This is a genomic window from Maribacter sp. 6B07, assembly GCF_002700155.1.
Taxonomy (GTDB): domain Bacteria; phylum Bacteroidota; class Bacteroidia; order Flavobacteriales; family Flavobacteriaceae; genus Maribacter; species Maribacter dokdonensis.
The window spans coordinates 489,765-547,435 of sequence record NZ_PDUT01000001.1 but is presented as its reverse complement, the minus strand read 5'-3'; the positions used below and the strand labels follow the sequence as shown (position 1 = coordinate 547,435).

Annotated in this window: 53 protein-coding genes and 1 other RNA gene (2 of these 54 cut by a window edge); 37 read left to right on the top strand and 17 right to left on the bottom strand. The window is 36.5% G+C overall.

The features are described from left to right. Positions 1-234 carry the final stretch of a hypothetical protein gene (locus tag CSC80_RS02305; RefSeq protein WP_143751714.1) on the top strand. The gene continues 759 nt to the left of window position 1, outside the view, so 234 of the gene's 993 nt are visible here — the last part of the coding sequence; its start codon lies off the left edge, out of view; its stop codon occupies positions 232-234. A 13-nt stretch (positions 235-247) separates the two neighbouring features. On the opposite strand, the gene CSC80_RS02300 is transcribed toward CSC80_RS02305, so the two are convergent. From CSC80_RS02300 to CSC80_RS02275, 6 genes are all read right to left on the bottom strand, one after another. Beyond that, complete coding sequence (locus CSC80_RS02300) at positions 248-883, bottom strand: response regulator transcription factor (RefSeq protein WP_099189524.1); 636 nt, start codon at positions 881-883, stop codon at positions 248-250. After that, positions 880-2,760 carry a tetratricopeptide repeat protein gene (locus CSC80_RS02295; protein WP_236973307.1) on the bottom strand — a complete coding sequence of 627 codons (1,881 nt, stop codon included), beginning with the start codon at positions 2,758-2,760 and terminating at the stop codon, positions 880-882. Before CSC80_RS02295 ends, CSC80_RS02300 begins: the two co-directional genes overlap by 4 nt. A gap of 121 nt (positions 2,761-2,881) precedes the next feature. After that, positions 2,882-5,131, bottom strand: coding sequence for a hypothetical protein (locus CSC80_RS02290; protein WP_139254385.1), 2,250 nt, complete (start codon positions 5,129-5,131; stop codon positions 2,882-2,884). Continuing rightward, entirely contained in the window at positions 5,128-5,787 is a 660-nt protein-coding gene (locus tag CSC80_RS02285; RefSeq protein WP_074672353.1) for a DUF1266 domain-containing protein, read from the bottom strand. The genes CSC80_RS02290 and CSC80_RS02285 overlap by 4 nt, the downstream gene beginning before the upstream one ends. 3 nt (positions 5,788-5,790) lie before the next feature. Beyond that, positions 5,791-8,265 carry a hypothetical protein gene (locus CSC80_RS02280; RefSeq protein WP_099189520.1) on the bottom strand — a complete coding sequence of 825 codons (2,475 nt, stop codon included), beginning with the start codon at positions 8,263-8,265 and terminating at the stop codon, positions 5,791-5,793. 55 nt (positions 8,266-8,320) lie between these two features. Further along, on the bottom strand, positions 8,321-9,376 hold the full coding sequence (locus tag CSC80_RS02275) for an SMI1/KNR4 family protein (protein WP_099189518.1): 1,056 nt from the start codon (positions 9,374-9,376) through the stop codon (positions 8,321-8,323). 214 nt (positions 9,377-9,590) lie between these two features. Between CSC80_RS02275 and CSC80_RS02270 the strand changes: the two genes are divergently transcribed. The 5 genes from CSC80_RS02270 (at position 9,591) to CSC80_RS02250 (ending at position 13,817) form a co-directional block, all read left to right on the top strand. Next, the gene (locus CSC80_RS02270) at positions 9,591-10,034 is read left to right on the top strand and encodes an SMI1/KNR4 family protein (RefSeq protein ID WP_099189516.1); all 444 of its coding nucleotides are present in this window, start codon (positions 9,591-9,593) and stop codon (positions 10,032-10,034) included. Positions 10,035-10,053: 19 nt separating this feature from the next. Further along, the gene (locus tag CSC80_RS02265) at positions 10,054-10,959 is read left to right on the top strand and encodes a hypothetical protein (RefSeq protein ID WP_099189514.1); all 906 of its coding nucleotides are present in this window, start codon (positions 10,054-10,056) and stop codon (positions 10,957-10,959) included. A 176-nt stretch (positions 10,960-11,135) separates the two neighbouring features. Then, a complete protein-coding gene (locus CSC80_RS02260; RefSeq protein WP_099189512.1) occupies positions 11,136-11,777 on the top strand; it encodes a hypothetical protein in 642 nt (213 codons plus the stop codon). A 48-nt stretch (positions 11,778-11,825) separates the two neighbouring features. Beyond that, a complete protein-coding gene (locus tag CSC80_RS02255; RefSeq protein WP_099191382.1) occupies positions 11,826-13,067 on the top strand; it encodes a hypothetical protein in 1,242 nt (413 codons plus the stop codon). A gap of 9 nt (positions 13,068-13,076) precedes the next feature. Beyond that, positions 13,077-13,817, top strand: coding sequence for a YwqG family protein (locus CSC80_RS02250; protein WP_099189510.1), 741 nt, complete (start codon positions 13,077-13,079; stop codon positions 13,815-13,817). Between the two features lie 56 nt (positions 13,818-13,873). Here the strand turns inward: CSC80_RS02250 and ssrA are convergent. Then, positions 13,874-14,273, bottom strand: a transfer-messenger RNA (tmRNA) gene (gene ssrA, locus CSC80_RS02245). 177 nt (positions 14,274-14,450) lie between these two features. Here ssrA and CSC80_RS02240 point away from each other — a divergent pair. Both CSC80_RS02240 and CSC80_RS02235 read left to right on the top strand, forming a co-directional pair. Further along, on the top strand, positions 14,451-15,647 hold the full coding sequence (locus CSC80_RS02240; protein ID WP_099189508.1) for an NAD(P)-dependent oxidoreductase: 1,197 nt from the start codon (positions 14,451-14,453) through the stop codon (positions 15,645-15,647). A gap of 103 nt (positions 15,648-15,750) precedes the next feature. Then, positions 15,751-16,026, top strand: coding sequence for a hypothetical protein (locus CSC80_RS02235; RefSeq protein WP_099189506.1), 276 nt, complete (start codon positions 15,751-15,753; stop codon positions 16,024-16,026). A gap of 80 nt (positions 16,027-16,106) precedes the next feature. On the opposite strand, the gene CSC80_RS02230 is transcribed toward CSC80_RS02235, so the two are convergent. From CSC80_RS02230 to CSC80_RS02210, 4 genes are all read right to left on the bottom strand, one after another. After that, positions 16,107-17,657, bottom strand: a complete 1,551-nt coding sequence (locus tag CSC80_RS02230) for a PepSY-associated TM helix domain-containing protein (protein WP_099189504.1) — start codon at positions 17,655-17,657, stop codon at positions 16,107-16,109. Continuing rightward, positions 17,657-17,956 carry a hypothetical protein gene (locus CSC80_RS02225; RefSeq protein WP_099189503.1) on the bottom strand — a complete coding sequence of 100 codons (300 nt, stop codon included), beginning with the start codon at positions 17,954-17,956 and terminating at the stop codon, positions 17,657-17,659. The genes CSC80_RS02230 and CSC80_RS02225 overlap by 1 nt, the downstream gene beginning before the upstream one ends. A gap of 343 nt (positions 17,957-18,299) precedes the next feature. Further along, positions 18,300-19,019 (bottom strand): DUF4198 domain-containing protein, encoded by a 720-nt coding sequence (locus CSC80_RS02215; protein ID WP_099189501.1) that lies wholly within the window; start codon positions 19,017-19,019, stop codon positions 18,300-18,302. A gap of 85 nt (positions 19,020-19,104) precedes the next feature. Then, positions 19,105-21,438, bottom strand: coding sequence for a TonB-dependent receptor (locus CSC80_RS02210; protein ID WP_099189499.1), 2,334 nt, complete (start codon positions 21,436-21,438; stop codon positions 19,105-19,107). Positions 21,439-21,518: 80 nt separating this feature from the next. Here CSC80_RS02210 and CSC80_RS02205 point away from each other — a divergent pair, with 80 nt between their 5' ends. Then, the gene (locus CSC80_RS02205) at positions 21,519-22,508 is read left to right on the top strand and encodes an AraC family transcriptional regulator (RefSeq protein ID WP_099189496.1); all 990 of its coding nucleotides are present in this window, start codon (positions 21,519-21,521) and stop codon (positions 22,506-22,508) included. A 25-nt stretch (positions 22,509-22,533) separates the two neighbouring features. Here the strand turns inward: CSC80_RS02205 and CSC80_RS02200 are convergent, their stop codons facing one another. Then, positions 22,534-23,436, bottom strand: a complete 903-nt coding sequence (locus CSC80_RS02200; RefSeq protein ID WP_099189494.1) for a phospholipase A — start codon at positions 23,434-23,436, stop codon at positions 22,534-22,536. Positions 23,437-23,491: 55 nt separating this feature from the next. Between CSC80_RS02200 and CSC80_RS02195 the strand changes: the two genes are divergently transcribed. Both CSC80_RS02195 and CSC80_RS02190 read left to right on the top strand, forming a co-directional pair. Further along, complete coding sequence (locus CSC80_RS02195; protein ID WP_343224327.1) at positions 23,492-23,896, top strand: DUF1801 domain-containing protein; 405 nt, start codon at positions 23,492-23,494, stop codon at positions 23,894-23,896. A 67-nt stretch (positions 23,897-23,963) separates the two neighbouring features. After that, positions 23,964-24,431, top strand: coding sequence for a hypothetical protein (locus tag CSC80_RS02190; RefSeq protein ID WP_143751713.1), 468 nt, complete (start codon positions 23,964-23,966; stop codon positions 24,429-24,431). A gap of 55 nt (positions 24,432-24,486) precedes the next feature. On the opposite strand, the gene kdsA is transcribed toward CSC80_RS02190, so the two are convergent. Further along, positions 24,487-25,305, bottom strand: a complete 819-nt coding sequence (gene kdsA, locus CSC80_RS02185) for a 3-deoxy-8-phosphooctulonate synthase (RefSeq protein ID WP_099189491.1) — start codon at positions 25,303-25,305, stop codon at positions 24,487-24,489. 84 nt (positions 25,306-25,389) lie between these two features. Between kdsA and CSC80_RS02180 the strand changes: the two genes are divergently transcribed. The 6 genes from CSC80_RS02180 (at position 25,390) to CSC80_RS02155 (ending at position 31,148) form a co-directional block, all read left to right on the top strand. Continuing rightward, positions 25,390-25,956: a DUF3575 domain-containing protein gene (locus CSC80_RS02180; protein WP_099189489.1), complete on the top strand. Its 567-nt coding sequence runs from the start codon at positions 25,390-25,392 to the stop codon at positions 25,954-25,956. A gap of 89 nt (positions 25,957-26,045) precedes the next feature. Beyond that, complete coding sequence (locus CSC80_RS02175; protein ID WP_099189487.1) at positions 26,046-26,630, top strand: hypothetical protein; 585 nt, start codon at positions 26,046-26,048, stop codon at positions 26,628-26,630. A 52-nt stretch (positions 26,631-26,682) separates the two neighbouring features. Continuing rightward, positions 26,683-27,228, top strand: a complete 546-nt coding sequence (locus CSC80_RS02170) for a hypothetical protein (protein ID WP_099189485.1) — start codon at positions 26,683-26,685, stop codon at positions 27,226-27,228. Between the two features lie 105 nt (positions 27,229-27,333). Beyond that, positions 27,334-29,136, top strand: coding sequence for a translational GTPase TypA (gene typA / locus CSC80_RS02165; protein WP_058103710.1), 1,803 nt, complete (start codon positions 27,334-27,336; stop codon positions 29,134-29,136). A 289-nt stretch (positions 29,137-29,425) separates the two neighbouring features. Next, positions 29,426-30,214, top strand: a complete 789-nt coding sequence (locus tag CSC80_RS02160) for an SDR family oxidoreductase (RefSeq protein WP_099189483.1) — start codon at positions 29,426-29,428, stop codon at positions 30,212-30,214. A 34-nt stretch (positions 30,215-30,248) separates the two neighbouring features. Next, positions 30,249-31,148, top strand: a complete 900-nt coding sequence (locus CSC80_RS02155) for a DUF6503 family protein (protein WP_099189480.1) — start codon at positions 30,249-30,251, stop codon at positions 31,146-31,148. Positions 31,149-31,224: 76 nt separating this feature from the next. Here the strand turns inward: CSC80_RS02155 and CSC80_RS02150 are convergent, their stop codons facing one another. Beyond that, positions 31,225-31,974, bottom strand: a complete 750-nt coding sequence (locus CSC80_RS02150; RefSeq protein WP_099189478.1) for an ROK family protein — start codon at positions 31,972-31,974, stop codon at positions 31,225-31,227. 139 nt (positions 31,975-32,113) lie between these two features. Next, a complete protein-coding gene (locus CSC80_RS02145; protein WP_058103706.1) occupies positions 32,114-32,419 on the bottom strand; it encodes a hypothetical protein in 306 nt (101 codons plus the stop codon). Between the two features lie 259 nt (positions 32,420-32,678). On the opposite strand from CSC80_RS02145, the gene CSC80_RS02140 reads away from it, so the two are divergent. Then, positions 32,679-35,606, top strand: a complete 2,928-nt coding sequence (locus tag CSC80_RS02140) for a PEP/pyruvate-binding domain-containing protein (RefSeq protein ID WP_343224326.1) — start codon at positions 32,679-32,681, stop codon at positions 35,604-35,606. Between the two features lie 108 nt (positions 35,607-35,714). Continuing rightward, positions 35,715-36,974: a serine hydrolase gene (locus tag CSC80_RS02135; RefSeq protein ID WP_099189476.1), complete on the top strand. Its 1,260-nt coding sequence runs from the start codon at positions 35,715-35,717 to the stop codon at positions 36,972-36,974. A 30-nt stretch (positions 36,975-37,004) separates the two neighbouring features. On the opposite strand, the gene CSC80_RS02130 is transcribed toward CSC80_RS02135, so the two are convergent. Beyond that, entirely contained in the window at positions 37,005-38,483 is a 1,479-nt protein-coding gene (locus CSC80_RS02130; protein ID WP_099189474.1) for a helix-turn-helix transcriptional regulator, read from the bottom strand. A 127-nt stretch (positions 38,484-38,610) separates the two neighbouring features. On the opposite strand from CSC80_RS02130, the gene aceB reads away from it, so the two are divergent. From aceB to CSC80_RS02040, 18 genes are all read left to right on the top strand, one after another. After that, positions 38,611-40,209, top strand: a complete 1,599-nt coding sequence (aceB, locus tag CSC80_RS02125) for a malate synthase A (protein ID WP_099189472.1) — start codon at positions 38,611-38,613, stop codon at positions 40,207-40,209. Positions 40,210-40,279: 70 nt separating this feature from the next. Further along, positions 40,280-41,911 (top strand): isocitrate lyase, encoded by a 1,632-nt coding sequence (locus CSC80_RS02120; protein WP_099189470.1) that lies wholly within the window; start codon positions 40,280-40,282, stop codon positions 41,909-41,911. A gap of 146 nt (positions 41,912-42,057) precedes the next feature. Beyond that, positions 42,058-42,621, top strand: a complete 564-nt coding sequence (locus CSC80_RS02115; RefSeq protein WP_099189468.1) for a TetR/AcrR family transcriptional regulator — start codon at positions 42,058-42,060, stop codon at positions 42,619-42,621. A gap of 75 nt (positions 42,622-42,696) precedes the next feature. Beyond that, positions 42,697-43,245: a carboxymuconolactone decarboxylase family protein gene (locus CSC80_RS02110; protein ID WP_091606309.1), complete on the top strand. Its 549-nt coding sequence runs from the start codon at positions 42,697-42,699 to the stop codon at positions 43,243-43,245. 101 nt (positions 43,246-43,346) lie between these two features. Next, positions 43,347-44,339, top strand: a complete 993-nt coding sequence (gene gap / locus CSC80_RS02105) for a type I glyceraldehyde-3-phosphate dehydrogenase (RefSeq protein ID WP_099189466.1) — start codon at positions 43,347-43,349, stop codon at positions 44,337-44,339. A 71-nt stretch (positions 44,340-44,410) separates the two neighbouring features. Continuing rightward, on the top strand, positions 44,411-44,725 hold the full coding sequence (locus tag CSC80_RS02100) for an EthD family reductase (protein ID WP_099189464.1): 315 nt from the start codon (positions 44,411-44,413) through the stop codon (positions 44,723-44,725). Between the two features lie 3 nt (positions 44,726-44,728). Beyond that, the gene (locus CSC80_RS02095) at positions 44,729-45,373 is read left to right on the top strand and encodes a DsbA family oxidoreductase (RefSeq protein WP_099189461.1); all 645 of its coding nucleotides are present in this window, start codon (positions 44,729-44,731) and stop codon (positions 45,371-45,373) included. Between the two features lie 20 nt (positions 45,374-45,393). Beyond that, positions 45,394-45,747 carry a DoxX family protein gene (locus CSC80_RS02090; protein WP_099189459.1) on the top strand — a complete coding sequence of 118 codons (354 nt, stop codon included), beginning with the start codon at positions 45,394-45,396 and terminating at the stop codon, positions 45,745-45,747. A gap of 5 nt (positions 45,748-45,752) precedes the next feature. Beyond that, positions 45,753-46,481 carry a haloacid dehalogenase type II gene (locus tag CSC80_RS02085; RefSeq protein WP_236973306.1) on the top strand — a complete coding sequence of 243 codons (729 nt, stop codon included), beginning with the start codon at positions 45,753-45,755 and terminating at the stop codon, positions 46,479-46,481. 69 nt (positions 46,482-46,550) lie between these two features. Further along, positions 46,551-47,204, top strand: coding sequence for a hypothetical protein (locus tag CSC80_RS02080; RefSeq protein WP_099189455.1), 654 nt, complete (start codon positions 46,551-46,553; stop codon positions 47,202-47,204). Between the two features lie 324 nt (positions 47,205-47,528). Then, on the top strand, positions 47,529-48,008 hold the full coding sequence (locus CSC80_RS02075; protein ID WP_180268572.1) for a hypothetical protein: 480 nt from the start codon (positions 47,529-47,531) through the stop codon (positions 48,006-48,008). A gap of 113 nt (positions 48,009-48,121) precedes the next feature. Continuing rightward, positions 48,122-48,493 (top strand): DUF2200 domain-containing protein, encoded by a 372-nt coding sequence (locus CSC80_RS02070; protein WP_099189451.1) that lies wholly within the window; start codon positions 48,122-48,124, stop codon positions 48,491-48,493. A gap of 50 nt (positions 48,494-48,543) precedes the next feature. Further along, the gene (locus CSC80_RS02065; RefSeq protein WP_099189449.1) at positions 48,544-49,068 is read left to right on the top strand and encodes a DUF4269 domain-containing protein; all 525 of its coding nucleotides are present in this window, start codon (positions 48,544-48,546) and stop codon (positions 49,066-49,068) included. Between the two features lie 168 nt (positions 49,069-49,236). Next, positions 49,237-51,507 (top strand): ATP-binding protein, encoded by a 2,271-nt coding sequence (locus tag CSC80_RS02060; protein ID WP_180268571.1) that lies wholly within the window; start codon positions 49,237-49,239, stop codon positions 51,505-51,507. 87 nt (positions 51,508-51,594) lie between these two features. Next, complete coding sequence (locus tag CSC80_RS02055) at positions 51,595-51,972, top strand: VOC family protein (protein ID WP_058103690.1); 378 nt, start codon at positions 51,595-51,597, stop codon at positions 51,970-51,972. Positions 51,973-52,284: 312 nt separating this feature from the next. Next, positions 52,285-54,912, top strand: coding sequence for a glucosidase (locus CSC80_RS02050; RefSeq protein ID WP_099189445.1), 2,628 nt, complete (start codon positions 52,285-52,287; stop codon positions 54,910-54,912). A gap of 81 nt (positions 54,913-54,993) precedes the next feature. Beyond that, positions 54,994-55,806, top strand: coding sequence for a helix-turn-helix domain-containing protein (locus tag CSC80_RS02045; protein ID WP_058103688.1), 813 nt, complete (start codon positions 54,994-54,996; stop codon positions 55,804-55,806). Between the two features lie 74 nt (positions 55,807-55,880). Continuing rightward, on the top strand, positions 55,881-56,426 hold the full coding sequence (locus CSC80_RS02040; protein ID WP_099189443.1) for a cupin domain-containing protein: 546 nt from the start codon (positions 55,881-55,883) through the stop codon (positions 56,424-56,426). A gap of 5 nt (positions 56,427-56,431) precedes the next feature. On the opposite strand, the gene CSC80_RS02035 is transcribed toward CSC80_RS02040, so the two are convergent. Then, positions 56,432-57,671: the 3' end of an Npt1/Npt2 family nucleotide transporter gene (locus CSC80_RS02035; protein ID WP_099189441.1), read on the bottom strand. The gene runs 1,580 nt beyond the window's last position; only the last 1,240 of its 2,820 coding nucleotides appear in the window; the start codon falls outside the window, past its right edge; the stop codon is at positions 56,432-56,434.

The following is a 57,671-nucleotide window of genomic DNA, read 5'->3' as shown; positions in this document are numbered from 1 at the left end:
TCCAGTTTGTCAAAAATTGCTTGGGTGCAATACCTAAAAGATAAAACCATAGACAATGATAAAAATGAGAAATGGCAAAACCCCTTAACGGGGCTGTATATTACGTATTACGATATACAAACGGGGCATTTGTATTTTGGTGAAATGGTAAGTCAAGAAAATGATAATATCTCCTATGATGAGACCTTAGCCCTTATCAAATTAAAAGTGGAAGCCGAGGGTATTCAGATGTAATAATGCTCTAGTCTTAGTCAAACAAGCCAGATTCTATAGCATATTTTACAGCTCCTGTTGTGGTTTTTGAGCCAGTTTTTAACAGGATATTCTTTCTGTGGGTTTCCACGGTATTAACCGAAATAAATAGTTTTTCCGATATTTCTTTCGATGTCAGCTCGTCTGCCAACAGGGACAATACTTCTTTCTCTCTGGGAGAAAGTTCAATATTCTTGTACTTTTTTCGCTCAAAAATACTTTCCATATAGCGTTGCTTAATAATTTCAGAAAAGTATTGTTCGCCATCTAAAACGGTACGTACCGCTTTCTGCAGTTCTTCTTTGCTGGTAAATTTGGGCACAAAACCATCTGCACCTTTTTGAATGACCTTATGTACCGTTCTATGATTGTCTAACATGCTCAGCATGATAATTTTTACGGTACCGTGCTTCTTTTTTATCTCGGTCAACAACTCAATACCGTCCATTTTAGGCATATTGATGTCACTGATGATCAAGCCGATTTCAAACTGGTTCATCAGCCGTACCACCTGTTTTCCTTCTGTGGCAAGATGAACTTCTCCAATTTCTGGCATGTCACCTAAAATGGTGTTGATCCCTTCAAGAAACATTAAGTGATCGTCCGCTATTATGATGTTGATTTTCTTCACATGGTCTGTTTTAATGGAATATCTATGGTGATAGATGTTCCGCTACTGGCGCTACTGTCTATGTCTAAAGTACCATTCATTTTAGAAAGGCGCTCCTTAATATTTCGTAAACCTATTCCTTGTTTTTTATGTTCTTGAAAGCCTTTGCCATTATCATTGACCACAATGTTCAAGTGGTCATAATGCTTGGTAAGTTGTACTTCCGCATTGGTGGCTTCGGCATGTTTTAGAATATTGTTGACCAATTCTTGTACAACGCGGTACACATCTGCAAGCAGGGCATCTGGCAGTTTGTTGATGTCTTCTTCCGGGTAAAAGAAGGTTTGAAAATCTATAGTATCACTTGCGGAGATTTGGTCAATAAAATCACCCAAAAAATTGGTAAACCCCAGTGCGGCAAAAGCCGGTGGATGTAATTGATGGGACAGTCCGCGAACATCTGTACACGCATTATTTATTGCCGTTAATATTCGCTTGGTCTGTGGCTTCTCTTGTAGGTCTTCCACATAATGCTCAAAAGCAATTTTAATTCCTGCCAAATCACTACCAATACCGTCATGGATTTCACGAGCCAAACGTGCACGCTCTTCATCTTGACCTTGTTGATACCTTTCAACGGCAGATAATCTATAGTCCTTGATCATTTGGTTGATTTTCTGATCGGCATTTTCTTCGCGCTGTAAGCTTAATTCTTGCTGTACCTTTAAGCGTTTAACGTATTGATGACGCAGAATAAGCAATGACAATAAAACCAGGATAAAACCGGCAATAAATACGTTTCTAATGAGGCGTTGTCTTTTTGCGGTAAGTTCTGCTTTTTGCAGTTCTGCTTCGCCCAGTTTTTGTTCTTTTTCAAGAAGGTTGATCCTAGTTTCTTTTAGTTGCGTTTCATACCGCTCTTGTAGTTCAGCAACATATTTTTCTTTATCAAGAGAATTCTGCTGTGATAATGTACTCACACCTTTTTCATAAAATGCCAGGGCTTTTTTATAATCGCCTTCATCTTGGTAAAGTTGGGAAAGGTTTTTATAGATGTCAGATTTATATTGTTTTATAGCTTGTTCTTCACCCATTTGCAGCGCTTGCTCAAAATTGGAGATGGCTTTTTTGGTATGTCCTAGTTTGCTTTCGCACAAGCCTAGGTCGTTTAAAATGATCACCATGTCAGAAGTAAACTCAACTTCCTCTAAAAGCGACAGGGTTTTCTTTAAAGAAATTACGGCTTCATCATATTTTTCTTCTTTCACCAACATTTGGGAAAGATTCATGTTGATATATGCTATTACTGCTTTGTTTCCTTCTTTCTCACGATATTCTAACACCGTTTTAAAGTGTTCGCGAGCCTCATCATATTTACCTTGTTCTTTTAAAATACTTGCGAAATTGAATAAAGTAACCAGAACACCATCATCATCACCTAAAGCACGATATAGGTCCGCGGCACGGTCTAAATTTTCGGTTGCCTTTTTATACTCTTCTTGTAAAACATATAAGGTAGCTATGTTTTGGTAGGCATTGGCTTCTTGCTGGGTGTCATCCATTTTTTCTGCATACCGTAAACACTCCAAAAAGCTTTCCATTGCCTTTGGGTAGTTGCCAAGGTTTTTATAGCCCAATGCCAAAATATTATAGCTGGCCGCCAAACCATTTTCCATGTTGAGCTCTTTAAGAAGGGCAATGGTTTTTTGAGTTTCGTTCACTGCACTTTTATAATCGCCCGAAATATTTCCAAGATTCGCAAGTGCATAATGCGCTCTAATGGTATGGATTTTTAAGCCTTGTTTTTCACTTTCTTCCAACCATTTTTGCGCAGCTTCCTTGGCTAAAACAGGTTGTGAATACACGTTTTTTTGATAAACGTATGAAAGCGAGTCCATTAGCGGGTTTGCTTCTGATTTTTGCGACCAAACATTCGTGCAAACCCCTAAAAATAGGGAGACGATAAAGATAATATGTAGTGTGCGTAGCTTCATTTAAGAATGGGCAAAATTACCACCTTTAAGCGAAATGGGCAGCCTTAATGCGCATTTTCATTTCCTTTAATTCTTCTTGTTCTTCTGGGTACAGTTCAAAATTAAAGCGGACTAAATTTTCCATAAGGTTATGCTGTAAGAAAAGGTCTTCTTCGCTTTGTGATTTTACCAATTCTTGCTGCTCCCTAAGTTGATTTTCTATAGGAGTATCCCTACTTAAAAGCATGGATATATATTTAGTATAGGCACTCATGTTCTCCATGGCTTTGACATTGTTTTTTAGAATATGCAAAAGGAAATTGTAATCTTTTGGGAATTCAAAAAACGAACGTTCCGGATAACTTTTTAAAACATCTAATAGGGCTTTGTAAGCTTCTTCATGGCGGTGTTCATCATTTAAAATCTGGGCGTACGTATAATCTGTTTTAAATTCACGAGCTTCTGGAACTTCTTTTCTTATGGTTTCACAAATGGTGAGGCTAAGCGAATTTTTAAAGCCTTCTTTTGCACATGTTAATGCTAGTTTTAGATAGATAGCTTTATTAACCGATTTTGATGCCGCTACCATTAACGATTCTGCAGCAGCCGTATGGTCGTCCAGCATCCAGTAAATCAAACCATTGTTTCTGAAATCTTCAAATGTTTCTGGTTGTTTGTTGATGTTTGCTTCCGTTGGGTCTTGCAAATCATCTGGTTTCTCAAGTAGAAAATCGTAAAAACAAATCCATTGAAAAATGGGATATAGTTCTTCTGTTAGTTTCCCCTGTTCGTGATTGTAAATGGCATATTTATAACATTCTTCGTATTCACCCTGTTCAAAAATGGTTTCAACGGCAAGGTTGGTAGTATCAAAATAGTCGTCATCTCCATCAACGTAGTAATTAATTTCCGCTTGTTGGTCTAAAAAATACTGGGTATAGTTCCGTTTTCTTTTATTGATGATCATACGATAGTGGTACATCCACGGTGCGTAGGATAGGGAGTGTAACGGAAAATCTTGAAGCGCTTCGTTCAGTACTGCCAATGCTTCATCATCTCGGTGGAATTTAAACAAAGCCCTTGCCTTAAAGAACATGGATTTTAATGTAGGCGTATGTCTTATGTGAAATTGCTTTACGGTGTCTAAAACACCTTGGTAACTTTCAATTCTGTTGTTCAGTTCTATTAAATATTGTAAATAATTATCCATGGTGAGTCCGTTTCTAAACGCCTCATGGTAGGTAGCCCCAGCTTCTTGATAACTGCCTTCGCTTTTAAGGAACATTGCCTTTAGATTTAACAACAACGGATTTTTATCGTTGAGGGCCAATCCGTTTCTTAGACAAATTTTTACAGCATTCCCATTTTTAGAATGAAAATAGGCGGCATTACCAAGCAATAAATAATGATGTTGTACCAGTTGCCATCCTGCATTCGTAAATGCCTGTATAAAGGCTTTGTATTCCGTAAAATTGGTAAAATCAGCATCTGGAAAATCTGGATTTTGCGGTGCCTTTAATATTTGTGGAACCAGATCGTACATCATAAAAGCCTTGGCGTAATCTGCCAGTACATAACGACTTAGATCGGTTAGATCTAGCGTTTTCCACTCTTTCTTCCATAGTTCAATGACTTCTACCGATCGTAGCTCCCAAATTGCAACTTGAATAAAGGTGAGTAATTTGGTTTTCTTGTCTAAACGCGTATCTAATTGAAGACCTTTTAAAACATCAAGATTGTGAGTCGCAGAGGCTAATTCTAATAGCTGATAACAGTCGGCTTCCTCGGTAGATTTTACTTGGTCCTCTAACTGTGCCGATTGAATTTCCCAAAGTAAGAATCGTGCTTCGGTTGTGGCAGGGTAACATTCCAAAACGTATTTTAATATGGCAATTGCTTCCGTGTACCTTTTTTCTACCTGTAATTTCAAAGCGTAGTGTATGTGCAGTGTTTCGTTATACGGATACGCTTGTAGAGCTTTTTCATAAACCAACTCGGGACAAGCTTTGTAATAACTACAAATGTACTCATAGTCTGATGCCAAAACTTGCCCCACTTCTTCAAGTGCTTCTACATATGAATGCATGACTTCCATATTTACCTGTTCAAAAGCACCTATATACAACATAAAAAAGCGGTAGTAACGAGCATTATCCGACGGATAGGTGTAGCCCAAAACATTTAAATTATCTTGTATAATGGTAATAAGCGGATTTAACTCAGCAAACTTTTTTGCGTTCAACAGGGCGTAAGCTTGTTCAATATGTGCTAAGACTTCTTTTCTTGTTAAGCTCATTTGTTCCATTCTTTAAAGCTGTTCGCTTGGTGAATATGTAATCTTTGATAGCATTCCCAAAGGGTTTCCGTGCCGGGGTATTTACTGATGTCCGGCTCTGCGGCTCCTCTTATAAATTCATCGCCAATACACACATTGCGGTGAAATTCGCCCCAACTGGAAAACGTGTTTTTTAATCTTGTATTTACGTCTTCTAAACGCATGGCTATTTCCTCGGGTTTTATAAAACCTAAGGCACCGCCTATACGCATGAGAAAAATGTAATACGCAAAATCATAGCCCTGCAGTTTTTCATTTTTAAGGCTAAAACGGTAGCGCCAAACTAGTTTGTAAACATTCTTGGTCATGGGGTTTTTCTGTGCATTATACTTTGTTTCATAAGTGTTGGTGGTATAATTGCGAAATTCAGATGCCAATTTTTCAAAAGGGTTTGATGCCATAGCGCCAGTTTCGTAACGGTGCAAACTGTTGCGTAGATGAACGCCAGATTGTATGCCATGTAGCTTGGCAATACGCTCAACGGTTTTTAGTTGCAAATGATCATTTATATTAAATCCGTACCAAGTGTTTAAATCCGCTTTTTTATAATTGTTCATTAAAACCAAAGCAGATAGGTTCAGCTGATCTTGAATTTTGGGTGTAATTTCTGCTGTCATTTTTTAAACTTTTAAGAGGTTAACCACCTGCAACAATGCAGTTGTTAAGTTTTCTGGATAAGCTCCGGAATTTGCCATTGCCGCGAGTCCCATTTGATAGGAGCTTGCCATTTTACTGTCTTTTGCTAATTTCACGAACAGGTTTCTACACAGGTTTCCGTACGTTTCTAAAGGGGTTTCAGGAGCTAGGTTTTTATCAAGCAAGGTCATGTAAAGAGCTTGAATAAATTTGGCTTCAGTAGTAGATGTTTCCGATAACCAAGTTTTAAATTCTATTATGTTCTTATCCAATACTTCAAGGAGTTTGCTGTCACAGGTTCCTTCGGTTTTATAATTTTCTAGGTTGTGTAAGACCGCACTGGCATATTTTGGGTCAAAGGTCATTTCTGAACTATTAATCTGTGACTTTTGTAACTGCTCAACAAGAATTGCTTTCTCAGATTTTGGTTCTTCCACTTTATGGTAGTCATGGTGTTTTTGAATGGACTCCTGTAATTTTTTGCGATGTGCAAAGTGTGCTTTACTGTAGATATACATATTTTCTGCCGTTTCTTTTGTCAGGTTGTGTTCCATTAATTCTTTAAGAAAGTCCTCTAGGTAGTTTTCAATATCCGTTTGGATGGATTGAAATAATTGGTTGGATTCAGCTTTCTGTTTGCTTTTTTTATGGAAATCAAAAAGATGCACTAAAGCCCGGTTTAAAAAGTGGCTGACATTTTCATCAAGTTCGTTGAGGTAGGCGGCACTGCGTCTACCTTGTGTATTTAGCATATGCGGAATCCAAACCGATTCGGTACCCAAACTATAATAATAATCGCTTAAGAAATTATACCAGCTTTGCAGAAGCCCCAAAAACAAAGGGCGACTTTCATTTACATACTGTAATTGTGCATAATCATTACAAAGGTCTAGTACACTGGGGTCAATATTTTTTAATGCCCAAATTTTATTGACTAGTGTAAAATCGTTGGTTTCTGCAAATAGTGCCGTTAACGTTTTAACGACTAGGGGTAGGCATTCTTTTTTAACTTTATCATCCGCTTGTTTAGCGGAATATGCCATTTTTTCAAGATAAGCGAATAGCACTTTTTGGTTGTCTAAATCGAAAAGTGTAGCCAGCTTTTCGCGAGCATCATAAAAGGTTAGGATCAAAAACTGATTTAGAGGATCAGATAGGTTTGATGACTCCAGGTCTGAAATCCATTTAGTCCGGTTGTTTTTAATTAGAAATATTTCTTCTATAAGATATTCTCCTTTTAGCTCAACATCTTCATTACCTAACCTAACTACCGGTAGTTTACCAGTTGAACCAGTACTTAGAAATCTTGAAAATAGGCTGTTGTATAGCTCAATTTGATCTGGAATACCTGATTTTGGATTGCATTTTTCAAACCAAAACAAGATATATGCTACGGGAAGAACTGTGTAGCTTTCTACCGTTAAAATATGTTTGCCAAATTCTTGAAAAGCTTCGGTGTAAAAATTACTTCCGCTTTCGGCTTTTAGCCAATCTAAAAATCTGAGGTAGCATTGGTCTAGTTGATTTTGCGGAATGTTTTTATCTCGGTTATTGAAAAGGAGCACATCGCCAGCATCCCATTCCTTTGTACCTAATGCAGAAATTAGCGGAAAAATACCGTCTTTGGTTTGCAGGTTCAACAAGGCTATACCTTCTTCTTCCATAAATAAGAAACGCTCATTAAGCGCCGTATGGGCTGCAAATACCAGATCCGCATGTTCTTGATAAAACTCGGCTAAGTCGGTACTTAACCAAGCGGTTATGATATTAAATGCATTTGGTTGGTAAACTTTACCTACGGGTAAAATTAGGTGAAGAGCGTTTACGAACTTATGCCAATCGCCTTTAAAAAATTGGTGAACAAATTCATTGTCTATGCTGAATGAATATTTTGTAAAACCATTGTCGGAATTAAGAACGTAATAGTTTCCCGAAAGAATTTGATGCGTTATGCAGTTTTGTATGATAAAATCTGAATTCACACAATCTCGAATATCAAATACCCTTCGAATCAAAAAATGGGCAACAATTAGTGAAGCGTTAGATTCGCTTTGTACCAGTGCTTTTAAAACGCTAAAAATTTGTGTACGTTCTTTTTCTGAAATCGCCTCGCTTTGAAGATAGCCTAGACTGAAATAAAGAAACTCAATTAGTTTTTCACTGCTTTTTTTGTCAGGATAAAATCCGTTTTCCAAGAGTGGAAGCCATGAGATTATGAATGCTATGCCTTCTTCTTCATTGGCATAAACTTCTGGATGGTAGTAAATTTGTTGTGCCAGTTCCTCGGTAAACACGGCTTCATTATTTAAGTTGCCTAAGCTGTTTTTTACTTGCTCTAATACCTTGGTGTCTTGGCAATCCTGTAGTTCTAAAACGTGTAACAAAGCTTTTGCAGCGGGTGCCGATAGCTGTGTTGTTTCTAACTTTGGGAGTATTTTATTCTTAAAAATTTCTAACATGTACCTAGATGTCTAATACGTTTTAAATGGATTTAGTTGGTAGTTTAACCATGAATTATTCACTGCTGAACCATTCATAATCTTGAATGTCACCGTCAACATCCATCAAGCTTTCTAAAAATAAATCCAAGCGATCAGCTTGTATGTAGCCAATTTCTTGGTCGGCACCAAAACGTATAATTTGACCCGCTGAACCCTTGGTATCCGGTGCAAAATCAAATGCCAGAAAATTTCCGTTTTGCAAATCGAAAAACGGAATCCAATACGGTGTAGTGTACATTAGCAGGGTTTTGCCTTCGTTGGTACTATAGGTGTCTAGCAGTTCCTCTTGTGTCCAATCATTATAAATTCTGTACCAATCTTTCCATTCCTGTAAGATTTTCTCGGCACCCATAATCGCTGAGTTCTGTACGCCGTTATGTAGGGTTAAAAATTCTTTGATGATATTTGGAAATGGATATCCGGCTTCAGCCTCAAACTCCTCATAAATTGCATCATTGTTCTTTGGTGGAATAATTACGAGACCTTTGGCATGTACCAATTGCACAAAATGCTGCACCACTTTTTGAAAATTGCTTTTAGCTTCCAACTGAATATACGGCGCTATAAAATCCGCTTTTTCTTTTGCCAGTTTTTCAGCGATAAATGCATTGGGGATATGGTCCGAAATAAATAAACCGGACTTTTCAAATACCTGATTGTCCTTAAAATTGGAAATAGGCTGACTGCTAAAAGAATTGGCGCCAAAAAAATACACCTTTGCAGCGTTGGTTTCTTTTTTACGTGTTCTTTCATCTATAATAGTAAACCATTCTTTAAACAACGGTGTGCTTTCTATTTCGGCAGTAAAAACTTCTTTACTTTCTAAATATGCGATACCGTAGAATTTGGAATTGGATATATCATCTGGACTAATAAAAAGTAGCTTAAGTACTTCTTTGTTCGTTGCTGCTTTGAATGTATCTAATAGGGCATCGCAAAAGGTAAAACTGTTATCAATATCTTCAGGGTCTTCTATCTGTGGCAGGGTGTTTACGGTCATTATATCAAAATGAAAATCCTCCCATTTCATTTGTTCTACATGGTCCGAAAACGCAATCTTATTTCTCATTTCAACCTATTTATTGGTGCTGCTAAGGTACCTGAGATTAATGGGGAGGCTATCCCCGAAAAGGGTGATTTTAATTTTTAGAAAAGAACGTTTACCTTGTAATTCGGCATATTTGGGCAGCAATATCACTGAAAACGGTTAGCAAATTTTAAAGTTGAAGCATCACTTTTGTAGTTCATTTTAAACATCCTTTCAAAACAATTAACCAGCACTTATGAAATTGGAATGGAGCGAAAGTTTTAAGCAAGATTTGCCGGTAGACTATATTCATTTTCTTCGGGATAATCCTACGGGTGTTTTATTGAAAAATAGCAGCAGGTGGGATAAACGTACATGGAACCTAATGGGTAAAGTAGCCCTTTTAAAAAGATGGGAAATGAGTGGCGTTGGTAAAGCTGCCAACTATGAATGTTTAAAATTATACACCACGGTTCAAGAAGAAGCGGGGATGGAGTTCACTGCGCCTTCAGCACATTGTCATTCCGTAAAATTGGCACGTGTAGCTAAAGGTTTTGTTATAGGTGAGGAGAATGGAGATTACCTATATTTAGATCCAGAATGTAAATTTACGGTTTGGGCATATTACCATGATGGTGGCGAGGTAGCTTTACTTTCTAAATCTTTTAAAGAGCTTGTAAGAACCCAAAAACCTTTATAATCTAATATATAAATAGCTTATGGTCAATATAGAATTTTCTTCGGATAGTTTTACAATCAATTCCGTTGCAGTACAGTTTCCTGTTTCAATTGGAGCATTAAAGGAAATTATTTCTCCAGAATGTAGAGAGCATAAAGGAAAGAATAACACACTTTTTGTTTGGGATGATTTAGGGATTATCGCCTATACATCTAATGGTGAACTGGTAAATTCCCTAGGGTTTGAATTGGAAATTTCAACGTATAAATTCAGTCCGAAAGCAATCTTCAGCGGAACGTTCACTTTCAATGGTGAAGATATTATTGAATACTATAAAACACATGAAAATGAACGTGAAAAAACATTCAAAGGTGATGATTCCGGTGCCTTGGTGCAAAACGGATTAAGTGCGTGGTTCAGTGTAAAAAATAAACTTGTAAGAGCTATTGAAGTTAGTGCCCACAAACCTTATGTTCGTGGAGAAGGAATACCGGCTGACAAATACACCATCAAGCCAATTAATGAGGAGGAAATAGAGTTTGCCGATTTCGGATTCAAGCTTTCCATCATAGAAGAGTTGATGTATATAAAGGGATTATTGAAACCAAAATTCGATTTGTACGAGTTTGCAGATTGGTATAAGGATCGTGAAATAGATATTGATGAAGAAGGTTATGACCCCATAGATGAAGTAACCCAATACTTTAAAAAATTACCCATACCAAAACGTTTGGCACCCGAGATTACCGAAATTTATCAAGATGGGGGTAATGATATTTATATGAACCTTTCCCCTTTCTCCGGTGGTGCGGTTGAATTTTGGGATATTGAACGTAGCGATGATATTAAACACTTTCCCAATTTAAAGAAAGCTACGTTATGCTATGCAAAAGAGCATATATGTGACGAACTGATTATTCTTGGCGTTGATGCCGAGTGGATTTGATTGGTCGTGTAAATAACAATAATCAAAAAAGTACGCATAATTAGCGTGTTTTTTCATTTAAAGGGAATCGTACATAGTAACAATAGAAATCTAGGAAATAAAGAATTCATTGGTTTCAGGGATATATGAAAACCATGCTATGTATACATTTGATACCTATTATAACAGAAAAAATTATGGGTTTAGAAATTACAAGCGGAATGTTGGCAGAGTTTAAAGGTAGTGAGCCTGAAGCCTACAATGCTTATAAAAAAATCTTTCAAAATATCAATGTTGTTCTTGCTACAAATAATTTAGAACCGCATAATGAACCTGAGGAGATGGAAAATGAAGCGTTACAATTTGGCGGTTTTCCTTATGGTTTTTTGCACCATTTAAGACGATTTCTAGCACATGCTTGGGAAAATGAAGACGACGAGAATTGGAAGCCTAAGCCTTTTTCCCCAAATGAAGATCCTGGTGTAGATTCAGTTTTAGAAGATCACTATTCGTATATGGAAAGTCACTTGCTGACCCATTCAGATGCCGAGGGTTTTTATCTTCCCGTAAAAATGCCAGAAGTGCTTTTTGATATCGAAGAAGCTCGTGTACCCGGTGCCATGATCGGTTCATCTTACAGCTTGCTCGAAGAACTAAAAGGTCTCACTAAGTATTTGGGTATTGAATTAGATGACAACAATGATATTATGAATGTTCAACAGTTAAATGAAATAATACAGGAAAATGGCGATTTCTGGATTGAAATTTTAGTATGCGCATCACTAATTGATGCTGCTAAATTTAGTATCAATAACAACACAGCTATTCTTTTTAATTAGAAGATAAACATGATCCGATCCATACTTAATAAATTAAAAAAATCAGGAATGAATATTGACGATATCAAAAAAGAATGGAATTCTAAAGGAAGTAAATATGCTTCTGATGTAAATAAAATGGTTGAATTTGGCGAAACCAATGGATGGGATAATTGGAAAGGTAAAGAGCCCGAAGATAAAAGAGATCACTTGGCAGAAGCTGTTTTTCAACTATTAAAAGAAGCCAATAATAACAATACTGTTAATGCCTTTAGAAATGATTTTCCACCTGCTCATTCTCCAATGGTGCAGTTCATGAAAGAGAAATCACAAAGTATACAGCAACTATTTTTTATAGATGATCAAAAAATTGTGTTCATGGTGGGTACCGCTTATCAGAAAAGACAAGCATATCTTCTAAAAGGTGACCAGGTCATTGCATTAGAAAGTACTATAGGCGCCATTGGTAAATCTAAACGTAATAATGTATTTGCCATTGTAACGAATAATACCATTGTAACCACCCAAGGTTGGGAAGGCAATATTATTGAAACATTTGAGCTAGAGACCGCAAAGAATTTGGGAATAACGGAATTGATTCCGTTCAATGACGGTAAAAAAGTACTTATGGTAACTTCTGAAGGTATTTTTATCATCACTCAAAATACTGAGAAAATGATTCATCCGTTACCTGACCCAGAGGATGATGAATGGAAGCCATATATTGATATGGAGAATGCAACGCTTTCCAATGATAACAAATACATTGTTGTGGGTGACCAATGTAGCGATCATAGAATATTGGACCAAAACGGTACCGAAGTAGGTGTTGTTGGTCCGCAATCATCCTATCCGGATTTTTGCCTTTTTTCTAAAGATGATAATCAGTTGATAACCAATTCTTGCCACTTTTATAACGGTATTACTATTGGGGTAGCCACTACTGATTTTGAGAATTTAAGTATCCCTGCCTATGAAGAAAGTGATCAGTATACCGTGGTAGATGAAGAAATGCGAGTGTATTGTGGTGTGGCAACAGCTACCTACTATATTTTGGGTGATGCCTTTGGGTATATTAGAGCAGTTGATGCTAAAGGAAATTGTATGTGGAGATATTTTCTGGGGTCTACCATAAGTGGTATGACCATTTCTGATGATGAAAAAACACTATGGGTAGGATCGTCATCTGGTATGCTTCATAAATTACAATTAGATAAAGGACTTAGAGATGACCATACCATTGCAACGGGAAAACACTATGAGGAATTTAGGTTGGTCATTTGGAAAGAGGAACCAATTTTAAAGTGGTAAAAGCGGACGATGGATATTAAAGATCTTAACGAGATTGTAATAGCAGGAAAATATGATTTGGACCAGAAGGATGATTATTTACGGTCGATTATGCTTCCTGCAATAAAAATTGAGCAAGCAACGGTTTTTGATGAAAAGGGGCTCAGTAAATATGGAGGCAATCCGCTAGTACCAGAGAATTTTGAGTGGCCTAAGCATGAGTTTGGTGATTATAAATTTATAGCACAATTTAATCTAAGTGAACTACCACCAGGTGAAAACCAACTACCAAAGAAAGGTTTGTTAAGCATATTTGTAGCGTACAATGAGGAAAAAACAATGGCTTGGACAGATGAAAACTATGCGAAGGTCTTCTATTTTGAAAATATTGAAGATTTAAAGCCATATGACAATCCTAATTTTCCAGATAAGTATTCATTAGATGTAATTTTTAAACAAGAAGTGGATATTCCTTTTAAGCCAGAACTATACAAAACTAAAGGACTGAATAAAAGACAAGTCAACTATGTCTGTACTAAGGTATTGGAGAAAACAGATAAAAAATACGATAGTTATTTATTAGGCTACCCTTATTATAATTCACTAAAAGCTGATCCAAGGGAAAATGAAAATTGGACATCATTATTAACCTTGCGTTATCAATCTGGTTTTGGTTTGTATTGGAACGGTCGTGGATATTTAATGCTATTTATAGAAAAAGAGAAATTGGTGAAAGGGGATTTTTCCAATGTTAAGTCTAATGCGGGGTAGGGTATAAGCTATATTTAAACGAATAAAACCACCCAAAAGGTGGTTTTATTTTTGTTTAGTGGAGCCGGAGGGATTCGAACCCTCGTCCAAACGAGCAATTAAAATGCTTTCTACATGCTTAGGATCTGATTAATTTTCGATGTGTACCTGACCAGAAACCGCCTAATACACACTTATCTTCTTAAGATTTTGGTGGTGTCGCCAAAGCGAGCGAACACCCTTATGTTGACTTTTCTGGTGCTCCTATAAGAATCGCCATCAACAAGGGCTATTCAGGAACATCTCGCTTCCCTACCTTGTAGGGACGAGGCTAATCTTACTATAATTCAGATTAAGCGGCAAGAGCGTAATTATTTTCGCCAATTAAAAGTGTGAAAAATGAGATTAACGAGCTGTTTCCCAGCGCTCGACATGCTTACATTCCAACTGGTCTCGCTGTCAAAACCGGTCGGCCCCAATATGTAAAAGAACTTTTTACTCTAAATACCGTTCTATGTCTTTTTAAAAACATAACGCTAATAAATAGCGGGCAGCAAAGCTAACAAATCTTTAGCAACCGCTATAATTTTATTTAGACCCAAGCTAAAGTGTTTCTAATTGTATAATTTAGTGCAATATTTATACCAAACCCATATGAAGTTCGGAATCATTAGAGAACGTAAGAATCCGCCAGATAAGCGTGTGGTTCTATCGCCAAAAGCATGTCAAAAAGTCTTAAAAACCTATAATAAGGCAGAAATAGTTGTAGAACCTTCCCCAATAAGAGCTTATGAAGATAATGCCTATAGTGATTTAGGTATTACAGTAGCTAATGAAATGGATCAGTGCGATGTTCTTTTAGGTGTTAAAGAAGTGCCTATTGATGCCCTGATTCCCAATAAAAAATACTTTTTCTTTTCCCATACCATTAAAAAGCAACCTTATAATAGAGATTTGCTCCGTGCCATTTTAGAGAAGAATATAGAATTGTACGACCATGAAGTGATTACCAATAAACAAGAGCAACGTGTTGTTGCGTTTGGCAGATATGCCGGTATTGTTGGAGCTTATAATGGTTTTAGGACATACGGACTTAAATACGATATTTTTCAATTACCAAAGGCTAATGATTTACCTGATCAACAAGCATTAATTGAAGCGCTTAAAAAATTGGAATTACCAAATATCAAGGTATTGCTTACCGGTAGAGGTAGAGTTGGTAACGGAGCTAGGGAAATGTTGGACGGTATGGGCATGAAACGTGTAAATGTTACCGAGTATTTAGAAGAAACCTTCAGCGAGCCTGTTTATTGTCAAATAGACGCCGGTGAGTATAATAAGCGAAAAGATGGGGTTCGCGGTAATAAAGCCAATTTTTTTGCGCACCCAGAAGAATATAGATCTAATTTTTTTAGGTTTGCAAAGGTTACAGATTTCTACATTGCCGGTCATTTTTATGGTCAGGGCGCTCCATATCTATTTACTAGGGAAGATGCAAAACAAAAAGATTTTAAGATACGGGTTGTTGCAGATGTAAGCTGTGATATAGATGGTCCCGTGGCATCGACCATTAGACCTTCTACGATAGCAGATCCAATTTATGGCTATGAACCAGCAACGGAGTCTGAAGCAGATTTCAAAAATGAGCATGTTATTGCTGTTATGGCCGTAGACAATTTGCCATGTGAGTTACCTAGAGATGCTAGTGAAGGTTTTGGTGATGCATTTGTAAAAAATGTTATTCCTGCATTTTTTAATGGTGATAAAGACGGAGTACTTAATAGAGCAAGAATGACCAAAGACGGAAAACTTACGGAACGTTTTAGCTACTTAAAAGATTATATCTCTTAACTGAGAGAAAATTAAAGTGTGTAACCTACATTTATTAAATTCTAAATCAATTGTTAAGTAATTGTTAAATTAGGGTTATATTGTGGTCATAATTTAAAGTACCATGAGATTTAATTGGATTTTAGGTGATACAGCTGATGAAAAATTACATAGGTGGTGTGTTGACCTGGAATATCAGTTAAGACCAAAAATCGTAAAATTCTTGATTACAAATTTTGAGAGTTTGGATGCTTGCTCAGATTTTTCATGTTTCCATTTTAATGTAGATGTTATTGCTAATAAAATAACAGTAAGTGAGCAAACGCCAGCGGCATACCGTAATGCCATTACAACAAAATTTGAGCAAGATATTGGAACTCATTTTTCTACGTTTTTATAAGTTTCTATTTATTAGCTGAAAATTTTTCTATAGAGAATTGTGTTTTTCATTCTAACGGTATTTTTTAATCAAATGTCTTCTCAAGATTTCTTTTGCTGTGCATTCATTTTACTAAGAATAAGTAAACCTGTAATGCTAATTACAATCCAAAAGACATCGATAAACAGAATTTGATCATAACCTTTTGCATAGCTCACCCATATCCAATTGCCAGTGCAAAAACCATTTACAATAGGAATGGTCAGTCCAATTAAACTGCCTGAAAGTAAGGAATATTTGTTGGTGAAATAATTGTCTTTTTTAAAAACAAAGAAAATTGTAATTAGCAGCCATCCTATAAAATAAAATTGATACAATAATCCCATGCCCGCAGGATTAATGACCTGTACCAAAATAAATGATAAGGCCGTTATTGGGTATAGGCTTAGGCAAATCGCCAAATAGTACCGTACTACGGTTTCGTTAAACTTTCTTTTTTTAGGAGGTATGTTCTTTTTGTTTCTAGCGGTTAACCATATAAGAACACCGCTAAGTATTACAAAACATCCTATTAAACCAAGTATAAAAGAGATAATGCGTAAGCCATATCCCCCATAATCCCCATAATGCAACCTATAAAATAAACCCTTAACGGCATCTAGGTACTGTATTTTTTTAGTGGGGTCTTTTACACTTTGAACACTATCATCGGCTACTTTAAAAATAGTGTAACCATAACCGTTTATTTTGTCCTTAAAATCCAAGTTGCCACTTACCGATACGTGCATGCCCGTATCACCGTAGTTGAAGATATGTACTTCGTTTACTTTAAAATTGGTCCATTGATCTTTGACTTTGTTTACGTATTTGTTGATACTAACCGGACGGGTCAGTGGAGTATTCTGAAATTCAAATTCCGGATGAGCATATTCTAGGTCTTCATATAACTTTTTGTCATCACCATCATATAATGCCAATACAGTAGGCGCAACCAATAGTACTTTTAACATAAAGAAAGTTCCGGTTACCGCATAAACGAATTGAAAAGGGAAGCCTATTACGCCCAAGGCTGTATGGGCATCTGTCCACACGGTTTTTAATTTGGTCATTGGTCTAAATACGTAGAAATTGGAAATGATCTTATCCCAATGTACAATAATGCCGGTTAACAGCGCAAACAGAAAAAAGAATGCTACAAAACCAGATAAATAATACCCAAAAGGGTGGGGCAGTTGTGCAAAAAAGTGAAGTCTATACAAGAACTCCCCCAATGTATATGAGCTTACATAGTCTGTAGTAGATGCATCTTTGGTATTCAAATAATAAAATGAGCCTGCGGCATCCTCTTTGGTTAGCAAAGTATCTTTGGAGCTGCCTAAATTCACCCCAATATTCTGTTCGTTGTAATAGTGCCTTAATTCAATATCCCTTCCATACAGGTTTTTCTCGGTTGACATGTGTTGAAAAGTCTCATCAAAGTTCAACTGTATTTCATCAGGAATTTCTACGGTATGCCCACGTTCCCAATTGGCAATCTCATCTCTAAAAAATGAAAATGAACCTGTGAAGAAAATAACGTAAAGTGCTACACTGATCACGATACCACTTACAGTGTGTAAATGAAATAGAATGTTATAAGTTCTTTTGTTCATTATAGAATTGGATTTAAAGCTTTGCCGTAAAACATGATAATTGCCAAAATGATGGATGTAAGCAGGTAAATACCCCATATTTTCCAGCCGTTTTTTGCTAAAAACGCTACAATCATTAAAACTGCCCACAGAATAAGTGCGCTATAGGTACTGGTTATGATTACGGACACATGATCAAACCAACTGGCAACTGCCAAATGAAAAAGTACAGATACTATAAAACCGCCAAGAAGAGCTGCGGTAATTTTTGAGAAACGTGGCCAGAAAGACGGATTCAGATATTTTGAATTAGCGGGCATATCAGAGAAGTGAAAATTCGATCAAGAATATGAGTAGAACAGTTGGTATTAAGGTTTTGTAAGTAATTAGGTGTAAGGGCTGTAACAAGATTACAAGACTTGCAATGGTCATTAAAATGACCGAAAAAGTAAAAATACCTGAACCCCAACCAAAATGGTAAATGGTTAGGGAACAGGCAAATAGTAGCAAGACATAACCTAAAGAATTTGCTACTTTACTTTTCTTTTGACACCAGTTTTCAATATGTAAGTGTACTGGCACTTTTTGTCTTTTTGTTGTGGCGTAACCCAAATAAAAACCAGTAAAACAAAGTATTAGAATTGCGGTGATCATTGCTAGAGGTTATTTTGAAATACAATAGGTGGCACAGTGCCATATAAATTCATATTCCTTACCATTGAATGTCCCGGGAACACGTTCTTCAAAAGTGGTTTCCATAGTATATTTGGTGTTCCAGGGCAAAGAGAAACTTACTTCTCCATTTTCATCTGTTTCTATGGTTTTGCTCCATAGGTCAGATACAAATAGTTTAAATTCATTTTTAGCTAAGGGTTTACCTTTAAATAGTACTTGTAGTGTAATTTGATTATCGGTGCCGGGTAGTTCTTTGATAACGATACCATCTTGGTTTAAAGTTTTAGTAGCTGTGGCTTGGTCGCCCACTTGAACTTTTGCGGTCGATTGATAGTGTGTTTTAAAAATACCGAAATCCCATTCTGTATAATCTAGTACTTCTATATCATCATTGTTTAGGGCAACGGTATATGTGCCATTTGTATTTGGGGTAAAATGGGCTACATAATATTCTTGCTTGGAAGAAATTTTCAATGCTGTTTTTTTACCGTTAGGATGTATAAGCCATAACGTAAACTTTGAAACGGATGGGTAGTTTTCACCTTTTACTTTTTCAATAACCCCATAAGTGTATTCTCCAAAGTATACACGTACCTCTTGTTCTTTGTTTAGACTGCCGGTACGGTCCGTTTCAAGCCATAAATAATGGGCGAACATGGGCGATATGGAAAATAGTAGTAAAGTAAGTGTAATAAATGTTTTTTTCATGTTTATTTTTTTAAGGCTACACCCCCGGTAAAACCGAGGGGATAACCAATTTGAACTAACTCAACAAAAAATTGTATGCTGTTCTTTAAAAATTATAGGTTACGGTAACTCTACCATTAATACCGGGTTCAGATTGCCAGTATAAATAAGCAGCGTAATTAGATCCTGAATAGAGGTATTCATCTAGTAGGTTGTTCAGGTTGAGCTGTACCCTAAGTTTGTCGTTGCTCCATGACAAAGCTCCGTCTAACCTAAAATAATCCGGTAATTGAGATTCATTGTCCGCTCCCCAAGACCAAGTAGAACGGTCTATTTGATATTGATACCCCAATGAGCCACCAAAACCGTGAAGTTTAGATTCTTCCGAGAATTTATAATTAAGCCAGCCGTTGGTAATGTGTTTTGCATGACCGGCTACACGTTGACCAATATTTTCTGGATCGGTATCTTCCGTAATTTCAACGTTGGTATTAGCGTAGTTGAGTATAACATTCAACTCAGGGGTTACCTCGCCCTGCAGGTCAAACTCAATACCTTTAGATTGTATTTCACCTAACTGTATAGAGAAATTAGGATTTTCTGGATCGGTGACCAATACGTTTTCTTTGGTAATCTGGTAAGCACCCAAGGATGTTCTTAATCTTCCGTTGAAAAAACTCTTTTTAAGACCTCCTTCAATATCGTTTGCATCAACGGGATCAAATGCTTCCCCGGTGAAGCTTACGCCATTTTGACCAATGAAAGAGCGGTCATATAGACCATAGGCACTTAGTGTAGGTAATATATCCACACTTAAACCTATACGCGGCGTAATTTTAGAATCTGTTTCATCTTTACCTCTTGTGAACAGGTGAGTGTATCTTCCTGCAAGGGTTAATCTTGCTTTATTGTTGAAGAAACCTATTTCATCTTGCAGATATACAGAGCGATTAATTCCCCCGTAATTGTAAATATTGTCTCTGTATTGTACCGGGGTAGATTTGTCAAAAATAGGAAGTTCGGTATTTCCGTATACAGGGTTGTAAATATTGAAGGGTTGGTCAACATCCGTTAAGCCGAATTGATTAAAATCTGCCCAATATTCTTTTTGGCTATAGTCAAATCCTCCCAGTATATTGTGATTTATACCACCTGTATGGAATGCTCCGGTAATATAACTTTGAAAATATTTTCCAACGGATAAGGCATCCCAATTGCTAATGTACCTTACAGCATCTCCATTTTCCTCTAAAGACCAGACCCAAGTAGAATTTCCTACTTGATCATAGCGTAAAGAACCAAATTTTGTTTCCCAGCTCCAATCTTTATTAAAGTCGTGTTTTATGGTACCAAAGAATGTTACTTCTTGAATGTCTGATGCTGGATAATTGGTATCGGTAAATTTAAAATCTCTATCTAAACTACCGTAGCCATCATCATTAGGGGCAAAAACATAAGCGGCACCCATATAACTTTCTGCCTGTTGTACATTTAATTCTGCTGTTACAGCTGTTTTTTGGGAAAGCTTGTAGGTTAAGGCAGGGGCAAAGCCATAACGCTCAGCGTCTTCATTGCCTCTATGGCTGTCAGCTGTTTGGTACATGGCATTAAAACGGTACAATAACTTTCCGTTTTCTGTTGCCTTGCCGCCAAGGTCTAAAGTACCTCGGTAATTGTCAAAACTACCGGCCATCAATGAAACTTGACGAATAGTTCTTTCCGTAGGTTTTTTGGTTACTACATTATAAAATCCGCCAGGTTCACCGGCAGACATCATAAAACCTGCAGGACCTTTTACAAATTCTATCTGGTCAACAAAGGCCATGTCCTCTGATAATGGACCCCAGGAGTCTTGTACGTTGAAACCGTTTCTAAATGCAGGTAATCTAAATCCTCTCATATTCACCCTGGCAAAATTCCCCCAGTGCTCTAACATGGTTACACCAGATACGTTTCTGATCACCCCATCCATAATGCTCGTAGCCTGCTGATCTTGCAATAGTTCACTACTGATGATTTGAATGTTTTGGGGAAGTTTGGCTATTTCTGTTTTTAGACGTAAGGAGGAAGAGGGTGTTTTTACCGCGTATTTGTTATGATGGCCTTTAACCACCACTTCATTTAATTGTTCACTTTTCTCCGGTAACGATACATTCGGTATTTCTTTTATTCTATTGGCAACTACGTTTACTTGTACCTGTTTGGTATCATGCCCCATGATGGAGAACGTTAGGGTGTATGCGCCAGGTGCCAGATCGGTTACCTCAAATTTACCTTTGGCATCTGTGGTAGTACCTAAGCTTGTATGTGAAATAGTGATGTTCACATTTGAAAGTGGTTTATTATTTTGATCAACTACCGACCCTGAGACTCCTGCAGACTGCGCAAAAGTGCTCAATGTGCCTATGAACAAGATCAGTATAGTGTAAAGATTCTTCATTTAATATTTGTTATTTTTAATTAGTCTAAATAAATTTGAAGCGAATTTATGACCTTGTTGTCGATTAGAAATGACGTGAAATGATAAAAAAAAGACGCAGTTTTACAGATGTACAGATTGTAGATTTATCTGAGGCCAATAAAATCTCGTATAGTGAAATTGCCGATTGTGTTGAGGTAAAGCAGAACAATGATATTGACCATAAGGTATACCGTATAAAAGATTCATTTGGGCAAGGCCGTATAGATGTAATACAAATTGAAGATGTTTGTATATCTGCAATGCATTTTAGGTTACAGAAAGATATTATCTTAAAACAACAGCTAACTATAGATTTTGTGCAGCTTACTTTTTTAATTGAGGGTGAACGGGTAATATCTGTTGCAGGTTGTGAAGATATTTTTTTAGGTAGCGGTGATTCTTACATGGCAAATATTAAATCTTTTCATGGCACGTCTAAGATTGCTGGTAGCAAAACTTATAAGGAAATTAAAGTAAGGTTGTCTAATGCGTTCTTAACAAAACATGGTTTTTTCAATGATCTTAAATTAAAAGAACTTATAGATGATAATTTGGTAGTACCCATTTCTAATGAGATGATGGTAATTCTTGAATCTTTTGATACGCTTAGTTTAGAAGGTACGGCAAGACTAATTTATTTGAAGGCTAAGGTTTTTGAAATGTTGGCCATTCAAGTTTCCAATTATAAGAAAGAACATTACAAGAACAACTCGGTTCAAAATAGTCACAGGGTAAAGAAACTTTTAAGTGTCAAAAAAAAGATCAGTGATAATTTAGCCATTAATTATTCGGTGGCTACATTGTCTAAAGAAGTGGGTATGAATAAAACCCTGCTGAATAGGGAATTCTTGCGGGTTTTTGGACAAACCGTCCATGAATATAGTATCAATAAAAAAATTGAAAAGGCTAAATTACTTCTGGTGAACACTGATTTGCCTATTTATGAAATTGCGGAGCAAATAGGTTATAAAAATGCAACCCATTTTTCTGCAGCGTTTAAGCGTCAAGAAGGTACTACGCCCAAAAAATTTAAAACCAATATTCAGTAAACGACATTGCGTATTGGCTAGGTTACTAGTTTATTAAAGAGACGCCTATGCCAAGGGTTGTTTGTCGGTGATTGTAATCTATTAGCGTTTCTCCATATCCATCAAAAAACTGTACATGGCCATTGAAGTTTTTATGAATTGGAAAAGACCAGTTCAACTGTAGGCTTCCCCTGCTTTTATCTCCTAAATTCAGTGAATGCCGGGCTATGGCTCTAAAACGTTGCCTGCCCCAATCATAGGTAACGTCGGCTTCGCCTCTTCCTATGTAATCAGATATATTTTCGTTATCGTCAATTTTGCTTCCCACACGTAACCATGGTTTTAGCATTACCTGCCAGTTACCTTTTTCAAAACCGGCGTGCAAGGCAATACGGTTCCAGCTTCGGGAGATGGGATCTGACTGTCCGTTTGATTCATGAATGACCGATATACCCACCATTTTTGCATCAAATCCGAGAATGGGAAACTTGATCGGGAAATTAGCTATGATTTCTGGCTTATAATTCAGTTCTCTAAAAGGTCTTGAGCGCTCGGTATTATAAATTTGCCAGTAGGCAGTTTGTGAGTAACCCATCCAAAGATCCATTCGCCCGCCCAGCATATTATGTAAAATCTTTGTTTTTAAACTGATTTGAAATTTTGCTTCAACAGCATTTAAACTATTGGGTTCGTCTAGGACTTTATCTGAATTTTCGGCTACAGGAAACTCGTTAGGGTTTGTGGAATATTTAGCCAATGTCATGTAGATAGGCTTATAAGAGGTAAGGATGAAATTACCACGATGATGTTCATCATCTAGCTCCCACAACTCGGTCAAGGTCTTACTATTATTAAAATACCAGTTATCATCTTCACTATCTTGTGAAAAACCTGTGGTACAGCCAAATATTAAAATAGAGAAAAATAAAAAAGTTGTTTGTAAGTTCATGATAAATTATAAAGTGGCAAAATTATATATTTGATTAGAATTCATAGTCGTATTCGTGCGATATCTTAATGCAATTGATATAGATATGAACCCAGCAGAGCACTATATTTATAACCAACCGGAACCGTATAAAGGTATTTTAATGCATCTACAAATGATGATCGAAACAACCTTACCAGGTGTTGAACTAAAATTTAAGTGGAATATACCTTGTTTTTACATTGGGAAATCTCCCATTTGTTATTTAAATGCAAATCATAAAAAAAAGTTTGTGGATATTGCTTTTTGGAATTCTACTCACCTTACCAAACATTTGAACGTACTAGTTTCTGAAAACAGAAAAGTAGTACGTTCATTACGTTACACTACCTTAGAGGAAATAGATAACGATATTTTAGTTGATGTTTTACAAGATGCTTATTCCGTTCGTAAAAATGGGTTTTATAAACGAGAAGACTAAAAATTTAACTTATCATAATTTATAGGGCTAATCTCCGTTTCATAAACTCAACCTTTATATTTTTCACATGAGAAAAATTATATCTTTCACAATGTTATGTTTATTTCTGGTTAGCTGTTCAAATGATGAAGAATCTGGTGAAATTGGAATTTCAGACCAACCCTTAACTGGAATATTGCAAGGAGAGTCTTTTACTTTTGTAGGTGGTAAATCTTTTGATACGATTACTTTTGAAGATGAAGAGGCTTTAAATATTAATCTTACCAATGTAGGTACAAGCTGTGAAGATTTTATAGGTGATTTTGATTTAAGAATTAGTTTTACGGTTCCTGTTGGTGTTGGTGTGTATACGGATATCAATATCGTTGAATTTAAAAATGATGAAACACCATTTAACAATTTAGATAGAACAGTGGAGATTACTTCGTTAACTGAAACAGAAGTTTCTGGTAAATTAAAATTAGAGCGTAATTCTAGCGATATTGCTGAAGGCAGTAGTGTTGAAGGTTCTTTTACCGTTCCAATTTGTCAATAAAAATTAATATTCAAACAGAAAAAACCAAGTGGCTAACACTTGGTTTTTTTATACTTTATAATTCATTGATAGTTGTTCGAATCGCTACTAAATCTGTCAACAGCTTTTTCATCAATCCTAAGTCTAACATATTGGCACCATCACTCTTGGCATTGGCACAATCAAAATGCGTTTCAATGAAGAGTCCGTCAACTCCTGCAGCAACACCTGCGCGAGCCATGGTGCCGATCAAAGCTGGTCTACCACCAGTTACACCAGAAGATTGATTTGGTTGTTGTAAAGAATGGGTTACATCTAGTACCACGGGAGCAAATTGTTTCATGGTAGGTACACCTCTAAAATCTACGATCATATCTTGGTAACCGAACATGGTTCCACGATCGGTGATGATAGCTTGCTCGTTTCCGGTTTCGGTAACTTTATTTACGGCATGTTTCATACTTTCCGGACTCATAAATTGCCCTTTCTTTATGTTGACCGTTTTTCCGGTTTCGGCAGCGGCAACAACTAAATCGGTCTGGCGGGCTAAAAATGCAGGTATTTGCAATACGTCTACATATTCGGCAGCCATAGCGGCATCTTGCTCTGTATGTATATCGGTAACCGTAGGGACTTTAAAGGTTTCAGAAACCTTACGTAAAATTTTTAGAGCCTTTTCATCTCCAATGCCCGTAAACGAATCCAGCCTACTACGGTTGGCTTTTTTAAAACTTCCTTTAAATACATAGGGTATTTTAAGCTCATTGGTTATAGTCACAATATGCTCTGCAATGCGCAATGCCATATCTTCACCTTCAATGGCACAGGGTCCAGAAAGAAGAAAAAAGTTGTTACTGTCCGTATGTTTTATTTGGGGTATAAGAGATAGGTTCATTCGTCGAATATTTTTAAACAAAGATACTATTTTAAGAAGCTTACTGTTCTATTAGGATAAGATTGTCGAAATCATAAAATCTGAATGAAGATCAAACAATTTACTTTATTAATAGTGCTGGCGTTTGTTGCATCTAAAATACATGCTCAATTTGGTAAAAATTGTGAGCTCAGGCAAGTAAAGATCAACCTTATAAATCCCGGTCTAGAGTATGAAATGGCATTGGGTGCCAACACTACTTTTGATATTAAAGCTGGTATTCAAGTGGCATTAGATCCATTGTTGCCAGATGTTTATGATGAATTGGGTGTTTTTCCGGCAGTTGCCGCTCAGTATAGGTATTATTACAACTTTGAAAAACGACAACGCAATAGAAGACAGATTTATGGCAACTCTGCCAATTACATAGCACCGGCTGCAGCTGTGTTTTTTCCAAGTCCTAGAACTATTGCCAATGAAAATGTAAAAGGTGCTTTTGGGTACGCAGGTTTGGTTACAGGTTTGCAACGTAGTTATGATAGTGGTTTTAATTTTTCGGTAGATGTTGGTGCGGGCTATTACGCTGGGCAGTTTGAGGGTGGAATCTATCCGGTTGCCAACTTAAGTATTGGCTGGATCATCAGTGAGAAACGTTGGTGTGTGGGTAGGTAATATCTTACCTTTTTTCTTAATATTTCTTTAAATCAAGTGTTTACCTTTTTTTAATCTTGTAGTTTTAGTTGTAACATCAATCAATCTACATGAAAAAAATCACTCTTGTTTTACTGTTCTTATCGGTTTCCTTGTCCAATGCACAAATAAGGGATTTCTCGGAAAAAGGTAACGGACTCATCAATCTAGAGCGTCATCAATTCACCATTAATCTATTGGGACCAGGTATTAGGTATGAGCTAGGGTTATTTAAAAATGTAAGTGCTTCTACAAGTTTTACTCCGGCATTTGCAAGATACCAAGAAGGCTATGCTTTGGGTTATGCATGGCATACCAGAATTAGATATTACCATAATTTTCAAGAGCGTTTAGATGTAAATAAGAATGTAATAGGTAACTCTGCAAATTACATTGGTCCTGCACGTAGTATTTTTTGGGAGCCTGTACAGTTTACAGATAATATTTCTGACGGAAATAGTGATTATTCCTTTGCATTCTATGGCGGAGTATACGGTATTCAGCGAACCAACAGAAAAGGTTTCAATGTAAATGCAGAAGTGGGTTATGGCTATTTTGATTCAAAAACTTTAGATAGCGGTCATGGCTTTTTGCTTAATGTGACCTTTGGATGGGTCGCTACCAAAAGAAAATCCAGAAAGCCCACTTTTGATTGATCTGGTCTGGTATTTGATATACATCCCGCATAAAATCAAATCAATCTACATTTTGAAAAAAACCATTTTTTTATCCGCTATTCTGTTATCCGCTTTTTATTTGAATGCCCAATCTGTTAAGTATGTGGAAGACGGACTTTTTAAAGTTAATGCCTTAGCACCAGGGATATCTTATGAACTAGGGGTTGCTGATAAAACTACTTTAAATTTTGAGGCGTTCTTAGGATTTGCACTTAATGGCGGTACAGATAGGGAGACCAGGTTTGGATTATATCCTGGTCTAGAAGCAGATGTAAGGCAATACATAAATTTTAATAGAAGATTAAATAATGGAAAGAATATATCTGGCAACTCGGGTAACTACATTGCATTTTTAAATCAACTTCAATTGGGTACGCCAATAATTGGTGATTTGGAATACGCCTCCGATTATTTTTATAACGGTGCTTTAGTATATGGTATTCAGCGTACTTACAGAAAAGGATTCTATTGGGGCTTGGCTTTTGGTCCCGGTATTTTTGTTGATGATTTTTATAAGGATGCAGGTATTTTAATAGATGTTAGACTTGGTTGGATTGTAGGTGGTAGAAAAAAGTAGTATGCCCATAAAGGAACTCTCTCAAAATCAATAAGATAAAAATAACATAAGTTTAAGTGTAGCTATAAATATTTAAAGTATCTTTGCACGCTTAAATAAGACCTTATGTCCACTACTACAAAGAATATTGCGATCATTGCGCACGTTGACCACGGTAAGACCACCTTGGTAGACAAAATAATGTACCACTGTAGCTTGTTTCGTGAAAACGAGAATACAGGTGATTTAATTTTGGATAATAACGACTTGGAAAGAGAGCGTGGTATTACCATTACATCCAAGAACGTTTCCGTTGTATATAAGGATACTAAGATAAATATAATAGATACTCCTGGTCACGCCGATTTTGGTGGTGAAGTAGAGCGTGTATTGAACATGGCCGATGGTGTTTTGTTATTGGTAGATGCTTTTGAAGGTCCCATGCCACAAACACGTTTTGTATTACAAAAAGCAATTGATTTAGGTTTAAAGCCATGCTTGGTAATTAATAAGGTAGATAAGGAAAACTGTACTCCAGAAGAGGTGCATGAAAAAGTTTTCGATTTGATGTTCGAGCTTGGTGCAGAAGAATGGCAGTTAGATTTCCCTACAGTATACGGTTCTGCAAAGAACAACTGGATGAGTACCGACTGGCAAAATGAAACTGAGAACATTGAGCCATTGTTAGATATGGTAATTGAGCATATTCCTACTTTTGAACCAAAAGAAGGAAACACTCAAATGTTGATTACATCATTGGATTTCTCTTCATTTACAGGTAGAATCGCTATCGGTAGATTGCAAAGAGGTACATTGAAAGAAAATCAGCAAATTTCTTTGGTGAAGCGCGATGGTAGCATTGTGAAATCCAAAATAAAGGAATTGTACGTTTTTGAAGGTCTTGGCCGTAAAAAGGTACAAGAAGTTGAAACGGGTGATATTTGTGCTTTGGTAGGAGTTGAAGGTTTTGAAATTGGTGATACCGTTGCCGATTTTGAAAATCCAGAGGCATTGAAGACCATTGCTATAGATGAGCCAACAATGAGCATGTTGTTTACCATTAACGATAGTCCGTTCTTTGGTAAAGATGGTAAATTTGTTACTTCTCGTCATATCAACGACAGACTTCAAAAAGAATTGGAAAAGAACTTGGCGTTACGTGTAAACGAAACGGACAGTGCAGATAAATTTTTGGTATTCGGTCGTGGTGTATTACACCTTTCAGTTTTAATTGAGACCATGCGTCGTGAAGGGTATGAATTACAGATCGGTCAGCCTCAAGTTATTATAAAAGAGATCGATGGTGTAAAATGTGAGCCTGTTGAGGCATTGACCATAGATTTACCGGAAGCAGTATCTGGTAAAGCGGTTGAAATGGTTTCTATGCGTAAAGGTGAAATGACCAGTATGGAGGCTAAAGGCGATCGTATGGTATGTGAGTTCATTATACCATCTAGAGGAATTATTGGTCTTCGTAACCAATTGTTGACTGCTACGGCGGGTGAGGCTATTATGGCACACCGTTTCTTAGAGTACCAACCAATGAAAGGTGAAATTCCACAAAGACAGAATGGTTCTTTAGTTTCTATGGAAACAGGAAAGGCTATTCCTTATTCTATAGATAAATTACAGGATAGAGGTAAGTTCTTTGTTGATCCAGGTGAAGATATTTATGAAGGTCAGGTAATTGGTGAGAACTCTCGTGGAGATGATATGACCGTGAACATTACCAAAACTAAAAAACTATCTAACGTACGTTCTTCAGGTGCAGATGATAAAGCCAAGATCGTACCGGCAATTAAGTTCTCATTGGAAGAAGCTTTAGAATATATTCAAAAAGATGAGTACGTTGAGGTAACTCCTAAATTTTTACGTTTACGTAAAATCTATTTAACGGAGAACGAGCGTAAGCGTAATAAAATAGCTTAAAATAAAAGTTCTTTTTTCTTAAGGACTTTTTTCCTTTACTATGTAAAAGCCACCTATTTAGGTGGCTTTTCTAATTTGTATACTTAAGGGGAAAGTGTGCGTATTTAATTTTATCAATTTCCACTGGTTTTATAGTTGATTAAAGCTATTTCATTAAGAAAAACGCAAAATTTTAAGATAGATTTTCCTACTTTCTTAATAATGGGTTCATCCTGCAATTTTCTTCGTTTATAGTCCATTTTTTAGCTAATTTAAAGTGCAATTTAACTCAACTCAAACACTTATTAATATGCAACTAAATGGTAAAAATGTACTCATTACCGGGGGTACTCGCGGAATTGGAAAATGTATGGTTCAAAGCCTTATAAAAGAGGGGGTAACCAATATAGCGGTGATTGCTCGTGATAAAAGTAATCTCAAGCAATTAGCAGAGGAGTACCCTGAAGTAAACTTTATGAAAATAGCCGGTGATGTCGCCAACATTGAAATATTGAGAGATGCCGCAGCCCGTATAGAAGATAAATGGGGGCATCTGGATATTTTGATCAATAATGCAGGTATAGTTGCGGCTGGTCCGTTAGAGGATATACAAGATGAAGATCTGTACGATCAAGTTGCCGTCAACCTTACCGCTGTTATGTTATTGACAAAATACTGTATTCCATTGCTGAAGTCATCTGAAGATGCATATATTTTAAACATTTCTTCGGGATTAGGATTGATCGGAATGCCGTTCTACGCTGTTTATGGTAGTACCAAAGCTGCAATACGTCAGTTTTCAGATTCTATGAGGCGCGAATTAGCTCCTTTCAAAGTATCGGTTACCTGTGCTTTTCCAACGGCTACGGATACTGAGATGATGCAGAAATTTAAAGGTAGAAAAATGGATGCACCCGAGTATGTAGCAGAGCGATCATTAGAAGGTTTATTTAATAAAGAACTTCAAGTAATTTTTGGCGGTGAAGAACGACTCAAGGAAAATACCCTGAACTTTGAAGCACCCCAAGAATTGGATAAAAAGGTTGCCGAGAATTATGAGGAACGTAAAACCGCTAGTTTAGATCATAAAGCCGTATGATTTTTACTGGGAAATAAATAAACGGCACACAATTATGAAATTACTTTACAAATTTTCACTTTTATCAGTTTTTGCAGTAATCGTATCCTGTAAAGAAACTCCTAAATCAGTTGATAAAGCCACCAAGGAAGTGGTTGCGGAATCTAACGTTATTTCTTATCCGGATTCATGGGTAAATTCAAGAGTTGAAAAAGCGAAAAATAGATTGAATGAAACCGAGGCGGGTAAAATTATATGGAATGCTATGGAAGCGCATGGCGGATTGGATACTTGGTTTGCCAATGGTCCACTAACTTTTCGTTTCAATTATCAGCCTTTAGATGGTAAAACGGCAAGAGATAGCTATCAAACGGTAGATACTTGGAGCAACCGTGCGGTACATACAAGTGCTACGGATAGTTTGGCTAAATTTGGGTGGACAGGTGAAAAGGCTTGGGTCATGGCAAAGGACAGTACGGCATTTGCCTATGATACTAAATTCTGGGCGTTGACACCCTTATGGTTTGTTGGTCATCCGTTTGTTTTAAGTGGCGAAGGAGTGAACTTAGAGCTATTGGAGCCTACTACCTTTAAAGATAAAGATTACAATGTTGTAAAAGTAACTTTTGATGCAGGCACGGGCGATGCACCGGACGATTACTATATTCTTTACGTGAATAAAGAAAGCAATAAAATTGCGGTAATGAGATACATTGTTTCTTACCCGGAATATTTTAAGGACGGTGGTCATGCTCCAGAAAAATTCACTGAATTTATTGGTGAGCAAAAAGTTGATGGTATTACTATGCCCGGTGGATTTAAAACGTATTGGACAGTAGAAGGTAATCAGCCTGGTGAGTATATAACCAAAATTGATTTTACCGATGTCTCATTTGAGAATGATCTACCAAAAGACTTTTTTGATGCTCCGGCAGATGCTAAGATTTTGAATTAAGGATATAGCTTAATCAAAATAAATAAAAAATCCCAAAGGTAGCTTTGGGATTTTTTTTGCGATGTGGTTACTAGCACTAAACTTTTTGTGCTTTGTATTGTGAAGCAACAGCAGCGCCTATAATACCCGCGTGGTTCTGTAATTCTGCAGGTATGACCCTGGTCTCTATTTTTATTTTTGATTTGAACTCTTTAAAATCCTTTGAGGCACCGCCGCCAAGTATTATTAAATCTGGAGATACGATCAATTCTACATACTCTAAGAATTTGTTGAATCTTTTGCCCCATTTTTTATAGGAGAGTCCTTCACGGTCCTTGGCTGATCCCGCTGCCCATTTCTCAATTTTGCTATATTTTTTATAGGGAATTTGTCCTAACTCAAAATTAGGAATCAATCTTCCGTCAAGAAATGCGCCGCTTCCTAAGCCGGTACCAATGGTAATCATCACTACAAAACCTTTTTCTCCTTTACCGGTACCATAGTTCATGGTAGCGTATCCAGCAGCATCGGCATCATTGATTACGGTAAAATCCAATCCGGTTTTCTTTTCCAGTAATTCTTCTACATTAACACCTAACCAACTTTTATCTAGATTACCTGTGGCTTTACAGATTCCGTTTTTAATGATAGTAGGGAAACCACAGCCCACTTTGCCTTTGTAGTCAAAATGCGCTACTATCTGGGCTATTACATTTGACATTGCCTCGGGTGTTCTGGGTATGGGAGTGGGTATTCTAAAACGTTCTGAAATCATTTCTCCGGTTTCAGAATTAACTAACGCTCCTTTAATTCCAGAACCACCTACATCAATACCAAGTAAAGTCATTTTATATTTTGTTATGAATTACAAAGAAACGAAAAAGTTTCGGCTCTTTGAAGTGCTATTATTTAGTGTGTTTTTTACGTTTATGGATGTCTATAATTTATAGCATAAAAAAAGGACCTTTTTAGGTCCTTTAAGTGTTTTATTCGGGCATAAGCAAGTTTGTAATCGTGCTTACTTGAATTTCCTCATCATCCTCGTCCATCTCTAGATCAATCGTAAAAGTAATAGAGAACTGTCTACCTACAAACTTAGAGCTGTTAAGGTCGTACTTTGCACTTACGCCATTGGCAACGTTGTTGAATTCAACACGCTCTCCTTCGTCGTCAGTGAACACATAAGTACCATTAATGAAGCCTTCATAGGTGGCGTTCATAGTGCTTTCGTCTTGCCCGTATGCGGTCAAGGTAGAAATGGAAACGAACAATACAATTAATAGTGATTTCATTTTTTTTCTTGTTAAGTTAATTATCGATTTTTTTGCCTGATTTTAGTCCTGTTTTTAGGTCTAAAATTCTGAATACAAATGAAATCTAATTAGTTGAATAACGATTAATTTTATCATTTTATTATGAAAGATTTTTATAATGTTAAATAGCTGTAAACCAGTTCGCTATTTTTTGAATAATGAAGTAAAATATTTTTGGATAACACTATTTAATAGAAAAATTACGTACTACCTTTACTATATTAAACATTAGTATACATTGAAAAACTATACATCTCCTCTACAATTTTCGCTGGTTACAATAGTGTGTTTTTTAGCATCTAATTTTGGTTATTCGCAAGACAGGGTATCTACTGATAATATTCAACAATGGGTTCAAAAATATAAGGCGGATATAAGGGGTCCGTATAAAGATATTCGTTGGTTCTGTACGGATGGTAGTATTAGACAACCAAAAGACCCCTGCCCGGATAATATTGGTCCTGGCGTGCAACATGCCCGTTATAAAGATGAAGTGGTCTCCTTGGGTGAGACCAATCATATTTATTTAGGTCAAATTTTGGCATATACGGATATTGATGAGCTGTGGGATGCCGGTCATAACCACTCGCGCTTAAAACAATATCAATTGGATAAGTATTTGCGATTGGTAGATAATGGCTGGATCAATCAAAAAGGGCAGTTCTATAGAGGCTCGGTACAGGTAGAAGACGAAGAGGCATGGGGAATCGATTTTTATAAAACTATTTTGGCAGATGATAAAGTTCTGCTCAATAACTATTATCTCATACGCCAATCTTTAAAGGATATTCCCCATAACGGTGATGATAATGTTGCACAATTAATGCGAAGCCAATCTAAGGTAATTTCGGATATATACACACCGTTTATGGATCTTAGAACCAAGATCCATAGTCAGCCGGAAAAAGCCGATATTCAAAAAGTAGTAGATTTTAAAACGAAACATCAAAAATCATTGACAACCGATTTAAATAAGAAATTAGACGGATTGGTAACTACGATGAATACGTTTTTTAAACCGGTTGATGTTCAGGCGTTGCTTAATACTTCAAAACTGGTTAAAGGAACTTTATTGGGAGATAAAGTACAATCTTTTATAAATGCAAAGGCAGATAATGACAACCCGTCCTATATAGTGAATGAAACGGCTCAATTACTTTTAGATATCAGGGAGGATCTGTTAACAGAAAAGCGGTCCTTGGCACGTTTGCAGTTATTGGATATTTCTTTGAAGTTAGAAGAGTTGCTATTTCAAAACGCGCCTAATTGGGAGCCCGATACAGTTAGTGGTCAGTTAGAAAAAATATGTGCATTGACCACGGCATCTGTGGGTGCAGGCTATCTAGAACTGTGGGAGTGGGAGCAGATTTCTGGTACGCTCAGTAAATTTGGTGAAAGTAAATTGACATTGGCAGAATTGACACAAGTGCTAGAAACGGCAAGATCTGCCGTGGAGTGGAGCGCGGCGACAGTTAAAGCCAATTATCAAGAAGTAGTAAATACGTATACCGCTTTTGAGCCTAAGTCTTATGCATTTATAGATGATAGAATTAGGGGTTCCGTTGCTTTGCATTTAGGGCAAAGTGTGGGGCAGTTGGGAGATTTTATATCTAAAGAATCCGCTTTGACCAATAAGGTTATGGATATTACCAATCAAAGTACCTTCAGGGGGTTGAACCCTGGTTATGCCTTTGGTGAATTGGTGGTAGTAGATGGTTCATCTGAAGATATTGAGGTATCGGCAGATAAAATTTATATTTTTCAGCGCTCTCCGTCAGACCTAAAACCTGTGGCAGGTATTGCCACTGTGGCTGAAGGTAATATGGTATCGCACGTACAATTATTGGCGCGTAATTTAGGTATACCCAATGCCGCCCTATCTGATCAGAATCTTCAGAGTTTAAAGAAGTATGATGGTGACCGTGTATTTTATGCGGTTTCAAATAAAGGGAACGTGATCTTAAAACCAGAAGCGCAAATGACAGATCAGGAACGCGGACTGTTCCTAAAGAAAGAACGAAATACCGATAAGATAGAAGTGCCAGTTGAGAAAATTCAATTAGGCACTACAGATGTGCTGAATATGCGAGATGTTGATGCAAGTGATTCTGGTGCCTTATGCGGACCAAAAGCCGCTAACCTAGGTCAGTTGAAAAAGATGTTTCCAGAGCAAGTGGTAGAGGGGTTGGTAATACCTTTCGGGATCTTTAAAGATCATATGGATCAAACCATGCCTGGCGAAAATACTTCGTATTGGGAGTTTTTAAATAGCATGTTTAAAGAGGCTGAACGTATGAGAGGTGCAGATGTGCCTGAACCCGAAGTTGAAAATTATCAATTAAGACAATTGGAGACGCTAAGAACAGCAATTAAAAAAATGCCTTTAAAAGAAGATTTTAAAAATCAATTGGAGACTAAATTTAAATCGGTTCTTGGTGCTGAATTTGGTAAGGTTCCTGTATTCTTACGTAGTGATACCAATATGGAAGATTTAAAGGAGTTCACCGGTGCCGGACTAAACTTGACTTTATTCAATGTGCTGGACAAAGAAAAGATTATTGAGGGTATTAAAGATGTTTGGGCATCGCCATATACAGAGCGAAGTTTTAAATGGCGCCAAGTGTATTTGTTGAATCCAGAGAATGTATTCCCTTCTATCTTGGTGATCCCAAGTGTAGATGTAGACTACTCGGGCGTTTTGATCACAAAGGGCATTAATTCAGGTAATGATAAAGACTTGACCGTTGCATTCAGTAGAGGTGCGGGCGGTGCTGTTGATGGGCAGTCAGCGGAAACATATACTATTTATAGAGATAACGGATATCGCTTATTGGCTCCTGCGCGTGAAGCCCTATACAATACGCTTCCCGCTACAGGTGGTACGGGCAAAAAAATAGCCACTTTTGAGCACAGGATTTTGAATGAAAAGAACATGGCTGATATTAAAACTTTGGCAAAGACCATTAGAGAAACAATGCCAAAAGAAACGAATTCGGATTATGAGGGTGCTTATGATGTGGAATTAGGTTTTAAGGAAGACAAATTATGGTTGTTTCAAATAAGACCGTTTGTTGAAAATAAAAAAGCGTTGAGTTCTGGGTATCTGGAATCCATCACCCCAAAAATTAATTCGGCAAAAGAAATTTTGCTGAGCACAAAAATATGATATGAAAAGAAATTGGTTTTGTTTGTTAGCCATATGTTTTCTTGTTTTTACGGCTTGTAATTCAGATGTTACATACAACAATTTTTAAAAGTTGGTTTAGATATGAGTATGAAGAAAATTATAGTTTTATTAGTTGTTGTTTTAAGTGCATCCGCATTTACAACATACAAATATTACCCAATTGACGGTTACGAGCGCACAGGTATTAAACGCTTAAAACGATTGGAGCTGATCAAGAGCGGAGAGATTAAAGATGCATCGGCTTTACCTGTCGGTGCCATGAAATCGTACAACGATATTCAATTGAACTTGCTGTCAAGAAAGAATGATAGCGCAATGGGGCTAATGCAGGTAGATGCAGATTTTCAGAAGGAGATCAGTGCCTTGTTTCGTGGTTTGGATAAAAGTTATTCGTTAACGGTTTTAGATATATCGGACCCAGAAAATGTTCGCTATGCAGAACGAAATGAGACTGCTGGCTATCAGCCAGGTTCTGTAGGTAAGTTGGCTGTGTTATTGGGCTTATTCACACAGTTGGAAAAAATTTATCCAGATTCATTTGAAAAAAGAACGGAGCTACTCAAGAATAAATCTGTCAAAGCCGGAGTTTGGGGCTTAACGGATGAACATACCATTCCTATCTATAATATTGAAAAGAATACCTTGGTAAAACGTCAAGTAATTGCCAGCGATGTGTTCTCTTTATATGAATGGGCAGATCATATGCTATCTGTAAGTAACAACGGTGCGGCAAGTATAGTATGGAGAGAGGCGCTGTTAATGGCAGCATTTGGTGAAAAGTATCCGGAGTTGACACAAGAAGAGGCGGATGTTTACTTTAAGGAAACTTCTAAAAAAGTGCTGACAGATTTGAGTATTGATGTGGTTAATTTGCCTTTACGTGAATTGGGCATTACATCAGATGAATGGCGGTTGGGTAGTTTCTTCACTAGAGGTGCAAATACCTATGTGGGCGATAAAGGCGGTAGCATAGGTTCACCACAGGGTTTAATGAAATTCTTGGTTCAATTAGAACAAGGTAAGGTAGTAGATGAAGCATCAAGTTTAGAGATGAAACGATTAATGTATATGACCGATCGTAGAATTCGCTACGCACAATCGCCAGTTTTGAAAGAAGCCGCTGTATATTTTAAATCGGGCTCTTTGTACAAATGCGATAGAAGTAATGGGGAGGCATGCGGAAAATACATGGGCAACGTTACCAATTTCATGAACTCGGTCATCATTGTTGAGCATCCGGATAATTGTAGGTATATGGTGGTGTTAATGACCAACGTACTTCGTAAAAACTCTGCCAGTGATCATATGTATTTAGCGGGTAATATTGATAAAATTATTAGAAAATAGATTTACGATCAATCAGTTTCCTAATACATATTATGATTTAAACTTGTTATGTAGTTCCTCTACAATTGTGGCTACTTTTTTGTTTTTATCAATTCTATCTAGAACTATTGCAGAATTTTGACGTTCCTTACAGTTTTTAATGGCGCAGCGCTCACAAGTAACGCCAACTTGCTGCGTTTTAATACTTGGATCGTTTAAAAACTTCACTTTTTTAGAAAGTTGTTTGTTCATTAAAAGTCCAATGCTGATAGTTCTGTATTGATTGTCCTTAAATGGATCCTTTGTTGCAGATGATAATACAATGTACTGGTTGCCCTCGCCTTGGTAATTAGATATTTGAATATCGAATTCATGCGTTTTTTGACTCGTTTTAATATCGTTCAAGACCTTTAAAGATACCCAACGACGACAATAATGTTCATTGGTTTCATTTGCTCTGGGCGAATGTTGATGAGAAAGATGAAGTTCTTTTTTTAGATGGTATTTTTTGCTGCCCAATCTATGGGTAAACCTTAAAAAGAAGAGATTTTGTATCGCAAAAAAATTAGGTAGAATATTGGTTAATCGCTGGTAAAAAGATTCTGGCGATGCATTATAATTGTCAATTATGGACAAGAACTTATCTGCATTAAATTTTCCTTCTTTAAATACCTCTTCTAATTGTGGAGTCAGCTGCGTTTTGGGTATTAGTAGGGCGCCTGCAAAATAAGAAGCGTAAAAATTATTCAATACTTGGTCAAAATTTTCAAATTTTATCCAAGGAAAAGAATAAAGTCTATCTGTATATGCTAAAAAGTTATAACCTATTTCTTTTGCATAAATAAAAGCACGTTGAGCTTCATTAATATCGGCAGAGAGCAGTAAAGTTTTAGTTTCCGGAACAAAAAGAGATCTTAGGTTTTCCAAAGCCTCGTATTTTTCTAATTCTCCATTGTTAATAATATATCCATATTCTTCTATTAGTATTTCTTCTAAGTCTTTTGAAGAAAGTTTTTTTGATAAATCTAAATGATAGGCTTTTGCAAATTTGAGAACCTCTTGCTCTAAATTTTCGAAATAGTTGTTGTTTGCCTCTTGGTAAGAACGTAAAGACGCTAAGAAAAAACTTTCTCTACTAAAACTATAATGTTGTGCAATTTCTATAATGGTGCTTATGAATGCATTGACTTTTGCCGGGGCGTTAGCTACAATATCAATTAAGTCACTTTCTTTAATGCCAAACAGATCAAGTGGTATTTCTTTTAAAATTTTAGACTGTAATAAATCACCAATAGGGGCAAGATTCTTATCTAGCTTTAAAGAAACCATTTGATCATAGGGTACCTCTAATTTTTCAGAAAGTAAGATGATCTTATCAGGTTTTGGATATTTTTTTCCTTTCTCGATCTCATTAAGATAAGATTTAGAAAGTCCGCAAATTTTAGATAAGCCAAATAATGACAAATCCTTTTCTGTTCGTATCTGCTTAAGTTTTAAGCCGAAAATGAGTTTTATATATTCTTGTTCCATATTAAGATTTTAAAGATACTATATTTTGCGTACAACAAAAATAAAGTGAATTTTATCTATTTAGCGAACGTTCGCTTGTTTTGTAAAATATTTTATTTTATCATTGTGTCAACAAAAACTTTTAATAATGGAAAACACGATTTTAAAACATCCGAAAATTCAGTTCGCGAATCAGGTTCAGCATTACTATCCTGAGATTTTAACAGATAACGCTTTAGCGTTTCTTACGGCACTCCATGAAAACTTTAATGAGAAGAGATTACAGTTGCTCAAAAACCGTGAAGTCCAGCAAGAAGTCTTTGATAGTGGTAAGTTTCCACAATTTCCAAAAGAGACGAAAACTATTCGTGAGGGAGTTTGGACTGCAGGAGGTATACCAGAAGATTTACAGGATAGAAGAGTGGAAATTACCGGTCCGGTTGGTCGTAAGATGATTATTAATGCTTTAAATTCCGGAGCTAAAACATTTATGGCAGATTTGGAGGATAGTAATTCTCCTAGTTGGAAAAACAGTATTGAAGGGCAACAGAATTTAATGGATGCCAATACAAAGACCATTAGTTTAACAGATACAAAGAGGGGGAAATCATACCGATTAAATGAAGAAACGGCTGTGCTTTTAGTGAGACCAAGAGGTTTGCACTTAAATGAAAGACACTTGTTGATTAATGAAGAAGAGGCTTCTGGAAGTTTGGTGGATTTTGGGTTGTACGTTTTTCATAACACCAAGACCATGATGGAAAAAGGAACGGCACCTTATTTCTACCTTCCAAAATTAGAGCACTATACAGAAGCTCGTTGGTGGAATGAGGTTTTTGAATATGCCCAAGAGTATCTAAACGTGCCAAAAGGTACATTTAAAGCAACTGTTTTGGTAGAGACCATTACCGCTAGTTTTCAATTGGACGAAATCATTTTTGAATTGAAAGATCATATCGTAGGATTGAATTGTGGTCGTTGGGATTATATTTTCTCATACATTAAAAAGTTTAGAAACCACCCTGGTTTTGGGGTGCCCAATAGAGATCAGGTTACTATGACTACCCCGTTTATGGATGCCTATGCAAAATTGGTCGTTCAAAGATGTCATAAGCGTGGCATACTTGCTATTGGCGGTATGGCGGCACAAATTCCTATCAAGAACAATGATAAAGCCAATGCGGAAGCCTTGGAGAAAGTGCGAAAAGATAAGGAACGCGAAGTACAAAATGGTCATGATGGTACATGGGTAGCACACCCTGCACTAGTAGAGGTTGCTATGAGCGAATTTAATAAGCACATGCCTACACCAAACCAAATGCATGTTTTACGTGAAGATGTAAATGTGACGGAGGAGGATTTGGTTGAGATTCCAAGAGGAACTATTACAGAAGCCGGAATAAGGAAAAATATCAACGTAGGTATTTTGTACACCGAAGCTTGGTTAAGGGGACATGGTGCAGTGGCACTATATAATTTAATGGAAGATGCCGCAACGGCTGAAATATCGAGAACGCAAGTATGGCATTGGTTGAAGAATGAAGTTATTCTTGCCGATGGGCGCCAATTGAATAGTGATTTGTTTACAACGATATTTGATGATGAGGTTGAAAAGCTAGTTACCGAGGTTGGTGAAAATAATATGAAGAACACCAAATTTGAGTTGGCTATAGAGTTATTCGATGAGCTCGTGGTTTCAGATGATTTCGAGGAATTCTTGACCTTACCTGCCTATAAATTCATTTAAATAAAACGATCCTGCCATTGCGGCAACAATGTACAGGATCTCATTATTAATAATAACGTAATTCAAAATTATGAAAAATTTAGAACAAAGCATGTACAGTTCGGCATTGGAGACTGTAAGAAACCTAAAGCAAAAGTACGGGGACACTTGGAATGACATCAACCCTGAAAATGCCGCTAGAATGGTCGCTCAAAATCGTTTTAAAACCGGTTTGGATATTGCAAAATATACAGCAGGTATTATGAGAAAGGACATGGCGGATTATGATGTAGACCCGTCTAACTATACACAATCTTTAGGTTGCTGGCATGGTTTTGTGGCTCAGCAAAAAATGATTTCCGTTAAGAAACATCATAAAACGACGAGTAAAAGATACTTATACCTTTCTGGTTGGATGGTGGCGGCCTTGCGTTCAGAATTTGGACCATTACCAGATCAATCTATGCACGAGAAAACTGCAGTATCTGGTCTAATTGCGGAAATCTATGATTTTTTACGTCAGGCAGATGCTATTGAATTGAACGATTTGTTTAGAAGATTGGAGAATGGGGAAGACGTTCAAGATGAAATCGATAATTATGAAACCCATATTGTACCCATAATTGCCGATATAGATGCTGGTTTTGGTAATGAAGAGGCTACTTATTTATTGGCTAAAAAAATGATACAAGCGGGTGCATGTGCCATACAAATAGAAAATCAGGTTTCAGATGCTAAACAATGTGGCCATCAAGATGGTAAAGTAACCGTACCTCATGAAGATTTCGTAGCAAAACTAAATGCAGTACGATATGCTTTTATTGAATTGGGAATTGACGATGGGGTAATCGTAGCAAGAACGGATTCTGAAGGTGCGGGACTTACCCAGAAATTGCCGGTAAGCCAAGAGCCGGGTGATTTAGCTTCACAATATTTAGCTTTTGTAGAGGCAGAGGAAATTGCGATTTCAGAGGCTCGTGAAGATGATGTACTATTAAAAAGAGACGGTAAATTGGTGAGACCGGTTCGCTTACCAAACGGATTGTATAAATTTAGAGATGGTACTAATATAGATAGGGTAGTTTTAGATTGTGTTACCAGTTTGCAAAATGGTGCAGATTTACTGTGGATAGAGACACCAACACCTAATGTAAAACAGATTGCCCATATGGTAAACAGAATTAGAGCTGTAGTACCTAATGCAAAATTGGTTTACAATAATTCTCCATCATTCAACTGGACATTGAATTTCCGTAATCAAGCGTATGATGAAATGCTTGCCGAAGGTGAGAACATGACCGAATATGATAGAAATAATTTAATGGCAGAGGAGTATGATGATACAGAGCTGTCATACAGGGCAGATCGTAAAATTAGAAGCTTTCAGGTAGATGGGGCTAGAGATGCCGGTATTTTTCACCACCTAATTACACTACCAACATATCATACTACGGCTTTACATATGAGTGACCTTACCAAGGGTTATTTTGGTGAAGAAAGTATGCTGGCATATGTGAAGGGAGTGCAAAGACAAGAAATTCGTAAAGGTGTTTCTTGTGTAAAACATCAAAGAATGGCAGGGTCTGATCTTGGTGACGATCATAAATCTTTCTTTGCAGGCGATAAGGCTTTAAAAGCAGGGGGCGAAAAGAATACGTCTAACCAGTTCGATGCCGGTGCCAAAAGTAAAAATAGAGAAAAAGAAGTAGGCGTTTTGTCTTAATATATGTGGTTTTGCTTACTTTTCTTAAATGGGTCAACCTACGGGTTGACTCATTTTTTTGTTTAATATTATCAAAGTACTAAAACCAAGTTAAATATTTTTTTATAACAAAGCAGTTGCTTAGTTTTGTAGTGTAATTAGAATTAATGGCACGCAAAAAACAATATAACGAAGCTGAAGTCATAGAAAAGGCTATGCGTCTGTTCTGGCGTAATGGCTATGAAAGCACTTCCGTTCGTATGTTGGAGAAAGAAATGGGTATTAATCAGTTTTCCATTTATGCCAGTTTTAAAAATAAAGAGGGTGTTTTTCTAGAGAGCATTAAACTGTATAATGCAAAGATCAAGTCCATAACAAATATCTTGGGAAACTCTACTAATGGGGTAGAGGGTATTAAAGATTATTTTTTGGATTTTCTAGATTTCTCTAGGGAAGGAGCCATTTTTAAAGGTTGCTTGGTGACCAATACGGTAAATGAGATTAAAGAAGATACTAATCCGGTAATCATGGCCGCATTAAAACGGTTTTCATTAAATATTAGAAAATTGTTTGTAAGGAATCTAAAACAAGACGACCAAAGGGATGTAAAAGAAATAGAAGCGCAAGCAGACTATTTAATGAACGCTCTTTTAGGTTTGTCCATTTCATCTAAAGTATTTAGTGAGGAGGAATTAAAGGGCATTATTAAAATTACGTTTTTACACTTGTAACATTTTTTTTGAACAATAACTAAGCGATTGCTTAGATTTAACATAACTATAATAAACATTAAAATTAGAAAGAGTATGACAACTTTAAAAGTACACAACATTGAATCTGCACCTGAAGGTAGTAAGCCATTATTAGAAAATTCTCAAAAGTCATTTGGAATGATTCCTGGTCTTCACGGGGTATTGGCGGCATCACCAAAAATTTTGGAAGCATACCAAACGTTACACCAATTATTTACTGAAACTTCTTTTAATGAAGAAGAATTGACCGTGGTTTGGCAAACGATAAACGTAGAGCATGCATGTCACTACTGTGTACCGGCACATACTGGTATTGCCAAAATGATGAAAGTTGATGATACCATTACAGAAGCATTACGTAACGAAACACCGTTGGCCGATGCAAAATTAGAGGCTTTAAGAACAATGACTTTGACCATTGTGCGTAACCGTGGTAATGTAACACAGGAGGATCTTGATGCTTTTTACGCGGCAGGTTATGGTGAGCAACAAGTATTGGAAATTATTTTAGGATTATCACAAAAGGTAATCAGTAACTATACAAATCATATTGCACATACACCAGTAGATGAGCCTTTCAAGAAATTTGAATGGTCTAAATAATTTGGTTTCAAGTTCCCCGAAACCATTTGTTGATTGATTGTTGATAGCCTTCTGTCTTAAGGCAGAGGGCTATTTAATTTTAATAAACTAAATACACAGAAATGAAAAAAATAGCAATAAACGGAATGGGGCGTATAGGTCGCGCTTCTTTAAAAGTAATTTTGGATACTCCAGAGTTAGACTTAGTAGCGGTAAACGACATTGTTTCCATAGAGAATATAGCTTATTTATTAAAGTATGATTCGGTTTATGGAATTTATGAAAAAGAGGTTTCGCATGATGAGAACAATTTGATTATAGACGGAAAGAAAATTCAATATAATTCACAACGCAATCCTGAAGATTTACCTTGGGCAGAACACGAAATTGATGTTGTAATTGAAAGTACCGGTTTTTTTACCAAGAGTGAGGATGCCAAAAAACATATTAAAGCTGGTGCAAAGTCTGTAATTATATCAGCACCTACTAAGAGTGAAGATATACCAACGGTAGTTCATGGTGTAAACACAGAAGCTGGTGAAACTAATATATTTTCATGTGCTAGTTGTACCACCAATAATATTAGTCCCGTAGTAGAAGTATTAGGTCGTAGAGTGGGTATTAAAAAAGCCATAATGACTACCGTACATGCGTATACTGCCTCTCAAGGTATTGTAGATGCACCTTCACAAAAGAATTTGAGAATGGGTCGCGCGGGTGCGGCGAATATTGTGCCGACATCTACAGGTGCGGCTATTGCGACAACCAAAGCTTTGCCAGAATTTGCTGGTAAGTTTGATGGTGTTGCACTACGTGTGCCAATTCCTGTTGGGTCAATGTCAGACTTAACTTTTGTTACCGAACGTGAAGTAACTCCTGAAGAAGTAAATGCTATTTTTAAAGAAGAAGCGGCTACGGATAGGTATAAGAATATTTTGGATACTACAGATCAGCCTTTGGTTTCTTCTGATATTGTAAAGAATCCGCATGCATCTACCGTAGATTTGGGGATGACCAGAGTAGTAGATGGCGATTTGTTGAAAGTGATGACCTGGTACGATAACGAATGGGGATTCACCAATCAAATGATACGTCAAATTTTGGCAGAAAACTGAATTAAATTAGGTAGCTAATCTTGACATAAAAGATTGGCTATCTTTATTTATCAACTTAAATAACAAACAACATGATAAAAGTATCCGTAATGTATCCAAATAGCGAAGGCGTAAAGTTTGATACGGAATATTATAAGAACACACACTTGCCAATGGTTCAAAAACTAGTGGGCAGTGCATTGAAAGAATTGGAATTGGATTTAGGTGTTGGTGGCAGAGTACCGGGCGATGCTGCACCATACGTAGCCATTGCTCATTTAAAATTTGATGATGTAGCTTCATTTCAAGCTGCTTTTGGTCCGCATGCGGCAACATTTGCAGCGGATGTCAAGAACTATAGTAATGTGCAAGGTGAAATTCAAATTAGTAATTTGATTACATTTTAAGTGATGAAAGAGAAATTGAAAATAGATATTGTATCTGATGTAGTTTGCCCTTGGTGTGCCATTGGGTATAAACGTTTGGAAAAAGCAATTGAAGAACTGGGAATTGAAGACCAAGTAGAAATTGAATGGCAACCGTTTGAACTGAATCCGGGTATGCCGCCAGAAGGTCAAGACCTGACCGAACATATTACAGAAAAGTATGGTTCTACTATAGAACAGCAACAGGAATCGCGTGAAAACATGACAGATATCGGAGAAGAACTAGGATTCAAATTCGACTATTTTGAAGGTATGCGTATGGCAAACACTTTTGATGCTCATGTGCTATTGGAATATGCCAAAGATTTTGGTAAGCAGAACGAGCTGAAATTACGATTAATGAATTCGTTTTTTGGTGAGCGAAAAGATGTATCTGATAAAGATGTTTTAAAGCAAGCGTTACTAGATGTTGGTTTAAATGCAGAAGAAGCATTGGCCAGGTTAGATAATGAAGAAGCTAGATATGAAGTCAGAAACAAACATGGCGAGTGGAAGAATTTGGGTGTAAATTCAGTGCCTACTATAGTCTTTAACATGAAAAGTGCAGTTACAGGTGCGCAACCTGTTGCTACTTTTAAGCAAATACTGGGAGAACTTATTTCCGAATAAACCATATAAACTTTTGAATCATGAATATTTCAAATAAAATTATATACTACGTAGCCACTGGTATATTTACATTGGTAATGCTATTTTCTGCGGGTATGTATTTTTTTAATCATGAATATGTAAAAGCGGCTTTTACCAGTTTAGGCTACCCAACCTATTTAATATATCCTTACGCTACGGCTAAACTAATAGGCTTGTTCGCTATTTGGAATCCAAAGTTTTACTTGATCAAAGAATGGGCGTATGCCGCATTTTTCTTTGCCGTTGTACTGGCATTTTTTGCGCATATAATGGTAATTGATGGTGAACAGACGGCAGCCGTTATTGCCTTGCTTTCATTGATCATTTCATATATCTTTAGTAAAAAGGTATAATGGAAATGAACAATAGGGAAATACATAAAACTATAGTAGATGGGTCATTAAAGGGTATTCGTCCTAAAGTCTTGTTCTTTGATGTAAATGAAACCCTATTGGATCTTAGCGCAGTTAAAAAAGAAGTAGGTAATGCATTAGGCGGTAGGGAAGATTTATTACCGCTTTGGTTTACCACCATGCTACAATATTCATTGGTAGTTTCCGCCAGTGGAACTTATGAACCGTTCGGTCATATTGGAGCGGCGGCATTACAAATGGTAGCGGCAAATCATAATATTGAAATTTCAAAAGATAATGCTCGTAGGTTAATAGGCGAGTCCATCAGTAATTTACCTGCACATCCAGAAGTAAAAGAGGCGCTTAAAAAGCTAAAAGCGGCAGAATTTAAGTTGGTAGCGTTTACCAATTCTTCCAAGACTTTATTAAAGAAGCAATTTGAACATGCCGGGCTAACCGAATATTTTGATGAACTTTTGAGTGTTGAGGAAACCGGAAAATTTAAACCATTTACGGAAACCTATACTTGGGGAGCCCAAAAAATGGGTGTACTACCTAATGAGTGCATGCTGATTGCCGCCCATGGCTGGGATGTGGCAGGTGCACAATGGGCAGGCTGGCGGGCAGCCTTTGTAAATAGACCTGGGCAACAACCTTTTCCTTTGGCTAAACAAACAGAAATTTTTGAAGACAATCTGCTACAGGTAGCCAAAACATTAATGATTTATGATTAATGGTCTTGTCAAAATAAAAAGTGGACAGATTATGTATATTTGCCGCACCATTAACTAAAGCGTATACATATGTTTAAAAGAACACTAGTAATTGCATTCGTTGCCATTTCATTAATTTCTTGTTGGAAAGACAAAAGTCCAGAAGACCTAATTCGTTTAAAGGATAAATTTAAATCGCAGGTAAATGCTTTTGAGAACAAAAAGGAAACTGCAAATAAGAATGTGAACAAAGGTCTGGAATCCTTAAATGCATTAAAGAGTGCCTTAGAGGATACTAAAAATGAAGATAAGGAATTTGCAAAAGTGTATGGAGACTGGGAGAAAGTAGATCGTAGGGTTAAAAACCTAACGAAGGAATATGAAGACTTAAAGGAAAAAGCTTCCAATTTATTTACGGCTATGGAAACCCAAACCAATAGCTTAAGCGATGAGACCAGTAAAAAAACCTTGTTAGGGGCAATTGAAAAAGCACGTACAAAATATAATGGTACACTAGCCAATACCTCTAAAGCGATTGATAAATTAAGATTACTGCATGGCGATGCCGTTGAGGTAGTAAAAGCATTGGAGGTAGCTGCAGCACTTTATTCTTTTGATAATATCAATGATCAAATGAAAAGCATTGAAGGTCGTGTAGATGGAATAATGAGCGAGCTGAACGTTGCTGTTGTAGAAAGTAAAAAACTGTACGAGAAAAAAATAACAGAGTTAGGAGAAGAGTAATACTATATTTTCTCACTAATTATAAAAGCCAGTATTGTCAAAATACTGGCTTTTTTATTCCATTTATTTACCGAAAGTGATTTAAAAAGTTAATCCGTTCAAAGAAAATACTGTTAATCTCCCATCACATTTGGTAAAAACCTTTGTTAAATTAATAAAAAACATTATAAATATTCTTAAAACCTAAAATCACATATTGTGTACCATCATAAGGACCTCGCCAAAATATTACTAGATGTTAGTCATTTAAATTGCTATCTTTTGGTGAAAATAGGAATCATTACTGATTACGCCAATGCGCAATTGATCAAATCTTTTTTAAACATGAAAAAAATATTGTTATTTATAATATTGGCAGTAGCGCTCTTAAGTTTTAAGAAGTTAGAAAAAAATGGTTCTAAAGAAAAATTGACTGAAACTGAATTGAAGTCTATCAAAGAAAACTACAATTGGATTTCTAAAGAGTTCTTGATTATTAATTTTAGAATGCCAAAAAGCAGTTGTCATTATAATAATTATTCAGATTTAAAAAAATCTTCTACATGGTGGACTAGTTATTATGCTAAAATGAAATTAGTTAACGTGCACAACGTGTTTGTATATTCAGATAAAAAGAAGGCAAAAAAAATTATTGATTCTAAAGCTCATTTTGAGGATGTCAATTCTTTTATATTAAATAACTTTTTTTCTAGAAGCAAAGCTTGTTATGGAATTGTTGTCGTTAATGAAAGTGGAGAGTTTAAGAAAAAAGCTGGAGAATATACGCAAGAGAATATTTTAGAATTAATTAATAGCCTGAAATAACTAGATTTCAAATTAGCAGTGAATATATTTTTTTAAAGTGATTTCGTAAATTGAATTATTAAATGAAAGGATAGTAATGAGTTTTAAGAAGTCATGAGTCAATACTTTTAATTATGAAGGTAACACCAGAGAAAAATGAAAAGGTTGCAAATATGATTTTTGCATCTATTTACCCACTTTATTTGGCTAGATTAGAAAAGAACGGACGAACAAAAGAAGAACTTGATCAAGTAATAGAATGGCTTACCGGTTTTGATAATAATATGATTCAGACGTTTATTGATGAAAAAGTGACTTTTGAAGTGTTTTTTCAAAAAGCTAAAATTCACCCGAATGCACATTTGATCAAAGGTGTGGTGTGTGGTTATCGTATTGAGGAAATAGAGGATGAGTTTGAAGTCTACAAACGATGCAGGCAAATGGAAAAGCTAATTGATGAGTTGGCAAAAGGACGTAAAATGGAAAAAATTTTACGTGTTGCATAATTAATTGTAAGGAAGATTTTTCACTTATTTATTAGCCTACAAAATTCAAAATGCCAAAACACAATTTTAAAAGTTTAGATTATTTACTTCATGGAAATGAACGTCAAAGATCTGCGTTTGAAGAAATGAATAGGCTTCAGATTTTTAAGACCTTACAACCATTTGACCCGGTGTTAACGGGTACTTTACCCATAGGTGTTGATATACCTAGTAGTGATCTAGATATTATTTGCGAGTGTGTTGATCATAATGCTTTTGCAGAGGTATTGGTCCATGAATTTGGGTCATTACACAATTTTAAAATTTCTACAGCCTACGCCAATAACCTAAAGGCGACTATATGTGAATTTGAATTTGGGTCATTTGTTGTTGAAATCTTTGGGCAAAACCTGCCTACTGAAGAGCAGAATGCTTATAGACATATGATCAAAGAGCATTCGATTTTACTGGAAAAAGGGGAAGAATTTAGGAAACAGATCATCGCGCTTAAACTACGGGGCATTAAAACCGAGCCTGCTTTTGCAGATTTACTAGGCTTAGAAGGAGACCCTTATAAGGCAATTTTAGACTATTGAAAGATATAGTATCCCATTGTTTTCTTCAGCGGAACTATTAGTATTTCGCGGTTAAAAAATCTTTTTATTTTTTTGTACTGAAGACCTTATGTTGGTATTAAAATAAGCTATATTCATTGATTGAAATTTTAATGGTCGGTAATACCCCCTTTTAAACTGATGCTAAAAATGACAACCTTATTCTCAAAAGAGACCATGATGAAGTTGAAAGCCCTAATCGCTTCCGCAAAAACATATGTTGTACTATTAATTTTGGCTATAGGGCTTCTATTGTATACGGTGAGCGTAGGTTACAAGCAGGTAAATAGACTTCATGAAACCGGAGATATGGTTGCACATACATTGGAGGTGCAGCGTACTATTGTAGAACTTTCGGCTAAATTTCAAGAGCTGGAATCCTTACAACTAAAGGTTTTTTTAAAAGAGGATAGTAGCAACTTAAGTGGTATTGTAGTTTCAGAAATGGAGCAGACTATAGAGAGGTTAAAGCTGCTAACTTCAGATAACCAGGCCCAACAAGAGCGTGTAAAGGTCTGGGAGCAATTGTGCGATAAAATTAGTAGTGAGGTAAATACGGTAGAGTCTACAGATAGTATTGCTGTCATTGATAGTATAGAAGCTAAGGATAGTGTGGAGATCAACCTGGCAAGCAAAAGGTATCAGCGTATTGGTAGAATCTCTAAAATTGTAGAGGAATCTCAGATTCTTAAAGAGAGAATGCTATCCGAAGAGAATTATTTAATGGTGGCCCGTAAAGAGGAATACACTTCTCAATCATTTTTGACACCTATGTCATCATTATTGGTAGCTATTACTGCTTTAGGTATTTTTCTAATTGGTTTTATTAGTATTTACAAGCAAAAAGGTGAGATTCAAGAGGTTAATAATCAGGTTTTTAATCAGAACAAAAAATTACAGGAAACTGAAGAGTTTTTAAAAGGGGTATATAAAAGTTCTAACAATGTTATTAGTCATTTTGAGCCTATTATGAATGGTGAAAAGAACATTGTAGATTTTCAGTTTAAATATACTTCAGACGCTATTGAAAAAGTAACGGGAGAAGAACAGGATGACATTATTGGAGGCTCTCTTTTACAATTGTATCCAATGGTTGTTGAAAACGGACTTTTTGAGATTATGAAAGAGTGTTTTTTAAGTGGTGAAAATCAAGAACATGAAAGTGTTTACATGTTCGAGAACCAAACGAAATACATTCATAATACCGTTGTAAAATCTGCCAATGGTATCACCAACACCGCGTGGGATACTACCAAGGTCAAAGAAGCTGAAAAGGTTCTACAAAAATTAAATGAGGACCTTAGCCTGCAGAATACCATTTTTAAAGAAGCGGAAAATGTAGCAGGTGTGGGTAGTTTTATCTGGTACCTGGATGACGGTAGTGCTACGGTTTCAGATAATTTCTACAGAATACTTGGGGTTAAGCCCAATAGTTTTGATGTAACTTTTGATGCCTATAAAGAGTATGTACATGCAGATGATATTTCCATATTTGAATCTCTAGGGACCAATACTGAAGATAGCGGTAAATCAACGGTTTTCACTTATAGGGTTTTCACTAAAAATAAGGGAATTAGATATCTGGATCTAAAAGGGAGAAATTTGGAAATTGACAATAGACCGGTTTCCGTGGGTATTGTACAAGATATCACAAGTAGAATTGAAAAAGATAGGGAACTTATTGAGAGCTATGAAAAGCTCAAACAAAGTAATGAAGAATTGGAGTCTTTTAATAGGGTAGCCAGCCACGATCTACAAGAGCCATTAAGGAAAATACAGATGTTTATTTCTCGCATAGAGGATGATGAAGAAGGTAAGACACCCAATGCAGGTTCAGCTTATTTCAATAAAATTAAGGCAGCTACATTTAGAATGAGAGAGCTCATTCAAAACCTATTATCGTATTCACGGATAGATAAGATCAATTCTAAATTTGAGCAAATAGAATTAAACGATACAATTGAAAAAGTTGAAGACGAGCTTTCGCAATTGATAAAAGATACAAAAACAGAAATCTCCTATTCCGGCTTACCGCTGTTATATGGTATTCCTTTCAAAATTGAACAATTATTTACCAATTTGATCAGTAACTCCATCAAGTATAGAAATAAAGATATTGCGCCCCAAGTACATATTGTATCGGAGAAATTAAGAAGTGATACCATTGCCGAAAACTTTGTAAAGAACGCCGAGTATTATTATAAAATTTCCCTGCGAGATAATGGTATCGGTTTTGATCCTGAATTTGCTAGTAATATTTTTGAGGTTTTTCAAAGACTACATTCTAAGAACGAATATTCGGGTACGGGTATAGGTTTGTCTATCTGTAAAAAAATAGTTGAAAAACACAATGGTTATATTCATGCCGTTAGTAAAAAAGGGGAAGGTGCTACTTTTATTATTTACTTGCCCGTACAATAATGCATGGTAGATTGCTCCTTTGAAAAGCGGTTGGTCATATTGTTTTGAATGCGTTATTTTAGAAGCCGATAAAGACATTTAACAATTATGAATTTAAATCAGGTAACCGTTCCTTCCTTAAATGTTGAAAATGCTATTCTTTTTTATGAAAAATTAGGATTAAAATTAATAGTAAAATCGCTTCCCAATTATGCAAGGTTTGAGTGTCCGGATGGTAATGCCACTTTTTCCATTCACCTAACAGAAACATTGCCACAGGGAGATGGAGTCTATGTTTATTTTGAATGTGAAGATCTAGATGCTCATGTAGCCTCACTTAAAGAGAACGGTATCCAATTTGAAAAAGAACCTACCGATGAGAGGTGGTTATGGAGAGAGGCAAGATTAAAAGACCCGGATGGCAACCAGCTGATTTTGTTCTATGGTGGTGAGAACAGGCTAAATCCGCCATGGAGAGTTAATTAAAGCATTGAATTCAGTAAATAGGAACTGCATTTGCATTTATAAAACCACATAAAATTGTATAATTATAACAATGTGTTGTATATATCAAATGGGTCCGTAATGTTTCATTATGTAGTTGTTAGATAATTCAAGTTGTTTTTAGTAAGTTGACATTGATAGTGCTGTAATTGTAATAATTGAACAATACTATTCATTTGATGTCTACGTTAATCATTCAAATGTTATAACAAATAGTATTTTAGAACTTAATTCATCTATTTAATTCTAAACTAAATCATTTAGATCAAGGAATAGTAAAATTGAAAAAACCCTATGAATTTTAAAAACGCCGAGGAAGAAAGGTTAGCCGTAGCGGATAATTATAAAAATTGGAAAAGATGGGGTCCTTATTTAGCTGAACGGCAATGGGGTACTGTTAGGGAAGATTATAGTCCGCAAGGGCATGCGTGGAGTTTTGTTGGTCACGATAAAGCCAGAAGTAATGCGTATAGGTGGGGAGAAGAAGGTATTGGAGGTTTCTGTGATTCTAGAGAAATATTATGCTTGGCACCTGCATTCTGGAACGGTAAAGATGCCATTTTAAAAGAACGCCTTTTCGGGTTGACCAATGATGAAGGTAACCATGGTGAAGATGTTAAGGAGCTTTATTTTCATCAAGTTTCTACACCCACGCACTCATATGCCAAATATTTATATAAGTATCCGCATAAAAAGTTTCCGTATGCAGAGCTGGTTAGAAAGAACAGAAATAGAAATAGGGAACAACCAGAATTTGAAATATTAGACACCAAGGCATTTGCCAACAATACATATTTTGACTGTTTTATAGAATACGCTAAAGAAGATGTTGGTGATATTTTAATGAAGGTTACCGTCATCAATAGAGGACCAAGAGCTGCAAATATCCATGTACTGCCGCATTTGTGGTTTCGTAATTTTTGGAAGCACAACCGTAGGTTTGAGCGCCCTGAAATGAAGGCTATTTCAGATAATTCCGTACAATCCCGTAGCACTAGAAATGGGCGCTATTATTTTTATCATGAAAAGGGAGAGCAGCTATTTTGTGAGAATGAGACCAATAACGAGCGTATTTATAATGTACCCAATGAGGTAAAATATGTAAAAGACGGTATTAATAATCATGTAGTAGATGGTATGCCAACCGTAAACCCAGATAAAAAAGGATCAAAATTTGCCGTTTGGCACAAACTTCGATTAAAATCTGGAGAAGAAAAAACCATTAAAGTACGCCTAAGCAAGAAAAAGCTTGATGACCCTTGGAGTAGTTTTGATGCTATCTTTGATAAAAGAATTAAAGAATGTGAAGATTTCTATGGTGATATCTTAAAGAAAGAACTTCCGGCCGGGCAACAAGAAATAGCCAGAAAAGCTTTTTCGGGTTTATTATGGACCAAGCAATTTTATTACTATGATGTATATAAATGGCTTTTTGGTGGTCCGGGAGAACCAAAACCTTATAGAACGGATTCTCGTAACTCTCGCTGGGAACATTTGACAAATAGGCATGTTATTTCAATGCCAGATAAGTGGGAGTATCCTTGGTATGCCGCTTGGGACCTTGCTTTTCATATGGCATCATTTGTAGAAATAGACCCTTATTTTGCCAAAGAACAACTGCTTTTGGTGCTGAAAGAAAGTTACATGCATCCCAACGGTCAAATTCCCGCTTACGAATGGAATTTCAGTGATGTAAATCCGCCTGTGCATTCTTGGGCCGTTTGGACGGTTTATGAAAAGGATAAAAAGCGAAATGGCAAAGGGGATGTCAACTTTCTAGAGAAAGCATATCATAAGTTACTGGTCAATTTTACGTGGTGGGTTAATCAAAAAGATAAAAGCGGAACCAACCTTTTTGAAGGCGGTTTCTTAGGGCTGGATAATATTGGTGTATTTGATCGCAACCACATGCCAGAAGGTATTACACGTATGCAACAGGCAGATGCAACCAGTTGGATGGCTATGTTTACTTTAAACATGTTGCGTATGTCGTTAGAACTTGCAGCAGTGAACCCTAATTATGAGGATAGTGTTGCCAAGTTCTTTAGACACTTTTTAAATATAGCCTGGGCAATGCACCATATAGGTCAAAAAGATATTTCACTTTGGGATGACGAAGATAATTTTTACTATGATGTGGTAGAAATGGCCAATGGTAAAACAGACCGTTTAAAAGTGAGATCTTTAGTGGGTATTATACCAATGTTTGCGGTAGAGATCATTCACAAGGATTTGTTCGATGAGCTTAAACATTTTAAAGTGAGGGCTGCGGAAATTGTTAGGACCAGACCTGATCTAGCTTCTTTAATTTCCAATATTGAAGAGTTCAACTCAGACGGTAATTATCTGTTCTCCATTATGCGTGGGTTTAGATTGGAGAAATTATTGTTCCGTTTATTGGATGAGAATGAATTCTTATCTGATTACGGTATACGCTCACTTTCTAAATATCATGAAGAACATCCCTATGTTTTCCAACACAACGGACATCATCAAATTTCGTACGAATCTGGGGAAAGTCAATCCAATATGTTCGGTGGTAATTCTAATTGGCGCGGACCAATTTGGTTGCCTTTGAATTATATGATCGTTCAATCTTTACGTAAGTATTATTCGTATTACGGAGATCAATATGTATATGAATTTCCAACGGGATCAGGTGTAAAACTGAACTTGAACGAAATTGCCAATGAGATTTCTAAAAGGCTTATTAAGTTATTTGAGCCCAATGAGAACGGTAAATTTGTCTACCACTCAGAAGATGAGCAGCAATTATTTACGAAAAATGAGCAATTTAAAAATGAACATTTCTTCTATGAGTTTTTTGATGGCGACTCAGGTAAAGGTCTTGGAGCTTCTCACCAAACAGGTTGGACAGCATTAATTGCAAACCTAATTATGGAACTGGAGCAGAATACATAGGTTTATTTATTTAAAATATTGTATATTAGAGTATTGGCTATGTGTTTTGCATAGCCTTTTTAATTATTCAACATTTTACTGATGAAAACCGATACTATACATATATCGAAAATAGTCAAAAATGTTTCCCACACTTCTAATGTTTCTGACTATACTGTTTGCTGGATCAAAGATGAAATAAAAGGGATAGAAATAGATGGTGTCCTTTATGCCAATATTTCCAACTCCATTTTCTTCTTGGACAAAAAAGTACATTGGAAATTGCATATTAAAGACGGAGCTTCCAATACGGGGTACTTGTTGCAATTGTCGCAAGAAGTATTAAGTCACCCTTTACTAAGTAAGTTACATATCAATAAGGTAAGGCTATTTAATACGGGTTCGGTGCCATTATTTAAATTAAGCCCCGGTATTGAAAAACGTACCCAAGCCATTTTAGAGATGATCGATGAACTCTTGGGTTCTCATTTGAACAATAAAGAAGATGCCCTCATTTCTTTGTTGAATACCTTTTTTGTATACTGTGATGGTCAGTGCAACATTAAATCCATCATTGAAAAAAACCATACCAAGTCAAACATTGTATACTCCTATAAACAATTGGTAGATCAAAATATAGAAGTCTCTCATGAGGTGGGTTATTATGCCTCACGCTTAAATATTTCTACAAAGTATTTGAACGAATGCGTTCAAGAAGTGCTTAATGTAAGTTCTAAGAGCATTATAATTGAGCAATTATTGATTCGTTCCAGACATGCGTTAAAATTCTCGAACAAGACTATAAAGGAAATTAGTTACGAGTTAGGTTTTTCTACACCAGATTATTTTAGTTATTTCTTTAAAATACAGACAGGCAGTAAGCCTTCGGTATTAAGAAAGTCCGTTGGTTCTTAATTTCAAGGTTTATACCGTGATTTTCACATTTTAGGCACAGTGGTTTATGCCTAATTTGGCATAAAAACAGAATCATGGATAGACAAAGTTTTATTAAAAAATCAGGCGCAGGTATTAGTTATGCTTTATTCTCAGGATTCATTTTCTGTAAAAGTCAAGATGATGAAGTAGGTACTTTAAATTACAATGACCCAAAGGTTATACGAGATGCCGATGGAGAGGTGCTCAATGTGATAGGAGATATACAGACCCATAAACTTTTGGGCAGCGAAACCAATAATCAAATCTTTGAGTGGGTAGATAACGTTGAACCCGGTGTAGGTATTCCGCCTCATGTACATACAAAGGAAGATGAAATTTTTAGAGTTGTTGAAGGCGAAGTAGAAATCGCGATTGATGGAGAGAGTACGGTCTTAAAAGCAGGTGATATTGCATTTGCGCCAAAAGGAGTACCGCATACATGGAAAGTAGTGGGTAGCCAAAAGGCAAAAATGATTACCTCGGCTTTGCCTGCGGGCATAGAGATAATGTTTCAAGAATTATCAGAACTACCTGCAGGACCACCGGATTTTGAGAAAGTTGCGGAAATTTGTGCTAAACAAGGTATTACCTTTGTGTAATGGCGTTATTTGTCCGAGTTTATAGCCTCATGGGCTATATGTGCAAAGCTCTTAATTTTAGGGTCCGGGTCATCAAGATATTGGGCTACTATGTGTAGATATCTTGGTTCTTTTTGTTGTGCGATAAGATACAATACGGCAAGTTTGATCTTAAGGTCATTGCCCTGTAAAAGAAGTTTAAAACATTCTAATTCCGTTGGTATTTTATGTTTGATTTTTTGAAGCTCTTCTTCAGAAGAAATATCCAGGGCAGATTCCTCAATGATGGGTAGCAATCTACGTTTTAGCTCACCGGTTAAAAGATTGTCCAAAAATTCTATGGCATTATGTTGCGCTTCTTGTTTCTGACTCAGTAAACCTTCATAGGCAATAGCTACATCTTTTTGTTGATAACGTAATCCCAAAAGTTTAAAAATCCGTTCTAACCCAGAATCCAATCTGCGTTCCAATAGCTCTAAAAGACTGGTGCGCGCATCTCTTTCTGCATCGCCAATTTCCTTTTTGGATTTATTTCTATTTCGATATGAAATAATGATTTGGGTGTGCATGGCGGATAAGGTTTGGTGATACAGTTTGCATTCGTCAAAAATGACAGATACCACCTTGTACTTATTAAATTTTAATTGCGGGTGCGTTGCCCGTATAGCACTTAATGCCCTCACTACTTCTAAACGAACCGTAAGGTCTTCATGGTTTAAAATACCCAATAAGTGATGTACGGCTTCCTTGGAATGGAAAGATTGCATTGCGGCCGGTATAAATCGTAATACCGATAAAGGTTGCCGGCGCTCTGCAACATGGTTCTTCAGTATAGGCAAAATTTGCTGACCATATACATTAAAGGCTTCCAGTACTGTTGGTCTAAATGCCTTTTCTGCCAAAAGGGGAATAATGTGCTGTACCATTTCTGGATCGGTTGCCGTACCTATAGCCTTTATGGTGGTTTTTACGATTTCTTCATTTTCATGCTGTAAAAATGCAACCAACCTGTTGTGGAAAATGGGCAGGTTGGCTACTCCCAATATTTCAATTACAGATGCCACGTATGGCAGGTCTTTTTGGTCAGATGCTATGGTTTTCAGTGCCAAGGATATACGGTCCAATAGTGAGTAGCGCTGTTTTAAGGAATAGTTGTTTTTTGCCGCTATAGCCAAGCAATATAGAGCAGCGGTCGCAATACGCTCGTTTGAGTTTTCTAGATACGCATCAAATATGAACGATTTGTCTTTATGGGCAAAACTTAGA

Excerpts from the sequence above, each read along its gene's own strand:
- CSC80_RS02295 (WP_236973307.1), bottom strand. The coding sequence starts at position 2,760 with ATGGACTCGCTTTCATACGTTTATCAAAAAAACGTGTATTCACAACCT.
- CSC80_RS02290 (WP_139254385.1), bottom strand. The coding sequence starts at position 5,131 with ATGAGCTTAACAAGAAAAGAAGTCTTAGCACATATTGAACAAGCTTAC.
- CSC80_RS02285 (WP_074672353.1), bottom strand. The coding sequence starts at position 5,787 with ATGACAGCAGAAATTACACCCAAAATTCAAGATCAGCTGAACCTATCT.
- CSC80_RS02280 (WP_099189520.1), bottom strand. The coding sequence starts at position 8,265 with ATGTTAGAAATTTTTAAGAATAAAATACTCCCAAAGTTAGAAACAACA.
- CSC80_RS02275 (WP_099189518.1), bottom strand. The coding sequence starts at position 9,376 with ATGAGAAATAAGATTGCGTTTTCGGACCATGTAGAACAAATGAAATGG.
- CSC80_RS02270 (WP_099189516.1), top strand. The coding sequence starts at position 9,591 with ATGAAATTGGAATGGAGCGAAAGTTTTAAGCAAGATTTGCCGGTAGAC.
- CSC80_RS02265 (WP_099189514.1), top strand. The coding sequence starts at position 10,054 with ATGGTCAATATAGAATTTTCTTCGGATAGTTTTACAATCAATTCCGTT.
- CSC80_RS02260 (WP_099189512.1), top strand. The coding sequence starts at position 11,136 with ATGGGTTTAGAAATTACAAGCGGAATGTTGGCAGAGTTTAAAGGTAGT.
- CSC80_RS02255 (WP_099191382.1), top strand. The coding sequence starts at position 11,826 with ATGAATATTGACGATATCAAAAAAGAATGGAATTCTAAAGGAAGTAAA.
- CSC80_RS02250 (WP_099189510.1), top strand. The coding sequence starts at position 13,077 with ATGGATATTAAAGATCTTAACGAGATTGTAATAGCAGGAAAATATGAT.
- CSC80_RS02240 (WP_099189508.1), top strand. The coding sequence starts at position 14,451 with ATGAAGTTCGGAATCATTAGAGAACGTAAGAATCCGCCAGATAAGCGT.
- CSC80_RS02235 (WP_099189506.1), top strand. The coding sequence starts at position 15,751 with ATGAGATTTAATTGGATTTTAGGTGATACAGCTGATGAAAAATTACAT.
- CSC80_RS02230 (WP_099189504.1), bottom strand. The coding sequence starts at position 17,657 with ATGAACAAAAGAACTTATAACATTCTATTTCATTTACACACTGTAAGT.
- CSC80_RS02225 (WP_099189503.1), bottom strand. The coding sequence starts at position 17,956 with ATGCCCGCTAATTCAAAATATCTGAATCCGTCTTTCTGGCCACGTTTC.
- CSC80_RS02215 (WP_099189501.1), bottom strand. The coding sequence starts at position 19,019 with ATGAAAAAAACATTTATTACACTTACTTTACTACTATTTTCCATATCG.
- CSC80_RS02210 (WP_099189499.1), bottom strand. The coding sequence starts at position 21,438 with ATGAAGAATCTTTACACTATACTGATCTTGTTCATAGGCACATTGAGC.
- CSC80_RS02205 (WP_099189496.1), top strand. The coding sequence starts at position 21,519 with ATGATAAAAAAAAGACGCAGTTTTACAGATGTACAGATTGTAGATTTA.
- CSC80_RS02200 (WP_099189494.1), bottom strand. The coding sequence starts at position 23,436 with ATGAACTTACAAACAACTTTTTTATTTTTCTCTATTTTAATATTTGGC.
- CSC80_RS02190 (WP_143751713.1), top strand. The coding sequence starts at position 23,964 with ATGAGAAAAATTATATCTTTCACAATGTTATGTTTATTTCTGGTTAGC.
- kdsA (WP_099189491.1), bottom strand. The coding sequence starts at position 25,305 with ATGAACCTATCTCTTATACCCCAAATAAAACATACGGACAGTAACAAC.
- CSC80_RS02180 (WP_099189489.1), top strand. The coding sequence starts at position 25,390 with ATGAAGATCAAACAATTTACTTTATTAATAGTGCTGGCGTTTGTTGCA.
- CSC80_RS02175 (WP_099189487.1), top strand. The coding sequence starts at position 26,046 with ATGAAAAAAATCACTCTTGTTTTACTGTTCTTATCGGTTTCCTTGTCC.
- typA (WP_058103710.1), top strand. The coding sequence starts at position 27,334 with ATGTCCACTACTACAAAGAATATTGCGATCATTGCGCACGTTGACCAC.
- CSC80_RS02160 (WP_099189483.1), top strand. The coding sequence starts at position 29,426 with ATGCAACTAAATGGTAAAAATGTACTCATTACCGGGGGTACTCGCGGA.
- CSC80_RS02155 (WP_099189480.1), top strand. The coding sequence starts at position 30,249 with ATGAAATTACTTTACAAATTTTCACTTTTATCAGTTTTTGCAGTAATC.
- CSC80_RS02150 (WP_099189478.1), bottom strand. The coding sequence starts at position 31,974 with ATGACTTTACTTGGTATTGATGTAGGTGGTTCTGGAATTAAAGGAGCG.
- CSC80_RS02145 (WP_058103706.1), bottom strand. The coding sequence starts at position 32,419 with ATGAAATCACTATTAATTGTATTGTTCGTTTCCATTTCTACCTTGACC.
- CSC80_RS02135 (WP_099189476.1), top strand. The coding sequence starts at position 35,715 with ATGAAGAAAATTATAGTTTTATTAGTTGTTGTTTTAAGTGCATCCGCA.
- CSC80_RS02130 (WP_099189474.1), bottom strand. The coding sequence starts at position 38,483 with ATGGAACAAGAATATATAAAACTCATTTTCGGCTTAAAACTTAAGCAG.
- aceB (WP_099189472.1), top strand. The coding sequence starts at position 38,611 with ATGGAAAACACGATTTTAAAACATCCGAAAATTCAGTTCGCGAATCAG.
- CSC80_RS02120 (WP_099189470.1), top strand. The coding sequence starts at position 40,280 with ATGAAAAATTTAGAACAAAGCATGTACAGTTCGGCATTGGAGACTGTA.
- CSC80_RS02115 (WP_099189468.1), top strand. The coding sequence starts at position 42,058 with ATGGCACGCAAAAAACAATATAACGAAGCTGAAGTCATAGAAAAGGCT.
- CSC80_RS02110 (WP_091606309.1), top strand. The coding sequence starts at position 42,697 with ATGACAACTTTAAAAGTACACAACATTGAATCTGCACCTGAAGGTAGT.
- gap (WP_099189466.1), top strand. The coding sequence starts at position 43,347 with ATGAAAAAAATAGCAATAAACGGAATGGGGCGTATAGGTCGCGCTTCT.
- CSC80_RS02100 (WP_099189464.1), top strand. The coding sequence starts at position 44,411 with ATGATAAAAGTATCCGTAATGTATCCAAATAGCGAAGGCGTAAAGTTT.
- CSC80_RS02095 (WP_099189461.1), top strand. The coding sequence starts at position 44,729 with ATGAAAGAGAAATTGAAAATAGATATTGTATCTGATGTAGTTTGCCCT.
- CSC80_RS02090 (WP_099189459.1), top strand. The coding sequence starts at position 45,394 with ATGAATATTTCAAATAAAATTATATACTACGTAGCCACTGGTATATTT.
- CSC80_RS02085 (WP_236973306.1), top strand. The coding sequence starts at position 45,753 with ATGAACAATAGGGAAATACATAAAACTATAGTAGATGGGTCATTAAAG.
- CSC80_RS02080 (WP_099189455.1), top strand. The coding sequence starts at position 46,551 with ATGTTTAAAAGAACACTAGTAATTGCATTCGTTGCCATTTCATTAATT.
- CSC80_RS02075 (WP_180268572.1), top strand. The coding sequence starts at position 47,529 with ATGAAAAAAATATTGTTATTTATAATATTGGCAGTAGCGCTCTTAAGT.
- CSC80_RS02070 (WP_099189451.1), top strand. The coding sequence starts at position 48,122 with ATGAAGGTAACACCAGAGAAAAATGAAAAGGTTGCAAATATGATTTTT.
- CSC80_RS02065 (WP_099189449.1), top strand. The coding sequence starts at position 48,544 with ATGCCAAAACACAATTTTAAAAGTTTAGATTATTTACTTCATGGAAAT.
- CSC80_RS02060 (WP_180268571.1), top strand. The coding sequence starts at position 49,237 with ATGACAACCTTATTCTCAAAAGAGACCATGATGAAGTTGAAAGCCCTA.
- CSC80_RS02055 (WP_058103690.1), top strand. The coding sequence starts at position 51,595 with ATGAATTTAAATCAGGTAACCGTTCCTTCCTTAAATGTTGAAAATGCT.
- CSC80_RS02050 (WP_099189445.1), top strand. The coding sequence starts at position 52,285 with ATGAATTTTAAAAACGCCGAGGAAGAAAGGTTAGCCGTAGCGGATAAT.
- CSC80_RS02045 (WP_058103688.1), top strand. The coding sequence starts at position 54,994 with ATGAAAACCGATACTATACATATATCGAAAATAGTCAAAAATGTTTCC.
- CSC80_RS02040 (WP_099189443.1), top strand. The coding sequence starts at position 55,881 with ATGGATAGACAAAGTTTTATTAAAAAATCAGGCGCAGGTATTAGTTAT.